The sequence below is a fragment of the Roseovarius aquimarinus genome, assembly GCF_043661195.1.
GTDB lineage: Bacteria > Pseudomonadota > Alphaproteobacteria > Rhodobacterales > Rhodobacteraceae > Roseovarius > Roseovarius aquimarinus.
This window is the reverse complement of sequence record NZ_JBIHMM010000005.1, coordinates 1-54,024: the sequence shown is the minus strand read 5'-3', so window position 1 is coordinate 54,024 and position 54,024 is coordinate 1. Positions and strand designations below refer to the sequence as shown.

Annotated in this window: 58 protein-coding genes and 1 tRNA gene (1 of these 59 only partly in view); 28 read left to right on the top strand and 31 right to left on the bottom strand. The window is 67.0% G+C overall.

All coding sequences use genetic code 11. The annotated features are described in order from the left end of the window. Both ACGRVM_RS15185 and ACGRVM_RS15180 read left to right on the top strand, forming a co-directional pair. Positions 1-195, top strand: the final stretch of a protein-coding gene (locus tag ACGRVM_RS15185; protein ID WP_377173011.1) for a permease. It extends 855 nt beyond the left edge of the window; 195 of the gene's 1,050 nt are visible here — the last part of the coding sequence; its start codon lies off the left edge, out of view; its stop codon occupies positions 193-195. Positions 196-206: 11 nt separating this feature from the next. Next, the gene (locus tag ACGRVM_RS15180; protein ID WP_377173009.1) at positions 207-1,106 is read left to right on the top strand and encodes a transglutaminase domain-containing protein; all 900 of its coding nucleotides are present in this window, start codon (positions 207-209) and stop codon (positions 1,104-1,106) included. Between the two features lie 90 nt (positions 1,107-1,196). On the opposite strand, the gene glnA is transcribed toward ACGRVM_RS15180, so the two are convergent. Further along, positions 1,197-2,603 (bottom strand): type I glutamate--ammonia ligase, encoded by a 1,407-nt coding sequence (gene glnA / locus ACGRVM_RS15175; protein ID WP_377173007.1) that lies wholly within the window; start codon positions 2,601-2,603, stop codon positions 1,197-1,199. Positions 2,604-2,681: 78 nt separating this feature from the next. Next, complete coding sequence (locus ACGRVM_RS15170; RefSeq protein WP_377173005.1) at positions 2,682-3,020, bottom strand: P-II family nitrogen regulator; 339 nt, start codon at positions 3,018-3,020, stop codon at positions 2,682-2,684. 174 nt (positions 3,021-3,194) lie between these two features. Here ACGRVM_RS15170 and ACGRVM_RS15165 point away from each other — a divergent pair, with 174 nt between their 5' ends. After that, positions 3,195-4,742 (top strand): NAD(P)H-hydrate dehydratase, encoded by a 1,548-nt coding sequence (locus ACGRVM_RS15165; RefSeq protein ID WP_377173004.1) that lies wholly within the window; start codon positions 3,195-3,197, stop codon positions 4,740-4,742. Here the strand turns inward: ACGRVM_RS15165 and ACGRVM_RS15160 are convergent. Beyond that, complete coding sequence (locus ACGRVM_RS15160; protein ID WP_377173002.1) at positions 4,739-5,197, bottom strand: Hint domain-containing protein; 459 nt, start codon at positions 5,195-5,197, stop codon at positions 4,739-4,741. The two genes, ACGRVM_RS15165 and ACGRVM_RS15160, sit on opposite strands and share 4 nt — an antisense overlap. Positions 5,198-5,408: 211 nt before the next feature. Between ACGRVM_RS15160 and ACGRVM_RS15155 the strand changes: the two genes are divergently transcribed. Both ACGRVM_RS15155 and ACGRVM_RS15150 read left to right on the top strand, forming a co-directional pair. Further along, positions 5,409-5,492 (top strand) — tRNA-Leu (locus ACGRVM_RS15155). Between the two features lie 217 nt (positions 5,493-5,709). Next, complete coding sequence (locus ACGRVM_RS15150; protein ID WP_377173000.1) at positions 5,710-7,965, top strand: Hint domain-containing protein; 2,256 nt, start codon at positions 5,710-5,712, stop codon at positions 7,963-7,965. A 355-nt stretch (positions 7,966-8,320) separates the two neighbouring features. On the opposite strand, the gene ACGRVM_RS15145 is transcribed toward ACGRVM_RS15150, so the two are convergent. From ACGRVM_RS15145 to ACGRVM_RS15130, 4 genes are all read right to left on the bottom strand, one after another. After that, the gene (locus ACGRVM_RS15145) at positions 8,321-8,599 is read right to left on the bottom strand and encodes an NnrU family protein (protein ID WP_377173087.1); all 279 of its coding nucleotides are present in this window, start codon (positions 8,597-8,599) and stop codon (positions 8,321-8,323) included. 130 nt (positions 8,600-8,729) lie between these two features. Further along, a complete protein-coding gene (locus tag ACGRVM_RS15140) occupies positions 8,730-9,455 on the bottom strand; it encodes a CDP-alcohol phosphatidyltransferase family protein (RefSeq protein ID WP_377172999.1) in 726 nt (241 codons plus the stop codon). Then, entirely contained in the window at positions 9,452-10,195 is a 744-nt protein-coding gene (locus tag ACGRVM_RS15135) for a phosphatidylserine decarboxylase (protein ID WP_377173085.1), read from the bottom strand. Before ACGRVM_RS15135 ends, ACGRVM_RS15140 begins: the two co-directional genes overlap by 4 nt. A gap of 63 nt (positions 10,196-10,258) precedes the next feature. Beyond that, entirely contained in the window at positions 10,259-11,392 is a 1,134-nt protein-coding gene (locus ACGRVM_RS15130; protein WP_377172997.1) for a polysaccharide biosynthesis/export family protein, read from the bottom strand. Between the two features lie 248 nt (positions 11,393-11,640). On the opposite strand from ACGRVM_RS15130, the gene ACGRVM_RS15125 reads away from it, so the two are divergent. After that, positions 11,641-12,615: an NAD(P)H-dependent glycerol-3-phosphate dehydrogenase gene (locus tag ACGRVM_RS15125; RefSeq protein WP_377172995.1), complete on the top strand. Its 975-nt coding sequence runs from the start codon at positions 11,641-11,643 to the stop codon at positions 12,613-12,615. A 4-nt stretch (positions 12,616-12,619) separates the two neighbouring features. Here the strand turns inward: ACGRVM_RS15125 and ACGRVM_RS15120 are convergent, their stop codons facing one another. The 5 genes from ACGRVM_RS15120 to ACGRVM_RS15100 form a co-directional block, all read right to left on the bottom strand. Further along, entirely contained in the window at positions 12,620-13,225 is a 606-nt protein-coding gene (locus tag ACGRVM_RS15120; protein ID WP_377172993.1) for a sugar transferase, read from the bottom strand. Next, entirely contained in the window at positions 13,222-14,055 is an 834-nt protein-coding gene (locus ACGRVM_RS15115) for an NAD-dependent epimerase/dehydratase family protein (RefSeq protein WP_394624066.1), read from the bottom strand. The genes ACGRVM_RS15120 and ACGRVM_RS15115 overlap by 4 nt, the downstream gene beginning before the upstream one ends. A gap of 22 nt (positions 14,056-14,077) precedes the next feature. Beyond that, positions 14,078-15,391: an ABC transporter substrate-binding protein gene (locus ACGRVM_RS15110; RefSeq protein ID WP_377172992.1), complete on the bottom strand. Its 1,314-nt coding sequence runs from the start codon at positions 15,389-15,391 to the stop codon at positions 14,078-14,080. A 123-nt stretch (positions 15,392-15,514) separates the two neighbouring features. Next, the gene (locus tag ACGRVM_RS15105) at positions 15,515-17,065 is read right to left on the bottom strand and encodes an alanine/glycine:cation symporter family protein (protein WP_377172990.1); all 1,551 of its coding nucleotides are present in this window, start codon (positions 17,063-17,065) and stop codon (positions 15,515-15,517) included. 12 nt (positions 17,066-17,077) lie between these two features. Continuing rightward, entirely contained in the window at positions 17,078-17,515 is a 438-nt protein-coding gene (locus ACGRVM_RS15100) for a universal stress protein (RefSeq protein WP_377172988.1), read from the bottom strand. 258 nt (positions 17,516-17,773) lie between these two features. Between ACGRVM_RS15100 and ACGRVM_RS15095 the strand changes: the two genes are divergently transcribed. Further along, positions 17,774-18,808, top strand: a complete 1,035-nt coding sequence (locus ACGRVM_RS15095; RefSeq protein ID WP_377172987.1) for a succinylglutamate desuccinylase/aspartoacylase family protein — start codon at positions 17,774-17,776, stop codon at positions 18,806-18,808. A 4-nt stretch (positions 18,809-18,812) separates the two neighbouring features. Here ACGRVM_RS15095 and ACGRVM_RS15090 read toward each other — a convergent pair whose 3' ends face one another. Beyond that, the gene (locus ACGRVM_RS15090; RefSeq protein ID WP_377172985.1) at positions 18,813-19,475 is read right to left on the bottom strand and encodes a hypothetical protein; all 663 of its coding nucleotides are present in this window, start codon (positions 19,473-19,475) and stop codon (positions 18,813-18,815) included. Positions 19,476-19,838: 363 nt separating this feature from the next. On the opposite strand from ACGRVM_RS15090, the gene ACGRVM_RS15085 reads away from it, so the two are divergent. The 5 genes from ACGRVM_RS15085 (at position 19,839) to ACGRVM_RS15065 (ending at position 23,481) form a co-directional block, all read left to right on the top strand. Beyond that, positions 19,839-20,348: a TRAP transporter small permease subunit gene (locus ACGRVM_RS15085; RefSeq protein ID WP_377172983.1), complete on the top strand. Its 510-nt coding sequence runs from the start codon at positions 19,839-19,841 to the stop codon at positions 20,346-20,348. After that, positions 20,348-21,673 (top strand): TRAP transporter large permease, encoded by a 1,326-nt coding sequence (locus ACGRVM_RS15080; protein WP_377172981.1) that lies wholly within the window; start codon positions 20,348-20,350, stop codon positions 21,671-21,673. Before ACGRVM_RS15085 ends, ACGRVM_RS15080 begins: the two co-directional genes overlap by 1 nt. 24 nt (positions 21,674-21,697) lie before the next feature. After that, on the top strand, positions 21,698-22,777 hold the full coding sequence (dctP, locus tag ACGRVM_RS15075; protein ID WP_377172980.1) for a TRAP transporter substrate-binding protein DctP: 1,080 nt from the start codon (positions 21,698-21,700) through the stop codon (positions 22,775-22,777). A gap of 117 nt (positions 22,778-22,894) precedes the next feature. Next, positions 22,895-23,140, top strand: a complete 246-nt coding sequence (locus ACGRVM_RS15070; protein ID WP_377172978.1) for a type II toxin-antitoxin system RelE family toxin — start codon at positions 22,895-22,897, stop codon at positions 23,138-23,140. Between the two features lie 11 nt (positions 23,141-23,151). Beyond that, positions 23,152-23,481 carry a helix-turn-helix transcriptional regulator gene (locus tag ACGRVM_RS15065; RefSeq protein WP_377172977.1) on the top strand — a complete coding sequence of 110 codons (330 nt, stop codon included), beginning with the start codon at positions 23,152-23,154 and terminating at the stop codon, positions 23,479-23,481. Between the two features lie 86 nt (positions 23,482-23,567). Here the strand turns inward: ACGRVM_RS15065 and rpsU are convergent, their stop codons facing one another. Next, the gene (gene rpsU / locus ACGRVM_RS15060) at positions 23,568-23,774 is read right to left on the bottom strand and encodes a 30S ribosomal protein S21 (RefSeq protein ID WP_007118112.1); all 207 of its coding nucleotides are present in this window, start codon (positions 23,772-23,774) and stop codon (positions 23,568-23,570) included. Between the two features lie 104 nt (positions 23,775-23,878). Between rpsU and ACGRVM_RS15055 the strand changes: the two genes are divergently transcribed. The 5 genes from ACGRVM_RS15055 (at position 23,879) to ACGRVM_RS15035 (ending at position 28,467) form a co-directional block, all read left to right on the top strand. Continuing rightward, the gene (locus tag ACGRVM_RS15055; RefSeq protein ID WP_377172972.1) at positions 23,879-25,054 is read left to right on the top strand and encodes a M24 family metallopeptidase; all 1,176 of its coding nucleotides are present in this window, start codon (positions 23,879-23,881) and stop codon (positions 25,052-25,054) included. 72 nt (positions 25,055-25,126) lie between these two features. Continuing rightward, positions 25,127-25,804, top strand: coding sequence for a COQ9 family protein (locus ACGRVM_RS15050; protein ID WP_377172970.1), 678 nt, complete (start codon positions 25,127-25,129; stop codon positions 25,802-25,804). Positions 25,805-25,815: 11 nt separating this feature from the next. After that, a complete protein-coding gene (locus ACGRVM_RS15045) occupies positions 25,816-26,799 on the top strand; it encodes an NAD(P)H-quinone oxidoreductase (protein ID WP_377172969.1) in 984 nt (327 codons plus the stop codon). Position 26,800: 1 nt separating this feature from the next. Beyond that, entirely contained in the window at positions 26,801-27,919 is a 1,119-nt protein-coding gene (locus ACGRVM_RS15040) for an exo-alpha-sialidase (protein ID WP_377172967.1), read from the top strand. Then, the gene (locus tag ACGRVM_RS15035; protein WP_377172966.1) at positions 27,901-28,467 is read left to right on the top strand and encodes a hypothetical protein; all 567 of its coding nucleotides are present in this window, start codon (positions 27,901-27,903) and stop codon (positions 28,465-28,467) included. Before ACGRVM_RS15040 ends, ACGRVM_RS15035 begins: the two co-directional genes overlap by 19 nt. 74 nt (positions 28,468-28,541) lie before the next feature. On the opposite strand, the gene ACGRVM_RS15030 is transcribed toward ACGRVM_RS15035, so the two are convergent. From ACGRVM_RS15030 to pyk, 6 genes are all read right to left on the bottom strand, one after another. After that, positions 28,542-31,616, bottom strand: a complete 3,075-nt coding sequence (locus tag ACGRVM_RS15030; RefSeq protein WP_377172964.1) for an efflux RND transporter permease subunit — start codon at positions 31,614-31,616, stop codon at positions 28,542-28,544. Then, the gene (locus tag ACGRVM_RS15025; protein WP_377172962.1) at positions 31,613-32,716 is read right to left on the bottom strand and encodes an efflux RND transporter periplasmic adaptor subunit; all 1,104 of its coding nucleotides are present in this window, start codon (positions 32,714-32,716) and stop codon (positions 31,613-31,615) included. The genes ACGRVM_RS15030 and ACGRVM_RS15025 overlap by 4 nt, the downstream gene beginning before the upstream one ends. Before the next feature lie 145 nt (positions 32,717-32,861). Further along, complete coding sequence (gene rplT / locus ACGRVM_RS15020; RefSeq protein WP_377172960.1) at positions 32,862-33,227, bottom strand: 50S ribosomal protein L20; 366 nt, start codon at positions 33,225-33,227, stop codon at positions 32,862-32,864. A 12-nt stretch (positions 33,228-33,239) separates the two neighbouring features. Next, positions 33,240-33,440: a 50S ribosomal protein L35 gene (gene rpmI / locus ACGRVM_RS15015; RefSeq protein WP_377172959.1), complete on the bottom strand. Its 201-nt coding sequence runs from the start codon at positions 33,438-33,440 to the stop codon at positions 33,240-33,242. 120 nt (positions 33,441-33,560) lie between these two features. Further along, complete coding sequence (locus ACGRVM_RS15010; RefSeq protein WP_377172957.1) at positions 33,561-33,785, bottom strand: hypothetical protein; 225 nt, start codon at positions 33,783-33,785, stop codon at positions 33,561-33,563. Positions 33,786-33,821: 36 nt separating this feature from the next. Then, positions 33,822-35,267, bottom strand: a complete 1,446-nt coding sequence (pyk, locus tag ACGRVM_RS15005; RefSeq protein ID WP_377172955.1) for a pyruvate kinase — start codon at positions 35,265-35,267, stop codon at positions 33,822-33,824. A 134-nt stretch (positions 35,268-35,401) separates the two neighbouring features. On the opposite strand from pyk, the gene ACGRVM_RS15000 reads away from it, so the two are divergent. The 3 genes from ACGRVM_RS15000 to ACGRVM_RS14990 are packed head-to-tail and all read left to right on the top strand — an operon-like array spanning position 35,402 to position 36,870. Next, positions 35,402-36,142, top strand: coding sequence for an N-formylglutamate amidohydrolase (locus ACGRVM_RS15000; protein WP_377172953.1), 741 nt, complete (start codon positions 35,402-35,404; stop codon positions 36,140-36,142). Positions 36,143-36,157: 15 nt separating this feature from the next. Then, complete coding sequence (locus ACGRVM_RS14995) at positions 36,158-36,505, top strand: 5-carboxymethyl-2-hydroxymuconate Delta-isomerase (RefSeq protein WP_377172951.1); 348 nt, start codon at positions 36,158-36,160, stop codon at positions 36,503-36,505. Positions 36,506-36,552: 47 nt separating this feature from the next. Then, positions 36,553-36,870 carry a DUF1244 domain-containing protein gene (locus ACGRVM_RS14990; RefSeq protein ID WP_377172949.1) on the top strand — a complete coding sequence of 106 codons (318 nt, stop codon included), beginning with the start codon at positions 36,553-36,555 and terminating at the stop codon, positions 36,868-36,870. 68 nt (positions 36,871-36,938) lie between these two features. Here the strand turns inward: ACGRVM_RS14990 and ACGRVM_RS14985 are convergent, their stop codons facing one another. The 3 genes from ACGRVM_RS14985 to dgcN are packed head-to-tail and all read right to left on the bottom strand — an operon-like array spanning position 36,939 to position 39,788. Beyond that, positions 36,939-37,802, bottom strand: coding sequence for a D-amino-acid transaminase (locus tag ACGRVM_RS14985; RefSeq protein WP_377172948.1), 864 nt, complete (start codon positions 37,800-37,802; stop codon positions 36,939-36,941). Then, the gene (dgcA, locus tag ACGRVM_RS14980; RefSeq protein ID WP_377172947.1) at positions 37,802-38,764 is read right to left on the bottom strand and encodes an N-acetyl-D-Glu racemase DgcA; all 963 of its coding nucleotides are present in this window, start codon (positions 38,762-38,764) and stop codon (positions 37,802-37,804) included. The genes ACGRVM_RS14985 and dgcA overlap by 1 nt, the downstream gene beginning before the upstream one ends. A 22-nt stretch (positions 38,765-38,786) precedes the next feature. Continuing rightward, the gene (gene dgcN, locus ACGRVM_RS14975) at positions 38,787-39,788 is read right to left on the bottom strand and encodes an N-acetyltransferase DgcN (RefSeq protein WP_377172945.1); all 1,002 of its coding nucleotides are present in this window, start codon (positions 39,786-39,788) and stop codon (positions 38,787-38,789) included. 226 nt (positions 39,789-40,014) lie between these two features. Here dgcN and ACGRVM_RS14970 point away from each other — a divergent pair, with 226 nt between their 5' ends. The 3 genes from ACGRVM_RS14970 to ACGRVM_RS14960 all read left to right on the top strand — a co-directional run bounded on the left by ACGRVM_RS14970 (position 40,015) and on the right by ACGRVM_RS14960 (position 43,239). Further along, entirely contained in the window at positions 40,015-40,974 is a 960-nt protein-coding gene (locus tag ACGRVM_RS14970; protein ID WP_377172943.1) for an L-malyl-CoA/beta-methylmalyl-CoA lyase, read from the top strand. A gap of 174 nt (positions 40,975-41,148) precedes the next feature. Then, positions 41,149-41,937 (top strand): ion transporter, encoded by a 789-nt coding sequence (locus tag ACGRVM_RS14965; protein ID WP_377173082.1) that lies wholly within the window; start codon positions 41,149-41,151, stop codon positions 41,935-41,937. Positions 41,938-42,006: 69 nt separating this feature from the next. Further along, positions 42,007-43,239: an MFS transporter gene (locus ACGRVM_RS14960; RefSeq protein ID WP_377172941.1), complete on the top strand. Its 1,233-nt coding sequence runs from the start codon at positions 42,007-42,009 to the stop codon at positions 43,237-43,239. On the opposite strand, the gene ACGRVM_RS14955 is transcribed toward ACGRVM_RS14960, so the two are convergent. The 7 genes from ACGRVM_RS14955 to ACGRVM_RS14925 form a co-directional block, all read right to left on the bottom strand. Continuing rightward, positions 43,236-44,153, bottom strand: a complete 918-nt coding sequence (locus tag ACGRVM_RS14955; protein WP_377172940.1) for an alpha/beta fold hydrolase — start codon at positions 44,151-44,153, stop codon at positions 43,236-43,238. The two genes, ACGRVM_RS14960 and ACGRVM_RS14955, sit on opposite strands and share 4 nt — an antisense overlap. Further along, positions 44,150-44,770 (bottom strand): HAD family hydrolase, encoded by a 621-nt coding sequence (locus tag ACGRVM_RS14950; protein WP_377172939.1) that lies wholly within the window; start codon positions 44,768-44,770, stop codon positions 44,150-44,152. Before ACGRVM_RS14950 ends, ACGRVM_RS14955 begins: the two co-directional genes overlap by 4 nt. After that, positions 44,767-45,729, bottom strand: coding sequence for a DMT family transporter (locus ACGRVM_RS14945; protein ID WP_377172937.1), 963 nt, complete (start codon positions 45,727-45,729; stop codon positions 44,767-44,769). Before ACGRVM_RS14945 ends, ACGRVM_RS14950 begins: the two co-directional genes overlap by 4 nt. Beyond that, on the bottom strand, positions 45,726-46,190 hold the full coding sequence (locus ACGRVM_RS14940) for a YaiI/YqxD family protein (RefSeq protein WP_377172936.1): 465 nt from the start codon (positions 46,188-46,190) through the stop codon (positions 45,726-45,728). Before ACGRVM_RS14940 ends, ACGRVM_RS14945 begins: the two co-directional genes overlap by 4 nt. A 10-nt stretch (positions 46,191-46,200) precedes the next feature. Continuing rightward, complete coding sequence (gene sthA, locus ACGRVM_RS14935) at positions 46,201-47,640, bottom strand: Si-specific NAD(P)(+) transhydrogenase (RefSeq protein WP_377173080.1); 1,440 nt, start codon at positions 47,638-47,640, stop codon at positions 46,201-46,203. Positions 47,641-47,644: 4 nt separating this feature from the next. After that, entirely contained in the window at positions 47,645-48,478 is an 834-nt protein-coding gene (gene fghA, locus ACGRVM_RS14930; RefSeq protein WP_377172934.1) for an S-formylglutathione hydrolase, read from the bottom strand. Positions 48,479-48,548: 70 nt separating this feature from the next. After that, positions 48,549-49,481 carry an AEC family transporter gene (locus tag ACGRVM_RS14925; RefSeq protein ID WP_377172933.1) on the bottom strand — a complete coding sequence of 311 codons (933 nt, stop codon included), beginning with the start codon at positions 49,479-49,481 and terminating at the stop codon, positions 48,549-48,551. Positions 49,482-49,581: 100 nt separating this feature from the next. Between ACGRVM_RS14925 and ACGRVM_RS14920 the strand changes: the two genes are divergently transcribed. The 5 genes from ACGRVM_RS14920 to ACGRVM_RS14900 all read left to right on the top strand — a co-directional run bounded on the left by ACGRVM_RS14920 (position 49,582) and on the right by ACGRVM_RS14900 (position 52,295). After that, positions 49,582-50,202 carry a TetR/AcrR family transcriptional regulator gene (locus ACGRVM_RS14920; protein ID WP_377172931.1) on the top strand — a complete coding sequence of 207 codons (621 nt, stop codon included), beginning with the start codon at positions 49,582-49,584 and terminating at the stop codon, positions 50,200-50,202. Between the two features lie 165 nt (positions 50,203-50,367). After that, positions 50,368-50,856 (top strand): EF-hand domain-containing protein, encoded by a 489-nt coding sequence (locus tag ACGRVM_RS14915; RefSeq protein ID WP_377172930.1) that lies wholly within the window; start codon positions 50,368-50,370, stop codon positions 50,854-50,856. Between the two features lie 54 nt (positions 50,857-50,910). Further along, the gene (locus ACGRVM_RS14910) at positions 50,911-51,480 is read left to right on the top strand and encodes a sigma-70 family RNA polymerase sigma factor (RefSeq protein WP_377172929.1); all 570 of its coding nucleotides are present in this window, start codon (positions 50,911-50,913) and stop codon (positions 51,478-51,480) included. After that, positions 51,470-51,850 carry a hypothetical protein gene (locus tag ACGRVM_RS14905; RefSeq protein ID WP_377172928.1) on the top strand — a complete coding sequence of 127 codons (381 nt, stop codon included), beginning with the start codon at positions 51,470-51,472 and terminating at the stop codon, positions 51,848-51,850. The genes ACGRVM_RS14910 and ACGRVM_RS14905 overlap by 11 nt, the downstream gene beginning before the upstream one ends. Before the next feature lie 4 nt (positions 51,851-51,854). Next, on the top strand, positions 51,855-52,295 hold the full coding sequence (locus ACGRVM_RS14900; RefSeq protein ID WP_377172927.1) for a periplasmic heavy metal sensor: 441 nt from the start codon (positions 51,855-51,857) through the stop codon (positions 52,293-52,295). A gap of 48 nt (positions 52,296-52,343) precedes the next feature. On the opposite strand, the gene serA is transcribed toward ACGRVM_RS14900, so the two are convergent. After that, positions 52,344-53,939, bottom strand: coding sequence for a phosphoglycerate dehydrogenase (gene serA / locus ACGRVM_RS14895; RefSeq protein WP_377172926.1), 1,596 nt, complete (start codon positions 53,937-53,939; stop codon positions 52,344-52,346). Positions 53,940-54,024 lie beyond the last annotated feature (85 nt).

Below are 54,024 nucleotides of genomic sequence, written 5' to 3'. Positions count from 1 at the left end.
GTCTCGGGACTGATCGAGCAGGGAATGGCGCCCGGTGCGGGCCTCGCGTTCCTCGTGGCCGGCGGCGTCACGTCACTGCCAGCGGCCATCGCGGTCTGGGCGCTCGCCCGGCCTCAGGTCTTCGCGCTCTATATCGGCCTGGCCCTGACCGGCTCGCTGGCCGCGGGCCTGCTGTTCCAGGCTTGGGTCGGGTGATCAGGATGGGAATGCACGGAACGCTCGCCTTCACTGTCGATGCCGCAGATTGCCGGCGCCTGCTCGCGCCGGCGGGTCTGGCGATGCCGACCGAGACCGTTACGGGCCTGACCGTAACCGGGGGCGAAATCGTCGCGATATCGCAGGCGCATGGCCTCGAGCAGGCGGCGGCCGTGATCGCCCCATGCAGTGCGGAAGTGACCATCCGATATGGGGTAGCGCCGCCCGAGCCGGGACAAGGCTGGCCAGAGGCGGCGTTCCGCCCGCGCGCGACACGATACACGACGGCGGCCGAGGCGCTGGCGCAAGACGCACGCGGGACGGCCGACGCCGTGCGTCGGTCGGGAGGAACCGATGCCGACGCGGCGCAAGCGCTGGCCGAGGCGGCACGGGCGCGTTTCGCCTACGCTCACCCCGAACATCGCTTCACGGACGGACAGGATGCGGTGCCGTATCTCGCTTGCGGCGCGACGCCGGGATCATGCGTGGACATCAACACGTATTTCGTCGCGTCCCTGCGCGCCGCCGGGATCGAGGCGGCCTATCTCTACGGAGTGTTCTTCCCCGCCGAGCGGGACGAGGCGCGAGCCGGACAGGTGCGGCGCCGGGCGCTCGACGGCCATTGCTGGGTGGCGACCCGCCATCATGGCCCCGAGGGCGTGCGGATACTCGAATGGGATATCGCGCATCACATGAAGGCGGGGCTTGGCCCCGTCCAACCGACGCGCGACCCCCGGCCGGGCTGCCGCCTTGCGCTCTGCCATTCGATGGGCCATCGCCATGTCGTCGATGGGGCGATCCACGAGGCGAAAATCATCGGCGTGCCGATCGGCATCGGTTCTGGCGGAGTGATGGACGCACCGCTTCGCGAGATCGTTTTCGATGATGCCCGCCTGCCCGACATGGCTTGATCTCTTGGCGCGCGCATTCCCGCACCATCCCTCGAAGCGAAAAGGGCGCCCCATGACAGGGCGCCCTTCGAGCATTTTGCGGCTGCCCGCTCAGCAGCTGTAGTAGAGGCCGAATTCCACCGGGTGCGGTGTCATCTCGTATTTCAGGACCTCTTCCATCTTCAGCTCGATATAACCGGCGATCTGGTCCTTGGTGAAGACGTCACCGGCCAGCAGGTAGTCCATGTCGGCCGACAGCTCGGTCAGCGCTTCGCGCAGGCTGCCGCAGACGGTGGGGATGCCTTCCAGCTCTTCGGCGGGCAGATCGTAGAGGTTCTTGTCCATCGCCTCGCCCGGATCGACCTTGTTCTTGATACCGTCGAGACCGGCCATCAGCAGGGCCGAGAACGCCAGATAGGGGTTCGCCGCCGGATCGGGGAAACGTGCCTCGACGCGCTTGGCCTTGGGGCTCTCGGTCCACGGGATGCGAACGCAGCCCGACCGGTTGCGCGCGGAATAGGCGCGCAGGACGGGCGCTTCGAAGCCGGGCACGAGGCGCTTGTAGCTGTTGGTCGTCGGGTTGGTGAAGGCGTTGAGCGACTTCGCGTGCTTGAGGATACCGCCGATGAACCACAGCGCTTCCTGGCTCAGATCGGCGTATTTGTCGCCCGCGAAGAGCGGCTTGCCGTCCTTCCAGATCGACATGTTCACATGCATGCCGCTGCCGTTGTCGCCATAGATCGGCTTGGGCATGAAGGTGGCCGACTTGCCGTAGGCCTGCGCCACGTTGTGAATGACGTACTTGTATTTCTGGATCTCGTCCGCCTGCTTGGTCAGCGTCGAGAAGATCAGGCCCAGCTCGTGCTGGCAGGACGCGACCTCGTGGTGGTGCTTGTCCACCTTCATGCCGAGGCGCTTCATCGTGCTCAGCATCTCGGCGCGGATATCATGCGCGTCGTCGGTCGGGTTGGTCGGGAAATAGCCGCCCTTGAGGCCCGGGCGGTGGCCCATGTTGCCCATCTCGTATTCGGTGTCGGTGTTCCACGAGCCGTCCTGCGCGTCGACCTCGTAGGAGACTTTGTTCACCGTGTTGGCATAACGCACGTTGTCGAAGAGGAAGAATTCCGCCTCGGGGCCCATATAGGCCACATCGCCGATGCCGGTGGACTTGAGATAGGCCTCGGCCTTCTCGGCGGTGCCGCGCGGGTCGCGCTCATAGGCTTCGCCGGTGTCGGGCTCGGCGACGGTGCAATGCACGCAGATCGTCTTTTCCGCATAGAACGGATCGATATAGGCCGTGTCGGTGTCGAGCATCAGCTTCATGTCCGAGGCTTCGATCGACTTCCAGCCCGCGATCGACGAGCCGTCGAACATGAAGCCTTCCTCGACGAAATCCTCGTCCACGAGGTCGGCGACGATGGTCACGTGCTGAAGACGCCCGCGCGTGTCGGTAAAGCGGATATCGACGTACTCGACGCCCTCGTCCTTGATGGTCTTGAGAAACTCGGCTGTGCTCATTCTGTGGTCCTCCACTTGGGTATTGCGTGTCGTATCAATCTGGTCGGTCGGGGTTGTCGGTTCGGGTCGAATGCTGCGTCAGAGCGCGTCCGAGCCGGTCTCGCCGGTGCGGATGCGGATCGCCTGCTCGACCGGGCTCACGAAGATCTTGCCGTCGCCGATCTTGTCGGTCTTGGCGGCCTCGATGATGGCTTCGATGGCGGCATCCACCTGGTCGTCGTCCAGCACCACGTCGATCTTCACCTTGGGCAGGAAGTCGACGACATATTCGGCGCCGCGATAGAGCTCGGTATGGCCCTTCTGACGGCCGAAGCCCTTGACCTCGATCACGGAAAGGCCCTGGATGCCCGCGTCCTGCAGCGCTTCCTTGACCTCGTCCAGCTTGAACGGCTTGATGATCGCTTCGATCTTTTTCATCGCCCGGCTCCTTGGTATGTCCCGTCGTCGCGCCCGAAAGATCATGCGCCCGCCCGAGGCTCAATCGGATAGGCTGCGGGGCGCGGGCCGCCCCGGAGGCAATTCGGCGAGATGCCTGAATTTTGGGCGCATCGCCTGTTTTTTGTGCAAAACTGAATCTCGGGAGGGCATTTCATGACAGACCTGCTGACCGCCGCGCAGATGAGAGCCATCGAAGCCGAAGCGATCGCGTCGGGGCGCGCGACGGGGCTGGAGCTGATGGAGCGCGCCGGGCGGGGTGTCGTCGATGCTATCTTCGCCGAGTGGCCCGATCTCGCGAAGGCGCCCCACCGCGCCGCCGTGCTCTGCGGGCCGGGCAACAACGGCGGCGACGGGTTCGTCATCGCGCGCCTCTTGCAGGATTGGGGCTGGCAGGTCGGGGTCTATCTCTTGGGCGATCCCGAGAAGCTGCCCCCGGATGCGAAATCGAACTGCGGGCGGTGGCAGGCGATGGGCGAGATCGGTGATATTGCCGACGCCCCCCGCTTCGCGCATGAGGCGGATCTTTTCGTGGATGCCCTCTTCGGCACCGGCCTCAAGCGGCCTCTTGAGGGCGCTGCGCTCGACTGGGTGGCCGCCCGCGCATCCGATACGGGCGCGCGGTTCAGGACGGTGGCTGTGGACATGCCCTCGGGGCTTTGCAGCGACAGCGGGCGCGATCTTGGAGATGGCACAGCGACAGTCGAGGCGGCGCTCACCGTGTCCTTTCATGCGCCGAAGCTGGGCAATTACCTCGGCTCGGGGCCTGCGAAATGCGGCCGGGTGGTCGTGGCCGACATCGGCCTCGAAGAGACGCCGAGGTCCGAGCATGTCCGGCTGAACCCCGCGCCGGGGCCGCGTGCATTGCACAAGGCCGATGCCAGCCACAAATACGGGCACGGTCATGCGCTGGTCCTGTCGGGCGGCGCGGGCCGGACGGGCGCTGCACGCCTCGCGGCGCGCGGCGCTCTGCGGATCGGTGCGGGGCTGGTGACGCTGGGCGTGCCGCCCGCCGCACAGCTCGAGGTCGCGGCGCAGGTGACGGCGGTGATGCTGCGCCGCATCCCCGATGCCGAGGCGCTGGAGCAAGCGCTCGAGGACGGCCGGATCAACGCGCTCGCCTTGGGGCCGGGCCTCGGAACCGGCAAGGGCGAGGCGGCGCTGACCGAGGCCGCGCTGAGGGCGCGGCGGGCCACCGTCCTCGATGCCGACGCGCTCACGCTCCTCGCCGAGGGGCCGTCCCTCTTCGAACTTCTTCACGAGACATGCGTGCTCACCCCCCATGGCGGCGAATTCGCCCGGCTCTTCCCGGACATCGCCGAACGCCTCGAGGCCGCGCCGACCGGCGGGCCTGCCTATTCGAAGGTGGATGCCGCCCGCGAGGCCGCGGCGCGCGCGGGCTGCACGGTGCTCCTCAAGGGGCCGGATACGGTGATCGCGGCGCCGGACGGGCGCTGCGCGCTCAATGCCGCAGCCTATGACCGCGCGGCGCCATGGCTCGCCACGGCGGGGTCGGGGGACGTGCTGACGGGCTTCGTCGCCGGGCTGCTGGCGCGGGGCCAAGCGCCCTTCGACGCGGCATGCAGCGCGGCATGGCTCCATGTTGAATGCGCGCGGCTTTTCGGGCCGGGCCTCATCGCCGAGGATCTGCCCGAGGTTCTGCCGAAAGTTTTGGCCCGCGGTCTCGCCCGCGAGATCGGCTAGGCGACCCGCCGCGCGGCTTGCCACGTCTGCGCGATCAGCTCGAGCCCATCGGCGTAGATGACGTGCGCCCCGTCGAATTGCAGCTCGTGAAGGGTCATCGTCGTCATGCCTTCGGAGGTGATGAACTCCCCGTCGATCAGCGCGTGGGCGGGCACCGCCGCCTGTTTCAGCCCGAAGAGCGCCTCGGCACGCCAATCGCGCACCAGAATCTGCTGGCCTTCGGGCAGCACGACGTCGCAGTCGGGCCGCGTGTCGCCGAGCGATCCCGCAAGAATGCGCACCGCGCGGGTGCGCACGGTGTGGCGATGCACGCCGACAAGGGTCGCCGTGCCGCAATCGCGCGTGATGATGCGATCGCCCTGCATGAGATGTTCGACGGGAATCTCCCCGTCGAGCGTGAGAATGATGCTGCCGGAAAGCACTCCGGCAGGCTCCGAGAGGGCCTCAAGGGTCATTTGCCCGTGATCGCGCCCGGCCGTTTTCGGCGTCATGGCGTATGTCCGTTTTTTTATCTGCTCGTTATGGGTAGCGAGCATAAACCAACATCCCGTAAATGTCGCCTGTTTTGTGCCGCCCGCGTCGCCTGCGCGATTTTCCCCCTCGCCTCGCGCGCCGCGCTGCGCTATTCGGGCGTGGCGCCGCGCCCCACCGGGCCCGGCGCCGCGTGCGGGTGTGGCGGAACTGGTAGACGCACCAGATTTAGGTTCTGGCGCCTTTGGCGTGGGGGTTCGAGTCCCTTCACCCGCACCATCTCTAAGTCGGGAGTATCCGAGAATTCGGCGTTGCCTTGTGCTGGTATTGCGAACGAAAGTTTTGAAATGTAGCGCCAAGTCCCTTACTATGTTCACCTGACTTTTCGCTCTTTCCGCCCAATCTCCGCGCGATCTGCCTCAAATTCGCCCGAATTTGTACGGAATGCCGCCGCAGACAGAGTGTATCCGTTTCGGAAACAACGGGACTCCAAGAGATGCCGACGACCTTCAACTGGATATATCTGGGCAAAGAGACCGAGTCGCTCGATCCGACCGAGGGCAACAGCAATGCCGAGAATGCGGCGCTCTTCGTCGGGCGGAGCTACGGCACCGCCGGCGATCCGCTCTATCAGCGCATCACCAGCGTCACGACCGTCGACATCGGGGGCGCATCGGGCGCGCTCGACATGGACAACAACGTCACGAACGACGCGTTCTCGACCGATATCGGCGGCGGCACCCAAACCTTCGTCTTCGACGGCCTCACGGTCTTCAACGCGACGATCACCTTCGCCAACGGCAGCACGCAGGTGATCACGGCGGTTCTGGCGCAATCCACCACGAACGAATTGTTCCTCGCGCCGGAATTCACGAACAACGCGGATGTGGGCATTCTCGAATCGACGCCCATCGTGTCGATCACCCTCAACAGCGTCAGCAACAGCACGAACACCAATCTCGGGGCCGATCGCATCCTGCAAGGTTGGGACAATGCCGTGGTCGACGGCACTGCGGGCAACGATCTCATCGACGCCGCCTATATCGAGCAGGTCGCATCGGGGTCGGACCGCGTCGACAACGGTGACGGGCTGAGCGGTCCGGGGTTCAACGACGATGTGATCGACGCCGGGGCGGGCAACGACACCGTGCTGGCGGGGCTGGGCAACGACTCGGTGCTCGGCGGCGCGGGCAACGACTCGCTGAGCGGCGAGGCGGGGAACGACACGCTTCTCGGACAGGGCGGCGCCGATACGCTGATCGGCGGCGCGGGCGACGACAGCCTCGAGGGTAACGCTGGCAATGACGTGCTCTATGGCGACGGCGGCCCCGCGGAGCGGTGGAGCTTTCGGGTCTATACCCGCGATTTCACCTCGGCCAACGGACAGGCCTTCACGATCGAAAGCGGCACGCTCGCGGCCTCCGGCACCTCTGCGGGGTTCAACGTCACCGCTCACGGCCAGCAGGCGACGGGCCAGACCGATCCGAACGATTACGGGATCATCTACACATCCAAGCTGATCGCCACGGCGGACGGGGTCTACCGGTTCGAGACCACATCGGACGACGGCTCGACCCTGCGCATCTTCGATGGTCAGGGCAATCCGGTCACCTTCACCAATCAGAACGGCTCGACCGGCACGTTCCTCAACAACGATTTCCACCAGGCCCCGACGACCCGCTGGGGCGAGGTGACGCTCGAGGCGGGCGAGAGCTACACGATCGAAGCGCGCTACTGGGAGAACCTGGGCGGCAACGTTCTGTCGGGGCGCGTGACCCCGCCGGGCGGCACCGCGCAGGATCTGGCCAGCAGCCCGCTGATCGTGGGCACCGACAGCATCGCCGGCGACGATTTCCTGAGCGGGGGCGCGGGCGCCGATCTGGTCCTCGGCGAGGGCGGCGACGACACGCTGATCGCGGGCGAGAACGACACGCTCTACGGCGGCGACGGCGACGATTTCTTCGTGCTCCAGACACCCTCCGAAGCGGGCACGGGCAGCATCACCATCGTCGGCGGCAATGGAACCGACACGCTGCGACTCGATTCCACCGTCAGCAAGAACGACATCACCTTCACGAGCGCCCCCGGCGCCCCGGGCGGATTGTCCGGCACTTTTGCGCTGAGCGACGGCACGGTCGTCACCTTCTCGGAAATCGAGAACATCATCTGCTTCACGCCCGGCGCGCGGATCCTGACGCCCCGTGGCGAGCGGGCGATCGAGACCCTGCGCCCCGGCGACATGGTGATCACCCGTGATAATGGCCCCCAGCCGATCCGATGGATCGGATCCCGCACGGTTCCCGGCACGGACACGTTCGCGCCCGTTTCCATCGCCGCCCATGTGCTCGACGGCGCGGCGCGGAGCCTGCTGGTCTCGCCGCAGCATCGCCTTCTCTTCACCGGTTACAAGGCCGAGCTTCTCTTCGGCTGCGACGAAGTCCTCGTCGCCGCCAAGCATCTCATCGACGGACGCGATGTGATCGCGGCGCCGCAAGCCGAAGTGACCTACATCCACATGATGCTCGATCGCCACGAGGTGGTCTACGCGGACGGCGCCGCCACCGAGAGCTTCCACGCCGGCGATATCGGGATCTCGGCGATCTCGGATCGATCTCGCGAAGAGATGTTCGGCATCTTCCCCGAACTACGCGCCGACCCGAGCGCCTACGGCAAGACCGCCCGCCGCTGCCTGAAGGGCCACGAGGCCCAATTGCTGCTGCCGAGGCCCGCGCCCGTCGCTCTTGTGGCGTGAGCCAGCCTCAGGCGAGGTGGTACAGCGAGCGGTAGGGGCGGTGTTCTTAAGGTCGGTGCCAGGCCATTTTAGCAGGTCTGTCCGGGATCGAGTCATCTAAGAACACGTCTGCCAATCTGTTTTCCGTGAGGCAGTCCTTTTTGCGATCGTAATTTCCACTCGCCCGCAAGGCCGGAACGCCGATCACGAAGGGATGCAGGGAAAGGAGCGCCGCGGGTACCGCAATGCCAGCCGTTATGCGCAGCGTCAGACCATCCACGACCTCGGCTTCGAAGCTTAGGACGCAATAAAAAATCGCCGATCGCCGGGTCGATCCAAGGGGCATGGCCCATGTCGCGCCTTTTGCGGTAATCAATCAGGGCATGCCAGCGATGGCGAACCCCGTGAGAATGCCGAAAACCAGAACATGTGTTAAGTCGTCGTTCGAAAGCAGGTGCAATCCGGCCCTGAGCTCGAGGCCGCCGAGGACAGTGTGGCGAAAGATCCGTACCATGCCTCGACGCACCGGATTGAACGCGGCGTCACGGGCGCCTCCGAAAGAAAGTGGGTTTGGCCTGGCGAGGCTCGGCGCGAGAATGAGGCAGGTATGCCCCACGCGGCGCGCGGCCGGTGCGCCGTCGGCCCACCTGGGAATACGCCACGTCTGTGATGAAGCGATGTCATCGTCTGAAACCGGACGCGTGGCCGGGCCATGAAGAGGCCAACTCTCTCCGAATGTCGCGGACAGGTTGCCGCCATACTGAAATCTTGGGCCCTGGACCGGCTCAGCTGTGGAACGCCCGGTAGGAGAAGGGCAGGGTCGCGAGGTAGAGCAGGTTGCCGGCGATCAGCGTCGGCCAGGGGTAGACGACGAGGCAGACGACCAGCACGACGGCGCCCACGACGGCGAAGGGCAGATGCGCCCGGCGGATCGAGGCGTGCTTGATCGAGAATGTCGGGATCGTGCTCACCGCCAGCAGCCCGACACCGATGATGTAGAGCGCGCGCAGCAGCGGCCAGTCGGTATTCTCCCACCCGCTCAGATGCAGGAAGACCGGCATCAGCGCGAGACAGGCGAGCGCTGGGGCCGGCACGCCGACGAAAAAACCGTCCTTCTTGAGCGTCACGTCCGGGCGATGCGTCGAGAGGTTGAACCGCGCGAGCCGCAGGGCGCAGCAGACCGCGAGGATCAGGACCGCGAGCCACCCGGCGCTCGAATGCTCCGTGCCTGTATAGAGCGTGTTGTAGACCACGAGGCCGGGCGCGATCCCGAAATTGAAGAAATCGGCGAGGCTGTCGAGCTCGGCGCCGAAGGGGCTGGCGGTGTCGAGAAACCGCGCCAGCTTGCCGTCCGCCGCATCGAGAAAGACGGCGAGCAGGATGAAATAGAGGCTGGCCTGCAAATGCCCCTCGAGGCTCATCCGCACGGCGGTGAGACCCGCGCAGATGGCGAAGACGGTCACGATGCTGGGCACGAGATGGCGCAGCTTGATCCTTTCGGGCGTGCTCATACCGCGATGCCTGGACGCTGCGCTTCGGGGGCGGCGAGATCGGCGAGGATCGTCTCGCCCGCCACAGCCGTCTGGCCCACCGACACGAGCGGGCGCACCCCTTCGGGCAGGTAGATGTCGAGCCGGCTTCCGAAGCGGATCAGGCCGAAGCGATGTCCCGCCTCGAGGCTTGCCCCCTCGCGGGTGAAGCACACGATGCGCCGCGCGACGAGGCCCGCGATCTGCACGACCCCGATCCGCGCGCCACTCGCCGTCTCGATGGTCAGCGAATTGCGCTCGTTCAGCTCGCTCGCCTTGTCGAAGGAGGCGTTGAGAAACTGTCCCTTGTGATAGGCGATGCGCCGCACCGTCCCTGCGAGGGGCGCACGGTTCACATGGCAGTTGAAGACGTTCATGAAGACCGAAACGCGGCAGACGGGCGCCGCGCCCAGATCGAGCTCCTTGGGCGGCACCACATCCTGGATGAGCGACACGACCCCGTCAGCGGGCGAGAGCACCAGCCCCTCCTGCTGCGGGATCACGCGCACCGGATCGCGGAAGAAGTAGTAGCACCAGACTGTCGCGCCGACGCCGAGCCAGAAGAGCGGCTCCCAGACGAGCGCGAGAAGCAGCGTGATCGCGGCGAAGATCGCCACGAACTTGCGTCCCTCTCGGTGCATCGGGACGGCGACGATCTTGAGCATGTTCATGAGGGTGCTTTCAAACCTTGTGGAGGGCGAGGGCGCGCGAAGAGGGCGCACCCGGCGCGCGAGACGCCGGCGCACCTTATGGCGCGTCGCGGCCGATTTGTCCAATGCCGCGCGTCAGTAGTTCTGGACGGAACTCGCCACGCCGAAGGCGGACCCCACGAGGCCGAGAACCGTCCTGACCGAGGTCACCGCCGATTCGGTGGCCAGCACGGTATCCTCGGGCTCTACCTTGAAATGCCGCGCCGCGAAGAGCCCGTCGGCGCTCGTCAGATCGAAGGCGAAGACGATCTGCGGCTGGGACGGGCCGCTGCCATCGGTGCGCAGCGCCCTCGCGCCATAATCGCGCAGCACGAGCACGCCCTTGGGATTGGCGCGGGTGTCGGAGAGCCCGCCGATGAGCGAGAGCGCCTCGAGCGCGGTGATCTCCTCCTGCTCGAACCGGATGAGCTGTTCGGTCCCGGTCGCGCCGGAAGCGGTGAAATAGCGCTGGTCCTCGAGCACGACCACGCTGTCGCCGCCGCGCAGCGTGACGTTTTGCGACGCATCCGCAAAGAGGCGCTCGGCGCGGATGCTGTAGGTCCGGCCCGCGCGCTGAAGCTGGACCAGCGGATAGCGCAGCCCCGGCGCGATCCCGCCGCCCTGCGCGATCAGGCTCAGGATCCTGAAACTGCGGTCCGGCATCGGATAGCTGCCGGGCGTCGCCACCCCCGAGACCAGATCGACCGAATTGTTCGCGCCCGGCATCAGCTCGAGCTGGACCTGCGCCGAGGGCACGATGGCGCTGATGCGGTTCTGAAGCTCGCGCCGCGCCTGCGCGGGCGTCTGCCCGCTCAGCTTCACCTCGTCGAGATAGGGCACGAAGATCTCGCCCGCGGGCGAGACGGTCAGGCCTTCCATCGTGACGGATTTCGCGTTGGCCTGCGTCAGCAGCGAGTTTTCCTGATTGTCCCAGACCGCGAGATTGACCTTGTCGCCCGCCCGGATGATGTTGCCGCTCTGGCCGCCATGCGCGTCGGGCCAGCTGTAATGCGTGTTCGTGCCCGTCGCAGGCCAGCCCGCGATCGCGGCGGCGTTGACGCGGCCCACGCGCACGACCTGATAGGTGGGGCTTTCGGCCCGCTCCTCCTGCACGATCGCCGACGTGAGCGCGGCGCCACGCGGCAGGCCGCACGCCCCGAGTGTGCCGATGGCCACGCCAAGCGCCGCGTATCTCAATGTGGCGGTGATCGTCTTGCTGAGCAGGCTCACGCAGGCAGTCCTCTTCCGCGCGATGTCGTCAGATCAGGGCGGGCCCACCAACATTTCGCGGGGTGCCGAAAGTCGTTCACATATGCGCATATACAATTAAAGGTTGAATTCAATACCGGATTTATCGGTTTCGTAAAGCGCCAAAATCATTGGAGTACCGCCACGCGCTTCTTCAAGATTGCCGGTTTCGCCTCCCATGCCCGCGCGCTAGTCTGCGCTGCATGTTCGACATCGGGCGAGGCGAGGGAATGGAGAGGACTGTCGTCATCGGGGGCGGTGCCTGGGGAACGGCGCTGGCCGTCGCGGCGCAGCGGGCGGGGCGCACCGTCGCGCTCGTCTGCCGCGATGCCGAGGTGGCACGCGCGCTGCGCGAGGACGCGGCCAATCCCCGCTATCTTCCCGGCATGGCATTGCCCGACCCCGTCGAGGCGGGCACCGATCCCGCCGCGCTCGCTGGGGCGGATATCGTCATTCTCGCCTTGCCCGCGCAATCGCTTCGGCAGGCGCTGCCGGATTACCTGCCGCATCTGCCGCCACGGGCAACGCTCGTGAACACCGCCAAGGGCATCGAGGTGGCGAGCGGGCTGACGCTCAGCCGCGTCATCGCCGAGATATGCCCCGATCATGCGCAGGCGGTTCTTTCGGGGCCCAGTTTCGCGTCCGATGTGGCGGCAGGCAAGCCGACGGCGGTGACCCTCGCCGCCGCCGACGACGAAGCGGCGCTCGCGCTCTGCCGCGCGCTCGGATCGGATGCGTTCCGCGCCTATGCCAGCGCCGACATCATCGGCGTCGAGACGGGCGGCGCGCTCAAGAACGTCTATGCGATCGCGGCGGGCATCGTGATCGGCATGGGATACGGCGAGAGCGCCAAGGCCGCGCTCATCACCCGCGCCTTCGTCGAACTGCGACGCCTCGGCGCCGCGATGGGCGGCGAGGCGCAGACCTACATGGGCCTTTCGGGCTTCGGCGATCTGATGCTCAGCTGCGCCTCGGCCCAGTCGCGCAATTTCGGCTATGGCATGGCGCTCGGCCGGGGCGAGGATCTGGCGAACCGCCCGCTGGCCGAGGGCGCGGCGACGGTCGGCATCGCTGGGCGCATCGCCGAGACGGCGGGTGTCGATGCGCCCATCCTTCAGGCGACGCGCCGCATCCTCGCGGGCGAGGTGACGCCTGATGGTGCGATGCGCGCGCTGCTCGCGCGGCCCATCAAGGAAGAATTCTGACGGATCAGCGCAGACGCCTGAACACGGTCTTGAGCATGATTTCCCAATCGAAACAGAACGACCGGCGGCGCTGATAGATCAGATCGATCCGCGCCTTGCGGGGCACGCAGTGCCGCGCATAGGCGCGGTCGGCCTCATCGCTCGCCGTGCAGCGCGAAAGCAGCTTTTCCTCGTGCTCGTGGAAATGAAGCGTGGCGAGGCCGGTGATGCCGGGGCGCGACTTGAGCACTTCGGCATAGAGCGCGGGAAACCGCTCGACATAGGCCCTGAGCGGCGGGCGCGGGCCGACGAGACTGATATCGCCCTTCAGCACGTTCAGGATCTGCGGCAGCTCGTCCAGCCGTGTTCTGCGCAGCGTCTTTCCCGTCCGCGTCAACCGCGCTGCCTTGTGCCCGCCCGTGACGCCGCTGTCGCCGGGCGCGGGCACCATCGTGCGGAACTTGATGAGGCCGAACGCCTCCTGCGGCGTCTTCATCCGCTCGGCTACGTAGAAGATCGGGCGCCCATCGCGTATGAGGATGAGCGCCGCCACCCCGAGCATGAGCGGCAAGAGCAGCGTGCCGAGGAAGAGGGCCGAGAGAATGTCGAAAAGGCGCTTGAAGGGCGTCATTGGGGGTCCCTCACACGGCGCCATTCCCCCAGCATCGCGGCCGGATCGGAAGCTTCGGGCTGAAACGCGTGGATCGCCGCCAGCGCGCTGCAATCGAGGGTGAGGGTCTGCGCCGCATCGCTCGGTGCGGGGCGCATGGCGAAGGGCGTGCCGGACACCTCCAGCAGCGACCGCATCGCGGCGGGGCGGGGAGCGCCGACATTGAGCGCGGCGGGCAGCAATGGCCCCTGCCGCAAAAGCGTCTCCAGCACGCGCGCCAATGTCTGCGGGCCGATATAGCTGCGCTGCGGCCCTCTGCCATCGCCGAAGCGGTCGAGCAGGAGGGGCGCCGCGCCGCTCGCGGCCCGCGCGTTCAGCATCAGCATGTCGGCGCCGAGAACGTTGCCGATCCGCAGCGCCGTGACGGGCGGCGCGCCGTTTGCGACCGCCTTCTCGGCCTCGCGCTTGGCGCGGCCATAGGCGCAGGTCGGGGCGGGGCGGTCGCGCTCCGAATAGGGTGCCGCACGGGCGGCGCCATAGACCGCCGCGCTCGACGCGAAAAGCATATGCGCCGCGCCCATCCGGGCCGCCGCCGCATGGCAGGCGCGCGCGATCGCCGCGTTCTGCGCCATGTCCGCCCCGGGGCCGGGCGTGACCCCGGCCAGCACAAGGAGCCTGTCGAACCGGCCGAGCGCGGCGAGCGCCTCGGGTCCGTCCTCGGCGCTCCACGTCACGTCGCCGCCGCGCCGCGCCTGATGAATGAGCGTTATCCCGCGCGGCGGATGCGCATCCCAATGGCGACGGAGCATGCGCCCCACGCGGCCCGTGCCACCGATCACGAGAACGCGCAAAGGGGCCTGCCCGCCGCGCATCCTAGCCGCGATCTCCGGAGGCATCCGCGCGGTCGGTGGCGCCGTGGGCCCAGCCGCCCCGCGCGAGGCGCTGCTCCCAAAGCTGCCCGAGATCGGACATCTCGCGCCGCAGAAGGGCGCCGTGCCGCCCGAGCCATGCCGGGATGGAGCCGAATTCGGTGATGCGCGCCTTGCCACTCTGAAGCGTCACGACCGGCCAGTCGCCCACCAGCGCGTTCGAGATGCCGAACATCTCGTCGCCCCACCATTCGGCGGGCCCGAAGGCGTGCGTGACCTGCCCAAGCTGCTTCATCGCCGCCAGAACCGAGGCGGGCGCAAGGCTTCCGGACTTTTCCACGGCGGCCTGCCAGATCTCGAGGACCGCGACATATTCCCAGCTCACCGCACTCCAGCTTTCCGGGAAACGGCGGTTGTATTCCTCGAAGAACATGTCCGGCTGATTGAAGAAGAAGGCCTTCTCGCGCAGGAGCGGATCGTCGAAATCGGGAAACTGGAAGAGCGTGCCCTCCATGAACTCGGGCGAGGTGCGCGCGACGAGCGCGGGATAATTGTCGAGCGTGCAGGAGACGATCTGCCCCGCGAAGCCGCGGGCATGGGCGTATTCGGTCATCGCATGCACCATCGGCGCATAGCTCGTCGACCAGCAAAGGATATCGGGCGCGTCCTCCAGCATCGCATCGACGATCGGGGCGGGGTCGGTCTGTTCGGGCGGGTACTGCACCTCGCGCGTGATTGCGATCCCCGCCGCCTTGAACGCCGCGCGATAGGTGGCGAGCGACGGCAGCCCGAGCGCGTCGGTCTGGCTGCAGATCGCGGCGGTCCCGAGGTTCGGGCGCGCGCGCGCCAGCCAGTCGATGCCGGTCACGCAATAGATCGGGTGCAGCTCGCTTGGCGCGATCAGCCAGGGGGTGTCGGGCGTGAGGTCCGAGGGCAGCAGCGTCGAGGTGAGGACGCGCGAGCGCATCAGGAAATCGCGCACCGGCGTGAAGGTGTCGCCGCCCAGCATCATCAAGAGCGCGACCTCGTGGCGCTGCACCATCTGCCGCGCGCCTTCCATCGAATGCTCGGGGTCATAGCCGCAGTCGAAGGCATGGATGCGCACCGGGTGCCTTTGCCCGTCGATCATCAGCCCGCCGGCGGCGTTCAGCCAATCCTCCCAGATCCTCGCGCCGTTCAGCCCCGGCAGGCCCCAGCTTTGGACCGGGCCGCTGAGCGGGCCCAGAAACCCGATATTGACCGGCGCGCGCGCGCCGGCGCTGAGGCGCGGCAGGGCGCTGCGGACGGCGAGGCGGTGGGCGAAGCTGGAAGACGTCATGCGCGCGAATCTAGCACCGCCGCGCTGCCTCTGCACAGGCCCTTTCATCCCTCTGCGTGTGCTCGGGACGAAAACACCCGCACCGTGGCGCGGGTGTTCTCATTTTCGCGGATGCCGCCCGATCTAGTGGGCGTATTCCTTGATCTCGCCCGACTTGAGCCGGCCCGCGTAGCTGTTCAACTCGCGCCGCACCAGCCGCATCAGGAAGTAGAGCGCAAAGATGTTGACCACCGCCATCGCGAAGATCGCCGCGTCCGAGAAGTCGATGACCGGGCCGAGGCTCGCCGCCGCGCCGATCACGATGAAGACGCAGAAGATCAATTTGAAGGTCAGCTCGGACGCGTAGCCCTCGCCGAAGAGGTAGGTCCACGCCTTGAGGCCATAATAGCTCCAGGAGATCATCGTCGAGAAGGCGAAGAGCACCACGGCGACGGCCAGCACATAGGGGAACCAGCCGATGGCCGAGCCGAAGGCCGCCGAGGTCAGCGCGACGCCCGAGGTGTCGCCCACGGTCGAGATCGCGGTGCCCGCCTCGTTCAGCACGAAGAGGCCGGTCTCGGGGTCCGAGATGAGCTGGCCCGAGATGATGATGACGAGCGCGGTCATGGTGCAGATCACCACCGTGTCGATCAGCGGCTCGAGCAGCGAGACGAACCCTTCGGTGATAGGCTCCTTGGTGCGCACCGCCGCGTGGGCGATCGCCGCCGAGCCGACGCCCGCCTCGTTCGAGAAGGCCGCCCGCTTGAACCCCTGGATCAGCGCGCCGACCAGCCCGCCCGCGACGCCGAGGCCGGTGAAGGCGCCGGCGAAGATCTGGCCAAAGGCCGTGCCGATCTGGTCGTAATTCACGAGGATGATGACGAGCGCCGCGCCGACATAGAGGATGCCCATGAAGGGCACGATCTTTTCGGTGACTTTGGCGATGGACTTGATGCCGCCAACGATCACCGCGAAGACGACCGCGGCGAAGACGAGGCCGGTGATCCAGCCCGGATAATCGCCCACGATGCCCGCGATCTGCGCATGCGCCTGGTTGGCCTGGAACATGTTGCCGCCGCCGAGCGCGCCGAGGATGCAGAAGATCGAGAACATGATGGCGAGGAAGCCGCCGCCCGGAAGGCCCAGCTCGGCGAAGCCTTTCTTCATGTAATACATCGGCCCGCCCGAGACGGTGCCGTCGGGATACTCGTTGCGATATTTCACCGCGAGCGTGCATTCGGTGAATTTCGACGCCATGCCGAGAAGGCCCGCGAGGATCATCCAGAAGGTCGCGCCGGGCCCGCCGATGCCGATGGCCACCGCGACGCCCGCGATGTTGCCGAGGCCGACCGTACCCGAAAGCGCCGTGGTGAGCGCCTGGAAATGGCTGACCTCGCCCGCGTCATTGGGATCGGAATAGTCGCCCTTCACCAGCTTGATCGCATGGCCGAAGAAGCGGAACTGAACGAAGCCGAAATAGAGCGTGAAGATGCTGGCGCCGATGACCAGCCACATCACGATCCACGGGAAATCGGTGCCGGGGAAGGGCGCGAAGATCAGGCTGACGAAGGGGCCGGTGAAATCGGCGAAGGCCGCGTTCACCCTGGCGTCGAGCGTCATCGCCTCTTGCGCCGCAGCGCCGGTCGGCAGGGCCAGGGCCAGCGCACCGGTCAGCAGTTTTTGCACGAATGTCATGGGAGCGTCTCCTTAGCTGACGACGGTGACGGGCACGGACGAGCTCATCACGAGGTTGGAGGTCGAACTGCCGAAGAACCGCTTGGCAAAGCCGCCCTCCGAGGTGCGCGCAACGACGATCTGCTCGGCGCCCACATCGCGCGAGATGGCGATCAGCGCGTCCGAGACGTCCCCGTGGCGCACCATGCCGCGCGCGGCGATGCCCGCCGCCTTCATCTGCTCGATCGCCGGATTCACGACCCGCTCCATCGCGGTGTCGATCTCTTCCTCGCGGCGCTTGTGGCGCTGCGCGTTCTCCTCGGCCGTCTGGAACGAGAAGGGAGACCATTCCACGATATAGGCCAGCACCAACTCGCAATCTCCGATCAGCTCGGCGAGGCGGCGCGCATGTGCCAGCGCCCTCTCGCCCGAGGGGTGACCGTCGAGGCCCACCACCAGTTTCGTTGTCATTGTCCCGAGCTCCTCCGCTTTCTACGGGCGCCGTGATCTCTCCGGGATGGCCGCGCGGCGCGTCTGCCTGCGCACCTATAGGCTCCGAAAACGGCACCTGCGACAAATTGTAACAGATTTTTGTCGATGGCGATCATCATTCGTGATGAGGCGCGCCGGACACGGCCCGGGATGGCCGGCGCGCCGGCACGGCGGCGAAGTGGACAGGCGCGCGCAAACCGCCTACCGCTGTCGCCAAAGCGAGCAGGGGGCGCGTTCATGCCGGGGATCCAGCCATTCGAAATCGCGGGCGCGGTGATCGCGCCCGGTTCGCGCCGCACGGTCGATATTCCGGTCAGCACCCTGTCGGATCACACGCCCGTCAATCTTTCGGCGCATGTGGTGCATGGGCGCAGGCCCGGCCCGGTCATGTTCGTCTCGGCGGCGATTCACGGCGACGAGGTGATCGGGGTCGAGATCGTGCGCCGACTTCTGCGCGCCGCGCCCTTGAAGTCGCTCTCGGGCACGCTTCTGGCCGTGCCGATCGTCAACACCTACGGGTTTCTCAACAACGCGCGCTACCTGCCGGACCGGCGCGATCTCAACCGCTGCTTTCCGGGCGGCGCCGAGGGCTCGATGGCCTCGCGTCTCGCGGATATCTTCATGCGCGAGATCGTGATGCGCGCCGAGATCGGGATCGACCTGCATTCAGCCGCGATTCACCGCACGAACCTGCCGCAGATCCGTCTGACGCCGGGCAATGCGCGCCTCGCCGCGCTGGGCCGGGCCTTCGGCGCGCCGGTCATGCTGAATTCCAAGCTGCGCGAGGGATCGCTGCGCATGGCCGCCGAGGAGGCGGGGGTGGATGTCCTGCTCTACGAGGGCGGCGAGGGGCTGCGCTTCGACGAGCTTGCCGCGCGCGCGGGGCTTTCGGGCATCCTGCGCGTGATGCAGTCGCTGGGCATGATCGCGCAGAAGGGCGTGCCGCGCGCGCGGGCCACGACCGTGATGTGCAGCGCCTCGCATTGGTTCCGCGCCCCCAAGGGCGGGCTTTTCCGGGGCTACCGCGCGATCGGGGACGCGGTCGAGCCAGGCACCGTGCTCGGCGCCGTGACCGATCCTTTCGGCGAGAACGAGGCCGAGGTGATCTGCGACGAGGCGGGGATCGTGATCGGGCGCACGAACATGCCCGTGGTCTACGAGGGCGAGGCGCTGTTCCACATCGCCAGCACGCCGCGCGGCGAGATGGCGTCTGACGGCGTGGCGGCGCAGATGGACGCGGCTCCGCTCTTCGACGAGGACGAGATCCTCTGAGCCGTCAGCGCGTCTTGGCCGGGTTCTGCGGGATGAGGAAGATCGACACGATGACGAGGCTGAAGATCAGCTCGTAGACCTCCCATTTGCGGTCCACGTCCAGCACCGCGATGATGACGCTTGCGACGAGCGCGATGGCCGCGTGCTTGAGCCACGGCACCGGCACGGCGAAACGGTCGGCCAGCGCCGCGATGCGCCCGCCCTTGGGATAGAGCAGCGGCAGCCCGACGAGATAGAGCAGGATGCAGATCGTCAGCACCGGACCGAAGAGCGACTTGGTCAGGTGCACGTCGCCCACCATCAAGTTGTGCAGGTTCGTCTCGTCCTGCTTGTTGTTCTCGAGGAAGAACTCGCTCGATTCCCAGCCGAAGATACGCTGGCCCCACGAAATTTCCTCGCCCGCCGCCATGAAGAAGAGAAGCCCGTAGAACGCCGTCAAAAGCGCCGCCCCGCGCCGCCCCTGACGCCAGAGCGAGACGGCATGCGTCGCCATGACGACGCTGGCCACCAGAAGGAACAGCGCCGTGCTCCACTCCACCGGCCCGTCCTCCTTGGCGAAGGAGAGCGTGAAATAGTCGGGCGCCACCAGAGCGAGAATCACCGTCAGGGCGAGGGTGAGGACGACCAGCGCCATCAGCCCGGTTTCGAATTTGCGGATTGCGGTCATGCACGCGCCTTTCGGGACAGCGGAAGGGACCGCCGCCCGGCGCGCCCCGATTGGCCAAGCAGATATGCCAGCAATCCCGCTCCATCAAGGCGAAACGCCGGGCAATGGGCGCGCGCCCGCTTGCCTGCCACCGCCTTTCCCGGGCAGACTGACGCCACGTTACGCGCTAAAGATGCGTATTGTATGCCTTTGTATGCACTTGCAATCAGCTTGGGAAAGCATAAGGGTGGCAACGTCGCAGGTACTGCGCGGTCAGGAGAGGGCGTGCCGCCCGGCCCGGAAAGAGGCCCACGGCGCGCCGCACCGGAAAGGTGCGGGCCGGGTGCAAAAGCTGCGCGGGGAGGAAACAAACATGGACCAGACATGCACAGCATAATCCGCGCCATCGACGGGCTGAACGAGGTGGTCGGGCGCATCGTTGCCGTCGTCGCCATCATCTTCGCCGGGATCATCATCTACGACGTCGTCATGCGCTACGTCTTCAGCGAACCGACGCGCTGGGCCTTCGATGTGTCCAAGCAGTTCTTCGGGTTCTACTTCATCATGCTGGGCGGCTATGCGCTGCGGCACAAGGCGCATGTGCGGGTCGACATCCTGACCGAGAATTTCAGCCGCGGCTGGCAGCGCATCATCGACGTGCTGGGCTATGCGATCTTCTTCTTTCCCTTCGCCTACGTCTTCACGATGCGTTCGTGGGATTTCGCCATGACCTCCTACAACCAGGGCGAGGTGACCTACGGCGCGATCCAGATGCCGGTCTATCCGCTCAAGATCTCGATGGCGGTCGCGGCGGGCCTTCTGCTGGTGCAGGGCATCGCCGAGGTGCTCAAGATCCTGCTCGATGTCGATACCACGTCCGAGGAGGCCATCTGATGCAACCGGAACTGATCGCACTTCTCATGTTCGGCCTTCTGCTGGTGGGCCTTTTCATGGGCCACCCGCTCGCCTTCGTGCTGGGCGGCACGGCGGTTCTGACCGCAATCATCACCGGCAAGACGATGGTTCTGGGCATCGTCATCAACCGCGTCTTCGGCGACGTTCTGGACAATTACACGCTGATCGCGATCCCGCTTTTCGTGCTGATGGCCAGGTTCCTATCGGATTCAGGCGTGACCGACCGAATGTTCGAGGCGCTGCGCCTTCTGCTCAGCAACGTTCGCGGCGGCCTCGCGCTCGCCGTGGTCTTCATCTCGATCCTTCTGGCCGCGACGACCGGCATCATCGGCGCGTCGATCACTGTGATGGGCGTCATGGCCCTTCGGCCCATGCTGCAATACGGCTATGCGCCCACGCTGACCACGGGCGTCATCGCCGCGTCGGGCTGTCTCGGCATCCTCATTCCGCCGTCGATCATGCTCATCCTCATGGCCAGCTATTCGCCCCTCACCGTGGGCGATCTCTTCGCCGGATCGATGATCCCGGGCGTCCTTCTGGGGCTGAGCTACGCCCTTTATGTCTATATCGTTTCGGTCGTGCGGCCCGATCTCGCGCCGTCCGTCCAGCAAGACGAGAAGATCAGCCGCGGCGCGCTGGTGCGCATGCTCGTCGTCGAGGCGCTGCCGCCGCTGGTGCTCATCTTCGGCATCCTCGGCTCGCTCCTCGCCGGTGTGGCGACGGCGACCGAAGCCTCGGCCATCGGCGCGGGCCTCGCCCTTCTGATCGTGATCGCGCGCAAGAAATTTGCGTGGCGCACCTTCTATTCGGCCATGCTCGAGACCGGGCGCACCTCGGCGATGATCCTCTTCATCGTCGTCGGCGCCACGGCCTTCACGGGCGTCTTCAACATCACCGGGGGCCTTCGCGCCACTCAGGAGATCATTCGCGGCCTCGACATGGAGCCGTGGATGCTGATCGCGATGATGATGTTCATCGTCTTCATCCTCGGCGCCTTCCTCGACTGGACCGGGATCGTGCTTTTGTCCTTCCCGATCTTCCTGCCCATCGTGCAGGAGATGGAGGGCGTGAGCCTGCTGTGGTTCGTGGTGCTGATGGCCGTGGTGCTTCAGACCTCGTTCCTGACGCCACCCTTCGGATACGCGCTCTTCTACTTGCGCGCCATCGCACCGAAGGAGGTGCGCACCGGCCACATCATCCGCGGCGTGCTGCCCTTCATCGGGCTGATCGTCGCGATGTGCGTGCTCGTCGCCAGCTTTCCGCCATTGGTGGAATGGTTGCCGAGCGCTCTTTACGGAAACTGATGCTAACCAACAGGGAGAGAAAGCATGACCAAACTCACGCTCATCGCGGCTGCCGCCGCAGCGTCGATCGCCGGACAGGCGATGGCGCAGCAAAGCTGGACCATGACCACGACATGGCCCTCCTCGCTCGAGCTGATCGAGACCGACAAGAAATTCGTCGATCTGGCGAACAAGCTGACGGGTGACGAGCTGACCATCGAGTTCTTCGAGGGTGGCTCGCTCGTGCCCGCGGGCGAAGTCTTCGGCGCGGTCGAATCGGGCACCGTGCAGGCCGGCGCCGACTGGCCGGGCTACTGGGCCGGCCGCGACGCCGCCTTCTCGGCACTGGCGACCACGCCCTCGCTCTTCAACGCGGTCGATTACGCCAACTGGATCCAGCAGTGGGGCGGCGCCGATCTCTATAACGAGATCTACGGCCAGTTCGGCATGGTCTATCTGCCTTACGGTCTGACCAACAACGAATCGGGCTTCCGCACGAACGAGCCGATCACCTCGCTCGAAGATCTTCAGGGCAAGCGCCTGCGCCTCTCGGGCCTCGAGCAGGGCAAACTGCTCGAGCAGCTGGGCGGCAACCAGGTGTCGATGTCGGGCGGCGAGATCTATCAGTCGCTCGAGCGCGGCGTGATCGACGGCGCCGAATTCTCGACCCCGAACGTGGACTGGTCCGCGGGCTTCCAGCAGGTCACCAAATACTGGGCGACCCCCGGCTGGCACCAGTCGGCCTCGGTCTTCGGCGTGATGATCAACAAGTCCGCCTGGGACGCGCTGAGCCCCGAGACGCAGGAGAAGCTCAAGATCGCAGCCGACGCCACGATGATGTGGTCGCTCGCCTTCACCGAGAAGCGCGCAACCGAAGCCTATGCCAAGTTCGACGAGGCGGTCACGATCAACCGCTATGACGACGAGACGCTGGCGAAGGTGCAGGAAATGGCCAACGAGGTCATCATCGAGACCGCCTGCGAGAACCCCAACTCGGCCAAGGTCTATGTGTCGATGCTGGAGTACCTCAACGACTACGCCCAGTGGCGCGACGCCTCGGCCCCCTTCAACTTGGGCCGGACCCCGAACGGCCCGGACGTGCAGGCGATCAAGGACTGCATGTAAGTTTCAGGCGGTACGTTTGAGAAGATAAGGAGCCCCTGCCGAAAGGCGGGGGCTTTTTCGTGACACGCGGCTTGGCCGGATTGACAGGAGTGTAGCCGTAGGCTACATATAAGCGAAATGAAGCAGATCGCTTTTCAGCCCGCCGCGTTGAAGGCATTGCGCAGGATGCCCAGAAACACGGCTGAGCGCATTCTGTCGAAGATCGAGGCATATGCCGCCGACCCAAGTTCGCAGGCCAACAACGTCAAGGCGCTCAAGGGCGAGAATGCCATTCGGCTAAGGGTGGGGGATTGGCGCGTCATCATGGTGGATGACGAGGTGATCGACGTTTTGAGAATCGCCGCACGCGGCAGTGCATATTGAAGGAGACGGCTATGGGCGAAATGATCACGATCCCCAAGGCGGAATTCGACCGGCTCGTCGCGCTGGCCGAAGATTCGCTCGATGAAAAAGCCGTGGCCGACTATCTGGCGGATCCGAAACCTGGCGTTCCGGCCGCGTTCGCGCGGCGCATGCTGGAAGGCGAAAGCCTGTTGAAGCTCTGGCGGGAGCATCGCGGCATGAACCAGTCGGAGCTCGCGCGCGCGTCCGGCGTCAACCGCGTGCAGATCGCGGATATCGAGAAGGCGCGCAAGACCGGCTCGGTCGAGACGCTCGCCAAGCTGGCGACCGCGCTCGACGTGGCGATCGACGACCTGATCTGACGCCGAGAAAAAAAACCCCCCGCAGCTCTCGCTCCGGGGGGTTCTTCAATTCACTCGTGTCGGTCGAAACCGGCGCAGGGGCGCTATTACATCATCCCTTCGCGCTGGGCTTTCTTCCGGGCCAGTTTACGGGCACGGCGGATCGCCTCGGCCTTCTCGCGCGCTTTCTTCTCGGACGGCTTCTCGAAATGTTGCTTGAGCTTCATTTCCCGAAACACGCCTTCGCGCTGCAGTTTCTTCTTCAGGGCACGGAGCGCCTGATCGACATTGTTGTCGCGAACACTAACCTGCATGTGGTGTCACCACCTTCCTAAGTTGAATTTGCAAGATTTTGCAGGAGCGCCGTGCTTAGCAGAATGACCTTGCGCTGTCCAGCGTATCTGTCCAGAGTTTCGCCATGAACAAAGCCTTCGATCCCACCGATGCTCTCGTCCAGGAGCGGCACCGCCGTTTGCTCGACGTCATGGCCGAGCAGGGCGTCTCGGCCGTGCTCACCTCCGATCCCATCAACATCCTCTACGCGACCGGCCAGCGCAACATGACGGTTTTCAGTCTCATGGGGCCGTTCCGCTTCGCGCTGGTGCGGGCCGATGGCCACACGGTGCTCTGGGAATTCGCGGGCTGCGAACATCTGGTCATGGGCAACCCCGTCGTGGACGAGGTGCGCGCGGCGCCGGGGCTCACGCCCATCTCCGGGCCGGCCCATGTCGAAGGGATCGCCGATCTCGCTGCGCAGGTGAGCGCGCTCGTCGCCGATTCGGGCGCGGTCTGGATCGAGGGCTTCGGCGCCCCGGTGAGCGATGCGCTGCGCGCGGGGCATCTCGCGGTCGGCGACGCGACCGGCGTTCTGGCCGAGGCGCGGCTCATCAAGCAGCCCTCCGAGATCGCGGTCATGCGCGAGGCGGTCCGCCGCGTAGAGGCGGCGGCGGGCTCGCTCGAGGCGGCCATCGCGCCGGGCGCGAGCGAAGTCGAGGTCTGGGCCGAGTTCCACCGCCACCTGATCGCGACCGATGGCGAATACGTCTCGACCCGGCTTTTCCAGTCCGGGCCGCGCACCTTCCCCTATTTCCAGGAGGCCGGACCGCGCCGCATGGAGGCGGGCGATCTCGTCTGTTTCGACACCGACGCGCTGGGATACATGGGCTACGCTGTCGATTTCTCGCGCACCTTCCTCTGCGGCGACGGCGCGGCGAGCGCCGAGCAGAAGAAGCTCTACCGCCTCGCATATGACCAGCTTCAGCACAACGCCGCGCGCCTCGGTCCGGGCGTCCGCTTTGAGGAGTTCGCGCGCGGCGCCTGGCCCATTCCCGCGGCCTATCGCGGCCACGGCTATTACTGCCTCGCGCATGGGCTGGGCCTGTGCGGCGAGTTTCCCTACGTCCCGCATTATTTCGAGGGCGAAAACTATCGCTTCGAAGGCGCGTTCCGTCCCGGCATGGTGATCTGCATCGAAAGCTATATCGGCGCCGAGCAGGAAGCGCAGGGGGTCAAGCTCGAGGACCAGTTTCTCATCACGGAGACGGGAACCGAACGGCTGACGACCTATCCTTTCAATGAAGGCCTGCTGAACTGACGGCATCGCCCGCGCAAGCGCGGCGTCCGTCCGGCGGGTTTCGAGAGGACAACCAAGCAAGGTGAGGCCGACATGACCAATGACGAGATTATCGCGAAGATGCTGAGCGCCGCCGAGGCCCATGTGCCCTTCGACGGCTGGAGCCGCGCCGCTTTCGATGCGAGCGCGCGTGACGCGGGGATCGAGCCCGCGCTGGCCCGCGCCGCCCTGCCGCGCGGCGCGGTGGACCTCGCGCTCGCCTATCACGAGGCCGGGGACCGCGCGATGCTCGATCGGATCGAGGCCGAGGACATGGGCGAGATGCGCTTTACCGACCGCGTGAAATCCGCCGTGCGCTGGCGCATCGAGGCGGGCGAGCGCGAGATGGTGCGCCGGGGCAGCACGCTCTTCGCCCTGCCGCAGCACGCCGCCGACGGCGCGCGCGCCATCTGGGGCACCGCCGACCGCATCTGGACCGCGCTCGGCGACACGTCCGAGGATTACAACTGGTACACCAAGCGCGCGACGCTCTCGGGCGTCTATGGCTCGACCGTGCTTTACTGGCTGGGCGACGACAGCCTCGAGGCCGCCGCGACATGGGAGTTCCTCGACCGGCGCATCGACGATGTGATGCAGATCGAAAAGCTGAAGGCCAAGGCGAATGACAGCCGGATCATCAGCACGCTAATGGCCGGTCCGATGAAGATCCTCGGACATGTGCGCGCCCCGGCGGGCCAGACCGACATGCCGGGCCGCTGGACCGCGAAGTGAAGGACGATCGAATGAGCAAGACCATGCTGGCCGTCGAGATCACCGCCCATGGCGGCCCCGAGGTTCTGAAACAGGCCGAGCGCCCCATGCCAGAGCCGCGCCCGGGCGAAGTGCTGATCCGCGTCGCTTACGCGGGCGTCAACCGCCCCGATGCTCTGCAGCGTGCCGGGGCCTACGACCCGCCGCCGGGGGCCAGCGATCTGCCCGGGCTGGAAGCGTCCGGCGAGATCGTGGGGCTGGGCGAGGGCGTCACGGAATGGAAAACCGGCGACCGGGTCTGTGCATTGTTGCCCGGCGGCGGATATGCCGAATACGTGACCACCCCTGCGGCCCACTGCCTGCCGATACCGGACGGAATGGGCATGGCCGAGGCCGCCTGCCTGCCCGAGACGTTCTTCACGGTCTGGACCAACGTGTTCGACCGCGGCAGATTGCAGGCGGGCGAGCGGTTCCTCGTCCATGGCGGCTCGTCCGGCATCGGCACGACGGCGATTCAGCTCGCGCATGTCATGGGCGCGCGCGTCTTCGCCACCGCTGGAACCGCCGAGAAATGCGCCAAGTGCGAGGAGCTGGGCGCCGAGAGGGCGATCAACTACCGCGAAGAGGATTTCGTCGAGGCGCTGAAGGCCGAGGGCGGCGCGAATGTCATCCTTGACATGGTCGGCGGCGAGTATATCCCCCGCAACGTCAAGGCGCTGGCCGATGACGGACGGCTGGTCCAGATCGCCTTTCTCGGCGGCATGAAGGCCGAGCTGAATTTCGCGCAAGTGATGGTGCGGCGCCTGACCATCACCGGCTCCACCCTGCGGCCCCAGAGCGATCTGGCGAAGGCGCGCATCGCCGCCGATCTGCGCCGCGAGGTCTGGCCGCTGCTCGAGGCGGGGCGCATCGCGCCGGTCATGGATAGCGAATTCGCGCTCGCCGACGCCGCCAAGGCGCATGAGCGCATGGAGACCAGCGCCCATATCGGCAAGATCGTCCTGAAGGTCGGCTGACATGGCCTTCGGAGCGGTGCAGATCGCCATTCTCGCGCTCGGCGCGGTCAGCCTCGGCCTGAGCGCCTGGGCGATCCGGCGCGATGCGCCGCTCGGCTGGGAATTCGCGCAACCCGCGGCGATCGAGCGGGGCGGCGCGCCGCATTTCGAAACCGTGCTTGACCATGTGCCCGAGAGCGGCATCGCCCACTCGCCCGCCATCGTTCTGACCGAGGCCGGTATGAGCGTCCTGTGGTTCGCCGGCTCGCAGGAGGCGCAGGCGGATGTGGATGTCGTCGGCGTCGATATCGGGCCGGAGGGCGCGCTGTCGCCCGTCACGCCCCGCTTGACGAGCGTGGCGCTCGGCGATGCGTTCGAGCCGCGCCAGCTCGTCGTGACGCTCGGCAACACCGTGGAGCGCGAGGGCGCGGCGGGCCGGCTCTATACGACGGTCGTGTCGGTCGGCGGCTGGGCCATGGCCTCGGTCGCGGAGGTGGAGATGGGCGCGGACGGCCCGCGCCATGCGCGCAAGCTGAACCTCTCGCCGCTCCTCAACCGCTCTTTTCTGGTGAAATCGCCGATGGTGGCCTATGCGGACGGCACCCACGCCTTGCCCGCCTATTTCGAGATGGGCGGCACCTATGGCGCGCTCGTCCGGCTGGACGGGCAGGGGCGCGTGCGCGACATGCGCCGCATCGATGGGCCCATGAAGGCGATCCAGCCGATGATCGTGCCGCTCGGCAGTGAGCGCGCCGTCGCGTTCCTGCGCAATTTCGACAGCGGCTCCAAGCGTTTGCTCATCAGCCGCACCGAGGACGGCGGGCGCTCGTGGGAGACCGTGCGCGAGATGGAGATGCCCAATCCCAGCGCGCCAGTCGCGGCGCTCGGGTTAGGCGGCGAGGCGATCCTGATGGCGGTCAATGACGATGCGGGCGATGGCGGCATCCTCAACCTCGTGCTGAGCGAGGATGGCGGCGCGACATGGCGGCACCTGCGCACGCTCGAGGAGGGCGGCGGCGACGCGCGCTATCCGATGATGCGCGCGCTGCCGAACGGGCGGATCGCGCTCGTCTACAGCGTGGGGGCCAAGCGCGGCATCCGCGCGCATGTCTTCAACCTCGCATGGGCACTCGGCGCATGACGGGGGCGCTCACGTTGATCTGGCTGGCCTCGCTGACGGGCTGGCTTGCATGGCTCATCCTCGGCCTTGGGATGCAGGCGCAGATCGCGGTGCCGCTCGGCCTCGCGCTCGGCCTCGTCGCGGCGATCCTGCTGCGCGACACGCTGCCCCTGCGCGGCGCGGTCGCGCTTCTGGGTCCCATCGGCGCGGTGCTGCCCTTCGTGATCCTGCGGCAGATGGCGGGGGATCTCGGCCTGCCCATCGCGCCCTTCGGCAGTCTCGAGCTTCTGGTCTTTCTGGGCCTCTATACCGCGTTCCTCGCCTCGGCGGCGGGGGCGCTGCCTGTCGATCTCTATCGGCTGGGCTATGCGCCGATCCCCGTCGCGGCATTCGTGCTGGCGCTCTGCGCCCATGGGCTGGCGCAGGGCATGGTCTTCGTGCCGCTCCTGGCGGTCACGGGGCAGGCGATGTGGGTGATGGGCTGGGGCAGCAGCAATTATTTCGACCACATCCTGCATCCGGCGCTCGTTCCCGCCGTCGCGCTCGTCTTGCTGCTGCGCCTTTTCTGAACGTTGTCATGGGGGCTTCGCCCCCGGCGCTGCGCGCCTCCCCCAGGATATTTCCGGCAAGAAGAACGGGCGGCTCAGGCGTCCTTCAGCTCGGCCTCGAGCGCGGCGCCGGCGGCGGCGCGGGGCTTGGAGGCACCCGCGATCAACGCATAGGCCGCGGGCGTTAGAAAGAGCGTGAAGGCCGCGGCGAGGCCCAGCCCGCCGAAGATGACCCAGCCGATGGCGGCACGCGCTTCGGCCCCCGGCCCCGAGCCGAGGATGAGCGGCAGGCCCGCCATGACCGTGCAGATGAGCGTCATGGAAATGGGGCGCAGGCGCACGCGCGCGGCCTCGAGCGCGGCCTCGGCGGCGCTTGCGCCCCTGTCGCGGATCTGATCTGCGAATTCGACCAGCAGGATGCCGTTCTTGGCCATGACCCCGACCAGCATGAGCACGCCGATCTGGCTGTAGATGTTGATCGTCGTGCCGGTCAGCAGGAGGGCGTAGATCGCGGCGCAGATGCCGAAGGGCACCGTCGCCATGACCACGAGCGCGCTCGTCAGGCTCTCGAACTGCGCCAGAAGGACGAGGAAGACGACGACGAGGGCGATGATATAGGTGGCCGTGAGCGCGCTGGAGGTCTCGTCGAGCGATGCCGCCTCGCCGAGAAAGATGAGGCCGATATCGCCGGGCAATTCCGTCGCCGCCAGCGCGCGCAGATCGTCGATCACGCTGCGCAGCGGCACCTCGGGCGACAGGGAGGCGTTGAGCTCGATCGCGCGGCGCTGGGCGTGGCGGTCGAGCTCGGCGGCGACGCCGTTCTCCTCGAATGCAACGAGCTGGCTGAGCGGGACGAGCGCGCCCGTCTCGCTGCGCACATAGAGGTTCATCAGATCCGACGGATCGCGCACCGCGCCGGCGCTCGATTGCAGGATGATCGGCACCGCCTCGTCCTCGATGGTCAGCTCGGCGATCTCGTCCTCGTCGATCAGCGCGCGCAGCGTCGTCGAGAGCGCGGCCATGTCGATGCCGAGATCCGACGCGCGGGCACGGTCCACCAGCACGTTGAGCTGCGGCTGCGTCGCCTGGTACTCGACCCGGATGTCGGAAAGGCCCGGCACGTCGCGCATCGCCTTGGCGAAGCTGTCGGCGGCCTCCGCGATCGCGGGATAGCTCGGGCCGGTGAGCGCGATGCGCAGCCCATCGCCGCCGCCGCGCAATCCGAGGCTGTTGCCGCTGAAGATGCGCCCCTGCGCGCCCGCAAGCTCGGCAAGGCGCGGGCGGATCTCGGCCTCGATCTCGCCCTGGCTGATCTCGCGCGCGTCCCAGGGCGCGAGGCGCAGCCCGATCGAGCCGCGGTTGAGATCGTAGCGCCCGGTGATCGATTGCAGGCTCGTCGCCGCGCCCGAGGCGAGATAGGGGGCGAGCATCGCCTCAACCTGCTCGACCTGCCGGTCGGTATAGTCGAGACCGGTGCCGTCGGGCCCCTGGATCCACACATCGATCTCGCCGCGATCCTCGTCGGGCAAGAGCTCTTCGCCGAGCTGGCCATAGACCAGCGCCGCCGAGCCGGCGAGGAGCGAGGCCGCCACGAGGGTCACCAGCGGCGCCGCGATCATGGGCCGCACCAGCGCCATGTAGAGGCCCGAAAGCCAGCTTCCGAAGCGCGCGAGCGGGCCAGTGCCGCCGCCCATGTCGGTCGAGAGCGAGGCCAGCATCGGGCACATCGTCAGCGCCACGAAGGACGAGAGCGCGACGGTGATCGCCAGCACGAAGCCGAATTCGGTGAAGAGGCGGCCCGCATCGCTCGGCAGGAAGGAGATGGGAACGAAGACCGCGATCAGCGTCGCCGTGGTGGCGATGACGGCGAAGAACACCTCGCGCGCGCCGAGCGCGGCGGCGGCCCGGCGGCCCAGCCCCTCCCGCCGCTTGCGCTGGATGTTCTCGGTCACGACGATGGCGTCGTCCACCACCAGCCCCGTGGCCAGAACCAGCGACAGGAGCGTGATGAGGTTGATCGAAAAGCCGAGGAGCCAGATCGCCGCGAGCGATCCGGTGAGCGCGATGGGAATCGCGGTGGCCGGGATCAGCACGGTGCGCAGCCGCCCGAAGAAGAGCCAGATGACCCCGATGACGATCAGGAGGGCGAACCCCAGCGATTTCGCCACTTCGAGGATCGAGCCCTTGATGAAGACCGCGCTGTCCGAGGTGATCTCGAACCCCAGTTCGGGATAGCGCAGGCGCAGCGCCTCGATGGCGCGGCGCACATCGGCCGAGATCTCCACGGTATTGGACTGCGCCTGACGCACGATCCCGAGATTGAGCACCAGCCGCCCGTCCAGTCGCGCGACGCTGTCCGCCGTCGCGAGGCCGAAATAGATGTCCGAGACGTCGCCGAGGCGGATATTCTCGCGGATCTTCAGCGCCTCGATGCGCGCGGGATCGGTCACCGTAGCGTCGGCGCGCACCAGAACCTCGAGCTGGCCCGAGCCGAAGCTGCCGACCGGCACGTCGAACTGGGCGGCGCGCAGCGTCCGGGCCACCTCGTCGATCGAGAGGCCGAAAGCGGCGAGGCGTTCGGGCGCGACCTCGACCCGCAGCACGCGCTCGCGATTGCCGAAGAGAGCGACTTCCGCCACGCCCGGCACGGCGGTGAATTCGGGGATGACGGCGTCTTCGATCAGCCGCGTCAGCGCGTCGATGGGGCGCGCCTCGCTCCAGATCGCGACGTCGAGCACGGGCTCCGCGTCCTGCTCGGACTTGACGACGAAGAGGTCCTCGACCCCGTCGGGCAGGCGCGGCTCGATCCGAGCGACCGCCTCGCGCACGTCGCTGGCGGCGGTATCGAGATCGCGGCCCGGATTGAACTCGACGCTCATGCGGAAATTGCCCTCTTCCGAGGAGGTCCGGACCGAGGTGACGCCGGCCACGCGCGCGACGGCCCCCTCGACCAGCGAGGCGACCTCGGCGTCGAGCGTGGTGGGCGAGGCGCCGGGGTAATTGGCGCGCACCGAAACAACGGGCCGGTCGATATCGGGAAGCTCGCGGATCTCGAGCCCCCAGAGCGCGCCGATCCCGGCGATCACGATCAGAAGGTTCATCACGGCGGCGAGCCAGGGGCGCCGCACGCTGAGGGCGCTGATGCCGCCGGTATCGGCCCGCCCGCTCATGTCGCGCCCGTGCCGCCCGCGTTCAGCACGTTCACCGCGCGGCCCGGGCGCATGCGCTGCAACCCCTCGACCACGATCTCGTCGCCTTCCTCGAGCGGGCCGTCCACCAGAACGGATCCCGCCCGCCGCCGAATGAGACGCACCTCTATGGGCTGCGCAAGCCCCTCGGCATCAACGCGCCAGACCTGAAGCGCACCGCCCGAAAATTGTAGCGCCAGTTCGGGCAGGATGGGATAGCGCGCGCCGGGCAGATCGAGCGTGACCGTGAAGGAGGCACCGGGCCGCACCGCGTCATGGGGATTGTCGAAGGCGGCACGCAGCCGCGCGGTGCGCGTGGTCGCCGTCACGCGGCTGTCGATGGCGGTAAGCGCGCCGATCATCTCGCCGGTATCGAGGCTCGGGGAGGTGGCGCGCACCTCCATGCCCAACTCGGCGCGCGGCAGGAGCGCCTCGGGCAGGTCGAACTCGACGAGGATCGTGCTTCGGTCGTCATAGCTCGCGACCGGCTCGTTCGGCTCGATCCGGTCGCCCACTTCGACTTCCGAAAGTCCGGCGATCCCGTCGAAAGGCGCGCGCATCACGCGGTCGGCGAGATCGGCGCGGGCCTGCTCCAGCTCGATCTCGGCGATGCGGTAGGCGGTCATCGCGTCCTCGAAGCGCGCGGCGGTCGTGACGCCGGTGTCGCGCAGGCCGGTATAGCGCTGCTGCTCCGACAGCGCGCGCTCTTGCCGTGCTTCGGCGAGGCTCAGCGCGAGGCGCTGGTCCTCATCGTCGAGCCGCATCAGGATGTCGCCCTCACTGAAACTGCGTCCGGGCGCGATGTTCAGATCGGTGATTTCGCCGCCCGCGGGCGCCCGCAGCGTGACCGAGCGTTGCGCCAGCGCGGTTCCGACGGCCGAAAAGGAGATACTGTCCTCGGCCATGGCCACGTCGGCGACGAGGACGGGCACGCCGGTGCCGTCACCGCCGCGCTCGCGTTCGGCGCTCTCGGCAGGCTGCCAGAGCGCGGTGATCTCGGCACGGTACTGCCATGCGGCGACGCCCGCCGCGATCAGGGCGGCGCTCAGCGCGAGTTGCTTCCAGACGGGTGTTTTCTGCATCGGCCTTCCGGGGCTGGCGGTCGCATGGTTCACCCTCATCATAGCCCGCGCGGCGCGCAAATCATGCAGAGTTTTCGGGCCGCCCAACGAAAACCGCCGCCGAGGCGAGCCCCGGCGGCGGTTTCGATCAAATATTCGGCGCGGCTCAGGCGGCCAGAGCGCCCTTGGCCTGCTCGACGATCGCGGCGAAGGCCGCGGGCTCGTGCACGGCCAGATCGGCCAGAACCTTGCGGTCCACCTCGACACCGGCCAGCGCCAGACCGTTGATGAAACGGCTGTAGGTCAGCGTCTCGTCATGGCTGCGCACGGCGGCGTTGATGCGCTGGATCCACAGCGCGCGGAAGTTCCGCTTGCGGTTCTTGCGGTCGCGCGTGGCGTACTGGTTCGCCTTGTCGACGGCCTGCGTCGCGACGCGGAAGGTGTTCTTGCGGCGGCCGTAATAGCCTTTGGCCGCCTTGATGACTTTCTTGTGACGGGCGTGGGTGACAACGCCGCTCTTGACTCTCGACATCTCGGATTCTCCTTAGCGCGCGTAGGGCATCATCGGCTTGATGATCTGCTCATCAGCCTTCGACAGGGTTTGCGTTCCGCGCGCATTGCGGATGAACTTGTTGCTGCGCTTGATCATGCCGTGCTGCTTGCCAGCTTGGGCTGCGATCACGCGGCCAGAGGCCGAGATCTTGAACCGCTTCTTGCAGCTCGATTTCGTCTTCATCTTGGGCATTTCCGGCTCCTTACTGGTGGTCGGTCGAACGCGCGACTCGGCATGCCACTTCGGGCCGGACGCGCGGGTGAAGGCCGCCTTTTAGGAGGGATGGGCGCCGCTTGCAAGGGCAAAGGCGCTTCAGTTCAGAAGCCCGCCCACCACGCGCACGAAGGCTTTGGGCACATCGGTGATGCTGTAGCCCGTCGGCTTGCTGGTGATCGCCCAGATCACGAGGCATCCCGCCCCGATCAGCACGAGCGCCGCGACACGCGGCGTGCGCCGGTCGGAGATCGCAGAAACGATCGCCGGGATGGAGAACACCCCCAGCACGACGCCGAGCACCAGGATCTGGTCGCTGTTCATGAGTGTTCCGCCCGAATGAGTTACCCCTGCGTCACCTTAGCTCGGATCGGCGGCGTATATCAAACTTTCTTGGCAGGGCGCGACGCGCAGGATGTTCGTGGTGCCGGGCACGTTGAAGGGCACGCCCGCGGTCACGACGATCTGGTCGTCGGTCGTGGCGTAGCCCTGCGCGCGCGCCGCGCGCGCGGCATTGATGACGGCCATCTTGAAGCGGTCGAGCTCGGAAGTCATCACGCAGTTCACGCCCCATGTCAGCGCGAGCCGCCGGGCGGTGCGGCGCAGCGAGGTCATCGCGATGATCGGAACGCGCGGCCGCTCGCGCGCGGTCAAGAGCGCGGTGGTTCCCGATTGCGTGAAGCAGCAGATCGCCTTGATATCGGCGGTCTCGGCGATCTCGCGCGCGGCGGCGACGATCCCGTCGGCCACCGTGGTGCGCGCGGCGACGCGCGACGATTCGATGATCTGCGTATAGGTCGGATCGTCCTCGACCTCGCGCGCGACATTGTCCATCGTCGTCACCGCCTCGACCGGATAGCCGCCCGCCGCGGATTCCGCCGATAGCATGATCGCGTCGGCGCCTTCATAGATGGCGGTCGCCACGTCGCTCACCTCGGCGCGGGTCGGCACCGGGCTTTCGATCATGGATTCGAGCATCTGCGTGGCGACGATCACCGGTTTCGCCGCCGCGCGGCAGGCCCGCACGAGGCGCTTCTGGATGGGCGGCACGTTCTGCACGGGCAGCTCCACCCCCAGATCGCCCCGCGCGACCATGATCCCGTCCGACACATCGAGGATCGCATCGAACCGCTTGACCGCCGAAGGCTTCTCGATCTTCGACAGGACCGCGGCCCGGCCCTTGGCCAGCGCGCGCGCCTCGGCCACGTCCTCGGGGCGCTGCACGAAGCTGAGCGCGAGCCAGTCGACGCCGAGCTGGCAGACGAATTCGAGATCCTTGCGGTCCTTCTCGGACAGGGCGGCCAGCGGCAATTCCACATCGGGCACGTTCACGCCCTTGCGGTTCGAGATCGTCCCGCCCACGATCACCTCGCAGGTCGCGTGGCTCGGGCTGCAGTCCGTCACCCTGAGGCGGATCTTGCCGTCATTGACCAGAAGCGACGCGCCCGGCTCGAGCGCCTGGAAAATCTCGGGATGGGGCAGGCAAACGCGGGTGGCGTCGCCCTCGGCCTCGTCGAGGTCGAGACGGAAGGAGGCGCCCGCCTCCAGCTCCTCCTCGCCATTGGCGAAGACGCCGACGCGCAGCTTCGGGCCCTGAAGATCGGCCAGAATGCAGATCGGGCTGTCGAGATCCTGCTCGACCTGCCGGATGATGCGGTGCTTCTCGCGGATGTCGTCATGCGCGCCGTGGCTCATGTTCAGGCGAAAGACATCCGCTCCCGCCTCATGCAGGGCGCGGATCATCTCGTAGCTTTCGGAGGCCGGGCCGAGCGTGGCGACGATCTTGACGTTGCGATGGCGTCTCATATGTCAAACTTCCTGTAGTCTGTTGCGCCGGGCACATTAAAAGGGGCCGGACAGGGCGCCCGGACATGCCCGCACCAATGCCACTCTTTTGCGCCGGGGCAAAGGGCGGACAGGGATTTCACGGGGATTTCGAGGTGACATTTCATCCAGTCGTCATGGACGGAGAGACGCGCGAGGGGCGCTGGCTCGTCCTGTGCGATCATGCGTCCAATTTCGTGCCGGATTTCGCCAATGGCGGCTGCCTCGGCGTCGCGCCCGAGGACATGGCGCGCCACATCGCCTACGATCCGGGCGCCGAAGGCGTGAGCCGCGCGCTCGCCGCTATGCTGAACGGGCCGGCCGTCCTGTCGCGCTTCTCGCGCCTCGTGATCGACCCGAACCGCGGCGAGGACGACCCCACGCTCATCATGCAGCTTTATGACGGCACGATCATTCCGGGCAATCGCGGCATTTCCGAGATCGACGCGGGCGAGCGTCTGCGCCGCTGCCATCGGCCCTATCACGAGGCCATCTCCCGCGCGGCCGACGCGCGGCCGGCGCCCGTGCTCGTCTCGGTCCACAGTTTCACGCCGCAACTGCGCGGCCGCCCGCCGCGCCCCTGGCAGATCGGCGTGCTCTATTCCACCGACACGCGTCTGGCGCATCCGCTGCTGCGGCGCCTGCGGGCCGAGCCCGATCTGAGCGTCGGCGACAACCAGCCCTATACGGGCCATCTTCCGGGCGATACCATCGCGCGGCACGGCATCGGCAAGGGGCGGCCCAATGTGCTGATCGAGCTGCGCAATGACCTCATCGCGACCGAGGCGCAACAAAAGGCCTGGGCCGCGCGACTTGCGCCGATCCTCGCCGAGACGCTGGCCGAGGCGGAGCTTTAGACAAGGAGGCGCATCATGCCGCATCTCGTGATCGAACACTCCCCGGACGCCGCCGGCGGCGCCGCGCTCGAGGCGCTGTGCGCGAGGCTTTTCGAGGCACTCGCCGCGCATGAGGCGGTGACGAAGCCCGAAACGCTCAAGCTGCGGACCCATGCCTCGGGCGCGCATCTGCTCGGCACGCGCGGGCAGAGCTATCTCCACGCGACCTTGCGCCTCTTGCCGGGACGCAGCGAGGACACCAAGTCCGACCTGTCGCAAACGATCCTGCGCGTGCTGGAGGCCGAGCTGCCGCAGGTCCACAGCCTCTCGGTGGACGTGGCCGATCTGAGCCCCGCCTATGCCAAGCGCGTGCTGCCCGACTGACACGTGGCCGACTGACCACTGCTCACCAGACTTTCGAAGGAGACGACATGGACGACCAGACCCGCCTAGAGCTCGAAGCCGCCGCCTTTCGCGCCCTGCGCCATCATCTCATGGTCGAGCGCACCGACGTGCAGAATATCGACATGATGAACCTGACCGGCTTTTGCCGGAACTGCCTCAGCCGCTGGTATCAGGAGGCCGCGAACGAACGCGGCATCGAGATGACCAAGGACGAGGCGCGCGAGATCTTCTACGGCATGACGATGGACGAGTGGAAATCGCAGCACCAGACCGAAGCGGATGCGGGCAAGCAGGCGGCGTTCAAGACGGCCTTCGCCGAGAATGTCGAGAAAAAGCGGCAATAGGCGATCGGGCCGCCCCTTGAGGACGGCCCGATTCGAGTATTTTCGCCAAGATGAAGCTTGAAGCGCGCTCAGATCGCGGCCTTGAGGCTCTCGTCGATATAGATTTCGCGCAGGCGCGCGGCGACGGGGCCGGGCGCGCCGCTGCCCACCTTCTCGCCGTCGATCTCGACCACGGGGGTGACGAAGGCGCTCGCCGAGGTGATGAAGGCTTCGTCGGCGTCCAGCGCCTCTTCGAGGGTGAAGCTGCGCTCCTCGACCTCCATCTGGGCCTCGCGGGCGAAGCGCAGCACGGTGGCGCGGGTGATGCCGTGCAGGATGTCGTGGCTGAGCGCGCGGGTGACGATCCGCCCGTCCTTGATGATGTAGGCGTTGTTCGATGTGCCTTCGGTGATGAGGCCGTCCTCGATCATCCACGCGTCATCGACACCGGCAGCCGAGGCGGCCATCTTGGCCATCGACGGATAAAGAAGCTGCACCGTCTTGATGTCGCGGCGGCCCCAGCGCAGGTCCGGCACCGTTACGACGCGCGCGCCGCGCTTGGCCTTGGCGCTGTCGATCAGGCCGGGCATGGACTGCGTGAAGAGGACCAGCGTCGGCTTGGTCCCCTCGGGCGGGTAATGAAAATCGCGGTCGCCCGGATTGCCGCGCGTGACCTGCATGTAGATCAGCCCCTCGTCGATCGCGTTGCGCGTGATGAGCTCGCGGTGGATCTCAAGCAAATCCTCGCGCGCATCGGGCTGCGCCATTTCCAGCTCACCGAGCGAGCGGTCGAGGCGCAGCATGTGGCCTTCGAAATCGATCAGCTTTCCACTAAGGACGGTGACCACCTCGTAGACGCCATCGGCCATCAGGAAGCCGCGGTCGAAGATCGAGACCTTGGCTTCGGTCTCGGGCAGGTAGTCGCCATTCACGTAAACAGTGCGCATCGTCATTATCCCCATAGTTCCGGCGCGGGGGGATGCACCCCGGCGCTGTCGAATGTCAGCGGTGTGTCCCGGTCCTCGGCCAGAAGGAGCGGCCCGTCAAGGTCGGTCACCATCGCGCCCTGCGCCACCAGCACGGCGGGCGCCATCGCAAGGCTCGAGCCGATCATGCAACCGACCATGACGTCATAGCCCTCGGCCAGCGCCGCGCGGCGCAGCTCGAGCGCCTCGGTCAGCCCGCCGGTCTTGTCGAGCTTGATGTTCACGACGTCATACTTGCCCTTGAGCGCGGCGAGGCTCGCGCGGTCATGGCAGCTTTCGTCGGCGCAGACGGGCAGGGGCCGCGCGACGCCCAGAAGCGCATCGTCCTCGCCTGCGGGCAAGGGTTGCTCGACCAGCGCGACGCCAAGCCGCACCAGATGCGGGGCGAGATCGGCGTAGATTGCGGCGCTCCATCCCTCGTTCGCATCGACGATGATCCGCGCCTCGGGCGCCCCGGCGCGCACGGCTTCGAGGCGGGGCATGTCGTCGGGCGTGCCGAGCTTGATCTTGAGAAGAGGGCGATGCGCGTTCTTCGCGGCCTGCGCTTGCATCGCCTCGGGCGTGTCGAGCGAGAGGGTATAGGCCGTGATCTCGGGCTTCGGCGCGGGCAGCCCGGCCAGGTCCCAGACGCGCCGCCCCGCGCGCTTGGCCTCGAGATCCCAGAGCGCGCAGTCGAGCGCGTTGCGCGCGGCGCCCGCCGGAAGCTGCTCGGCAAGGGCCGCGCGGTCCGTCACCCGCGTGCTTTCGATCTGGGCCGTCACGCTCTCCAGTGTCTCGCCATAGCGCGCGTATGGCACGCATTCGCCGCGCCCCTGATGCACCCCGTCCGAGACGCTCACCGTCAGGACCTGCGCCTCGGTTCGCGAGCCGCGGCTGATCGTGAAGACCTGCGCCAGCCGAAAAACGTCGCGCGTCACCGATACCTGCATGGGGTCGTCCTTCATCCTTGCTTCAGAGGCCCGCGAGCGCGTCCACCAGGACATCCGCGCCGAAACGGTAGGGATCGGTCGCGGGCAGGCCCATGCGCTGCGAGACCTCGGCGAGATAGCCGCGCGCCTCCTCCTCGCTCATGTGCTGGGTGTTGATCGAGATGCCCGCGACGCGGCAGGCGGGGTTCGCCACCTGCGCCAGCGGCAACGCCATGTCGCGCAGCGCCTCGAGGCTGGGAAGCGTGTAGCCCGGCAGCCCGCGCATGTGGCTGCGCGTCGGCTCGTGGCAGAGGATCAGCGCGTCGGGCTGCCCGCCATGGATGAGCGCGAGCGTGACGCCCGAATAGGAGACGTGGAACAGGCTGCCTTGCCCCTCGATCATGTCCCAATGGTCGGGATCGTTGTCGGGCGTCAGATATTCGATCGAGCCGGCCATGAAATCGGCGATCACCGCATCGAGCGGCACGCCTCCTCCGGTGATGAGAATACCCGTCTGGCCGGTGGCGCGGAAGGTGGCCTTCATGCCGCGTGCGGTCATGTCACGCTCCATCGCCATCGCCGTATACATCTTGCCGACCGAGCAGTCGGTGCCCACCGCGAGGCAGCGCTTGCCCGTGCGCTTCTCGCCATTGGCGATGGGATATTGCACCGAGGGTATGCGCACATCGTGAAGCGCGCGCCCGTTCTGGGCGGCGGCGGCCACGAGATCGGGCTCGTTGCGCAGAAGGTTGTGCAGCCCACTGGCCAGATCATAGCCCATCTCGAGCGCCTCGATCAGCACCTCTTTCCACTTGGCCGAGATGATGCCGCCGCGATTGGCGACACCGATCACGAGCGTGCGGGCCCCGGCCTCGCGCCCCTCGGCCAGCGACATCTCGGTGAGGCCGAGGTTGGCGCCGCAGCCCGGCAGGCTGATCTGGCCCACCGCGTTCTCGGGGCGCCAGTCGCGGATGCCGATGGCGACCTTCGCCGCGAGCATGTCGGGCGCATCGCCCAGAAAGAGAAGGTATGGCGTCTCGATCATGTCTGTCGTCCTCGGACCTGGACGGGCGCGCGTGCCCGGAATTCGGAATCGTCTCTTGGCGTCGTCATAGCCAAGATCCCGCGCGGGTTCACGCGAATTCCTGTGCGGCGCCCTTGCCGGCGGCCGCCCGAAATGCTGCAACTGCAAAACGACCTTGCGAAGGGCCGGGTAATTTAATACCGATTGGCCGCATCCAAGCGCAATTTCCTTATCCGAGAGGCCCGATATGAGCTTTCGCCTGCAACCGCCCGCTCCCGCCCGCCCCAACCGGTGCCAGCTTTTCGGGCCGGGATCGAACGCGAAGCTCTTCGAGAAGATGGCGGCGAGCGCGGCGGATGTGATCAATATCGACCTCGAGGATTCGGTCAGCCCCACCGACAAGGATCTGGCGCGGAGCCAGACGATCGACGCGATCAATTCGGTCGATTGGGGCACGAAATATCTCAGCGTCCGGATCAACGGTCTCGACACGCCCTGGTGGTATCGCGATGTGGTCGATTTGCTGGAGCAGGCCGGGGACCGGCTCGACCAGATCATGATCCCGAAGGTCGGCTGCGCGGCGGATGTCTATGCCGTCGATGCGCTGGTCACCGCCGTCGAGCGCGCCAAGGGGCGGCAGAAGCCGATCAGCTTCGAAGTCATCATCGAGAGCGCGGCGGGCATCGCCCATGTGGAGGAGATCGCCGCCGCCAGCCCCCGCCTTCAGGCGATGAGCCTCGGCGCCGCCGATTTCGCGGCCTCGATGGGCATGGCGACCACGGGCATCGGCGGCACGCAGGAAAACTACTACATGATCCACGAAGGGCAGAAACACTGGTCGGACCCGTGGCACTGGGCGCAGGCCGCCATCGTCGCGGCCTGCCGCACGCATGGCCTTTTGCCGGTCGATGGCCCTTTTGGAGATTTCTCGGACGACGAGGGCTTTCGCGCGCAGGCGCTGCGTTCGGCCACGCTCGGCATGGTCGGCAAATGGGCGATCCACCCCAAGCAGATCGCGCTCGCCAACGAGGTCTTCACCCCGACCGAAGGGGCCGTGGCCGAGGCGCGCGAGATCCTCGCCGCGATGGAGACGGCCAAGGCCAATGGCGAGGGCGCGACCGTCTACAAGGGCCGTCTCGTCGATATCGCGAGCATCAAGCAGGCCGAGGTCATCGTGCGCCAGTCCGAGATGATCGCCAAGGGCTGAGCCGGGCGCCGCACGAGCGGCGGGCCGCTCGGCCGAGGGCGCGCTGCGCCGAAAATCTTGCAGATTTTCGCCGAGTGGATATTTGAGGCAAGAAGAAAGAAGGGCGGCACGGATCGGGGCCGCCCGTTTTGCATGAAAGGCGGGCTTCGGGTGACGGTGCAGGCAGGGCAGAGCATGGGCACACGCGAAAGGCTGGATGCGTTCCTGTCGCGCGACTGGGTGCGCCAGGTCATCATCGGCGTCATCATCTTCAACGCGATCATCCTCGGGATGGAGACATCCGCGCCGCTGATGGAGCAGTTCGGGCCGCTCATCATCGCGCTCGATACCGCCTGCCTCGCCTTCTTCGTCATCGAGATCGGACTGAAGCTCTATGCGCGGGGCGGCAGATTCTTCCGCGACGGCTGGAGCATCTTCGATCTGGTGATCGTCGCGATCGCGCTCGTTCCGGCGGGGCAGACCCTCTCGGCGCTGCGGGCGCTGCGCATCCTGCGCGTGCTGCGGGTCATATCGGTCGCGCCGCGCCTGCGCCGCGTGGTCGAGGGCTTCGTGACGGCGCTGCCAGGCATGGGCTCGGTCTTTCTGCTGATGGCGATCATCTTCTATATCGGCGCGGTCATCGCGACCAAGCTCTTCGCCGCCGATTTCCCCGAATGGTTCGGCACGCTCGGCCGCTCGGGCTATACGCTTTTCCAGATCATGACGCTCGAATCGTGGTCCATGGGCATCGTGCGCCCGGTGATGGACGTGCATCCCTGGGCCTGGGCGTTCTTCCTGCCCTTCATCCTCATCACGACCTTCGCGGTGGTGAACCTTCTGGTCGGTCTCATCGTCAACTCGATGCAGGACGCGCATCATGCCGAGAGCGAGGAGAGCACCAACAGCTATCGCGACGACGTGCTGGCCCGCCTCGCGGCGATGGAGGCCAAGCTCGACAAGCTGTGCGAGGATCGCAAGGATTGAGCCCGCGCAGGGTTTGACGCCGCGCCCGAAATGCCGAATGGTGCGCCATCCGCCGCTTCGGGACCCGCCATGGACAAGCCAGCATCGCTCTTCACGCCCGTTCTTATCGCGGGCTGCGTCATCATGGTGATCTCCTTCGCCATCCGCGCCTCCTTCGGCGTGTTTCAGATCCCCATCGCGGACGAGTTCGGCTGGCTGCGCAGCGAATTCAGCCTCGCCATCGCGATCCAGAACCTCGCCTGGGGGATCGGGCAGCCCTTGTTCGGCGCGCTGGCCGAAAAGATCGGGGATCGCCGCGCCATCGTCATCGGCGCGCTGACCTACGCCGCGGGGCTCGTCGCCTCGTCCTTCGCGGTGACGCCCGGCGCGCATCAGTTCTTCGAGATCTTCGTCGGCTTCGGGATCGCGGGCACCGGCTTCGGCGTGATCCTCGCCGTCGTGGGCCGCGCCAGCAGCGACGAGCACCGCTCGATGAGTCTCGCCATCGCGACCGCCGCCGGATCGGCGGGCCAGGTCTTCGGCGCGCCGGTGGCCGAGGCGCTGCTGGGCGTCATGAGCTGGCAGATGGTGTTCCTGCTCTTCGCGGGCGTCATCCTCGCCAGCCTGATGGTGCTGCCGATGATGCGCGTTCCGGTGGTGGCGACGCGCTCGGAGCTGGAAGAAAGCATGGGCCAGATCCTCGGCCGCGCCATGCGCGATCCGAGCTATGCGCTGATCTTCCTCGGGTTCTTCAGCTGCGGCTATCAGCTCGCCTTCATCACCGCGCATTTCCCGGCCTTCGTGACCGAGATGTGCGGCCCGATCATGCCGGGCGGCATGCTCTACAACATCGGTATCACCAGCACCTCGGCGCTGGGCGCGGTGGCCATCTCGCTCATCGGGCTCGCCAATATCGCGGGGACGCTGGCGGCCGGCTGGGCGGGCAAGCGTTATTCGCGCAAATACCTGCTGGCGGGCATCTATGCGGGCCGCACGATCATCGCCGCCGCCTTCATCCTGACGCCGATCACGCCCGCGACGGTGCTGCTCTTTTCGGTCTCGATGGGCGCGCTCTGGCTGGCGACGGTGCCGCTGACCTCGGGTCTCGTGGCGCATCTCTATGGTCTGCGCTACATGGGCACGCTCTACGGCATCGTCTTTTTCAGCCACCAGCTCGGCAGTTTCCTCGGCGTCTGGCTCGGCGGGCGGATGTACGACATCTACGGCGACTACACCGCCGTCTGGTGGATCGGCGTCGGTGTCGGCGCGTTCAGCGCGATCGTGCATCTGCCGATCAAGGAAAAGCGGCTGGTCCCGGCCTAATCGCCGAGCCGCCGGCGCAGGATCGCGGCCACCTCTTCTGGGTGGCTGTAGGGCAGGGCGTGGCCCGCATCCGGCACCACCTCGTGGCCCGCGCCCGGGTTCCACGCGGCCAGCGTCTCGCGCCCGGCGAGCGGGATCACCTCGTCCTTCTCGGCCCAGATGGCCAGAACCGGCGTGCCCGCCTCGGCCAGCGCGCGGTGATCCGCCGCGCAATCGGTGTCGAGCGTATGGCGCAGCGAGGAGAGGACCGCAGGCAGAAAGCCGCGCTGGCGCGTTTGCGCGATCTGGATGTCGATCATGCCGGGCACCGCGCCGGGCTGCGCGCGCTCGGCCTCGAGCGCGCGGCGCAGCGACCGGCCATAGATCAGCAGCATCGCCCATGTCCCGAAGGGGCCGGTATTGGCCATGAGGCGCGAGGCGGGGCCGAGGTCATGCCCGATCCCCGCCGGTGCCAGCAGGATCATACGCCGCAGGCGGCCCGGGTTCCGAACGGCGAAGCGCGGCGCGATCATGCCGCCCATCGAATAGCCGAGCAGCGTGATCTTCTCTTCGATTCCCTGATCCGCCAGCAGCGCCTCGAGCTGGCCCGCGAAGAAATCGGCATCCTGCGCGCCGCGCGGACGATCCGAATAACCGCGCCCGTAAAGATCGTAGATCAGCACACGGTAGCCCATGCCGCCCAGTGCCTCGGCGAGCGCCTCCCAGACCGGCGAGGGGGTCGTGAGGCCATGGACGCAGACCGCCACGGGCCCGCTCTCGGCGCCGAGCCAGCGGTAATGCGTGGCGCCCTGCGGCAAGGCGGCGAAGGCGCCGGGCGCAGCCTGCCGGGCGCGCGCGCCCATGCGCGGGCGCAGCCCCTCGCGCAGGAAGGGCGCGGCGGCGAGAGCTGTGAGCGCGCCCAGCGCCCAGCTCACAGCGCCTCGTCCTCATCCAGAAGGCCGAGCGCGACGAGCGCGCGGGCCAGCCCCTCGGGATGCTCGAAGAGATGCACCTGCCAGCCGCGCGCCGCGGCGGCGGCGATGTTCTCTGCCCGGTCGTCGGTGAAGAGCAGCGCCTCGGGCGGCAGGCCGCAATCATCCTCGACGGCGGCATAGATCGCGGGATCGGGCTTGGCCATGCGCATCCGCCCCGAGATATAGGCGCGATCGAACCCTTGCAGGAACGGAAATTGCGCGGCGCTGAGCGGGAAATTTTCGGCCCCGAAATTCGACAGCGCGAAGACCGGCACGCCGCGCGCGCGGAGCGCCTGCAGAAGACGCACGGAATGCGGAATGGCGGGCTGCGCGATATCGCACCAACGGTCGCGGAACTGGAGCAGCTCGGCCGCGAAGTCGGGATGGGCGGCGGCCATGCGCGCCGCCTCCTCGCCGAAATGCGCGCCGCGATCGATCCGCGTCATCATGGCGTGAATGTCGATCTCCTCGAACATCGCGCAGCGCCGCTCGGGGCCGCTCACGCGGTCGAAATACCGCTCGGGCTGCCATTCGATCAGCACGTTTCCGATATCGAAGACCACGGCGCGGGGCGTCACCGGCGATACCTCGGCTGCTCGCGCGTGCGGCCCGTGCTGTGCTCGCGCCAGAGCATGTAGAGACCCGAGCCGATGATGAGCGCGATGCCCGCCCATGCGTTCGCCGTGGGCCATGTGTCGAAGAAGACGACGCCCCAGAAGATCGCGATGGGCATGGCCACGTATTCGAAGGGCGCGGCGAAGGCGGCCTCGCTCAGCCGGTAGGCCTGCGTGATGAGCCAGCTGCCGCCGACCCCCGCGAAGCCGAGCATCACGATCACCCACAGATCCGCCGACTCGAGCGGCGGCCACGCCCGCAGAAGGAAGGACAGCGCCGGATGCGCGCCCGCCTCGAAGCGCCCGTCGCTGATGAAGAAGCCGATGATCGCGCTCGAGACGAGGAAGGTGAGAATGACGTAGATCGTCATGGTGCCCGCGCTCTCGGTGTCGCGGATCTTGCGCGTGACCATGTGCATCGCGCCATAGAGGATGGCGGCGATGGCGGGCAGGAGCGAGGCCGCCTGAAACGCCGCCGTGCCGGGCTGCACGATCATCAGCACCCCGACGAGGCCGACCGCGATGGCGATCCAGCGGCGCGGCCCCACCGTCTCGCCCAGAAAGACGACGGACATGGCGGCGATCGCCAGGGGCGAGATGAAGAAGATGGCGACCGCATCCGCGATGGGCATGGCGGCGAGGCCCAAGAAGAGGCAGACATTGGCGCAGACGATGAAGACCCCGCGCAACAGATGCGCGCCGGGCCGCCGGGTGCGGAAGACGCCGAGGCCCCCGCTGAAGGGCATGATGAGCGCGCCGAAGACCGCGAGGCTGACGACCGAGCGCAGGAGCACCACCTGGTGAAGCGCGTAGGTCTCGCTCAGCAGCTTGATCCCCAGATCGACGAAGGAAAAGCAGAGGATCGCCGCCATCGCGCAGAAGGCGCCGACGGTGTTGCTCGACGGGGCGGCCAGGCTGGTCATGCGCGCGGTGCCCCGGCCTTGGCCTCGGCCTGCCGCACCATCCGCTCAAGCGCGTCGAGAAAGCGCGAGCGGTCGGCCTTGGTGAAGCCCTTGCCGCCGCCCTGGCGAAAGGGATCGGCGGCGCGCAGATCGGCCATCAGATCGCGCGTGGCAAGCACATTGCCGATATTGGCCGCCGTCAACGCCTCGCCGTTATGCTTGAGCACCAGCGCGCCCGCCTCGACGCATTTCGCGGCGAGGGGGATGTCGCCCGTCACCACCACGTCGCCCGGCCCAGCGCGCTCGGCGATCCACATGTCGGCCACGTCCGGCCCGTCGGGCACGATCACCGTCTCGACCAGCGGATGAGGCGACGGGCGCAGGCCCCCGTTCGAGACGATATGCACCTTGAGGCCGTGCCGCGTGCCGACGCGGATCGCCTCGTCCTTGACGGGGCAGGCATCGGCATCGACGTAGATCATGGGCGCGCCTTCACGTCGCCGCGGCCTTTGTCTTATCGTCGCGGTGCACCTTGTATTCCTCGGGGATCGGCATGCGGTTGAACGCATCCAGACCGGCGATCTTGTAGGCTTCGGCCAGCGTCGGGTAGTTAAAGGTGTTCTGTACGAAGTAATCCACGGTGCCCTTGAGGTTCAGCACCGCCTGCGCGATGTGGATCAGCTCGGTCGCGCCTTCGCCCACGATCTGCACGCCGAGCACGCGCCGCGTCTTGAGCGAGAAGAGCATCTTCAGCATGCCATGCTCGAGGCCCATGATATGCCCGCGCGACGTTTCGCGGAAGCGCGCGATGCCGACTTCGTAGGGGATGCCGCGCTCCTGCATCTCTTCCTCGGACATGCCGCAGGTGCTGATCTCGGGGACCGAATAGATGCCGTAGGGAAACCACGGGCTTTCGGGCAGGGTCGGCGTGTCGAGCGCGTGACAGGCCGCGATGCGCCCCTGCTGGAGCGAGGTCGAGGCGAGGCTGGGATGGCCGATCACGTCGCCCGCGGCATAGATATGCGGCACCTTGGTCTGATAGGTCTTGCGGTCCACCTCGAGCCGGCCGCGATGATCGGTCTCGAGCCCCGCCTTGGCGAGGCCCAGCTTCTCGGTCGCGCCCATGCGCCCGGCGGCGAAGAGGAGCATGTCCGAGCGCACATGGCGGCCGTTTTCGAGCGTCACCTCCACATGCCGGCCCGCATCCTCGATGCTCTCGATGGGCGAGCCGAGGCGCAGATCGACGCCGTTCTCGCGGATCTGGTGGGTGAAATCCTCGATCAGCGTGTGGTCGATGAAATCGAGGAAGGTCGCGCGCGGCTCGATCAGCGTCACGCGCACGTCGAGCGCCGAGAACATGGTCGCGTATTCCACGCCGATCACGCCCGCGCCGATCACGGTCAGGCTGCGCGGAATGCGGTCGATCTTGAGAAACTCGTCGCTGTCCAGGACCGTGGTGCCGTTGAAGGGGCATGTCTTGGGGCGGTAGGTCTTGGTGCCGGTCGCGATCAGGAACTTGTCGGCCCTCAGGCGCGTCGTCTGGCCCGCATCCACCTGCACCTCGATCTCGTTGGGGCCGACGAAACTTGCCATGCCGTGCAGCGTCTCGACGTGGTTGCGGTTGAACTGATGCTCGAGTACGTCGACCTCGTAATCGACGGTCTTGGTCAGGCGCTGTTGCAGATCCTCGGCGCCGATATCGTCCTTCACCCGGTAGGAGCGCCCGTAGAAGCTGCGCTCGCGCCAGCCCGAAAGATTTAGCACCGTCTCGCGCAGCGTCTTGGACGGGATGGTGCCGGTATGGGCCGACACGCCCCCAAGCTGGTCCCTGCGGTCGATCACCAGAACCTTGCGGTTCAGCTTGCCCGCCTGGATCGCGGCGGCGCGGCCCGCGGGGCCCGAGCCGATGATGATCAGATCGTAATGGTCCATATGCTCATCGCGCATAAAGTGCCTCGGCGTGGAAGGTGACGTGATCCTCCATGAAGGAGGAGACGAAGAAATAGCTGTGATCGTAGCCGGGCTGCATGCGCAGGATGCTCTGCTGGCGCCGCTTGGCGGCGGCTTCGGCCAGCGTCTCCGGCATCAGCAGGTCGAGGAACTGATCGTCCGTGCCGGTATCGACCAGCATCGGCCCGTCGAAGCCCCGTTCGGCCATCAGGCGGCTCGCGTCATGCGCGGCGTGGGCGGCATCGTCCTCGCCGAGATAGCCCGAGAGCTGCTTGCGGCCCCAATCGCTGGCCGAGGGGTTGCAAATCGGCGAGAAGGCCGAGACCGAGCGGAAGCGCCCCGGCAGCGACATGGCCAGCGTCAGCGCGCCGTGCCCGCCCATCGAATGCCCGGTGATCGCCTGCCGCTCCATGTCCACAGCGAAATTGTTGTCTATGAGCGTCGGCAGTTCCTCGGCGACATAGCTGCGCATCTTGAAATGCGCGGCCCAGGGATCTTGCGTCGCGTCCAGGTAGAAGCCCGCGCCTTGGCCCATGTCGAACGCCTCGTCATCGGCCACGCCCGCGCCGCGCGGCGAGGTGTCGGGAAAGACGAGCGCGATGCCCTGTTCGGCGGCCCAGCCCTGCGCGCCCGCCTTGGTCATGGCGTTCTCATGCGTGCAGGTGAGGCCCGACAGATACCACAGCACGGGAACCGGGCCGTCCCGCGCCTCGGCGGGCAGGAACAGGCCGAAGGTCATGTCCGTGCCCGTCGCCTTCGAGGCATGGGTATAGACGCCCTGAACCCCGCCGAAACAGGCGTTTTCCGATTTCGTCTCCATGGCGGCGCTCCTTTGTCGATCTGTGTGTCGCTCGCCCTTGCTTAACAGGCACCCGCGAAGGACGAAACGCCTAATAGAGCGGCTGCACCCAGCCGATGACCAGCGAGACCGTGACGGCGGCCAGCACCGTCGAGATCAGGATCGCGGTCGAGACGCGCTGCGGCGCCACGCCGTAATGCTGCGCGAGCATGTAGACGTTCCCGGCCACCGGCAGCGCGGCGGCCGCGATCATCACGGCGGCGGCATAGGGCGGCACGGCGAAAACCCAGAGCGCGAAGACGGCGACGGCGGCGGGATGCAGGACCAGCTTGGCGAAGCTGAGCCAGCCCGCCACATGGGGCCGCTCGGCCGATTTCCCGGCGAGCGAGGCGCCGATGGCGAAAAGCGCGCCGGGCGTCGCGGCGCCGCCGAGGATGATCAGAAATTCATTGATAGGGCCGGGAATTGGCAGGCGCGAGGCCGACCACGCGAGGCCCAGCACGATCGACACGATCATCGGGTTCTTCAGAAGGCCCATCCCCACCGTGCCCAGCACCGCGGGCCGCATCCGCCCGTCGCGCGTACCGGTGATGACGATCACGATCAGCGCGCCGAAGACGATGAGATCGACCGCCAGCACCAGCATCACCGACGCGATCGCGGCCTCGCCCATCAGCATGGCCAGCATCGGCAGGCCGAGGAATCCGACATTGCCGATCACCGCGCATTGCGCCTCGACGGCGGCCTCCTCGGCGGTGATGCCGCGCATCCAGCCGACGAGGGTGGCGAGCGCATAGACGAATGCCGAGCCGCAGAGATAAGCCAGCACGAAGTCTAGATCGAACACCTCGCGCAGGCCCAGATTGGCCGAAAAGCGCAGCAGCATCGCCGAAAGCGCGAAATAGAAGACAAATTTCGTCAGAAATGCCGTCGCCTGCGGCGTGAAAAAGCCGCTGCGCCCCGCGCCGTATCCCAGCGCGATGATCATGAAGAAGGGCAGGGTCTGAACGAAAATCGCGGCCATGGCGCCCTGAGTAGCAGGCGCTGGCGCCGCGTCAATCTCGGGCGTGCTTGCGAGGGCGGAACGCGCGCTCTAGGGTTCGCCGAAGCAAAGGGACAGGTGCATGGCGGCGACGAGCGGCGAGATCCGGAAGGGTCGCAAATTCGATCAGGTGCTGGCCGGTGCGCGCGACGTCTTCATGCGCGACGGCTTCGACGGGGCCAATGTCGACGATATCGCGCGCGCGGCGGGCGTCTCGAAGGCGACGCTCTACAGCTATTTCCCGGACAAGCGGCTGCTCTTCTCCGAGGTCGCGCGCATGGAATGCGACCGGCAGGCCAGCGCGGCGATGGCCGTGATCGACCCGGACGCGCCGGTCGAGGCATCGCTCACGGCGGTCGCCGAGCGCATCACGCGCTTTTTCCTGTCGGATTTCGGCCAGCAGATCTATCGCATCTGCGTCGCCGAAAGCCACCGCTTTCCCGAACTCGGCCAACGCTTCTATGCCTCGGGCCCGCAGATGCTCCGCCAGAAGCTCGGCGCGATCCTGAGGGCCTATGTCGAGCGCGGCGCCCTCAGGATCGACGATATCGACATGGCCGCCAACCAGCTCGGCGAGCTGTGCAAGAGCGATCTCTTCTCGCGCCGCCTCTGCGGCGTAAGCGACGGCGTCAGCGAAGCCGACATCACCCGCGTCACGAGCGCCGCCGTCGCCATGTTCCTCGCGCGCTACGGCGCGGACTGAGGCGGCGGGCAGTTCGCTGAGGTCTTTCCAAATCACTCCCAAAGCCGCCGCGCCTTCTTCCGCCGAGGCGTCGAGAAAAAATCGCGCTTCACCGACGGAAGCGGGCATCTGATGCGTATCATCCCTGCAACGACGCGAAACCGCGTGAGGATAAAGGATACCGACATGAAACACAGTCTCACTTTTGCGATGATCTCCCTGATGGCGGGCCTCGCGCTCGCGCCCGCCGCGCAGGCCGAGGGCGAGGGTCCCGAGGGCGGCAAGCGGGGCGGGCATCTGATGATGCTCGATCTCGACGGGGACGGCCGCATCACGCGCGCAGAGGTCGATGGGGCGCGCGAGGCGCGTTTCGCGCGGGCCGATGCGGATGGAAGCGGCGCGCTCTCGCTCGAGGAAATGACCGCGCGCGCCGTGGCCGATGCAACGCAGCGCGCCGAGCAGCGCTTCGCGCGGCTCGATGCGGATGGCGATGGACAGGTCTCCAAGGCCGAGATGGAGGACAAGCGGAGCGAGCGCATGGAGAAGCGCGCGATGCGCATGTTCGATCGGGTGGACGCCAATGACGACGATGTTCTCGATGAGGAAGAAATCGCCCGCGCGATGAAGCATCATGGCAAGAAGCAGAAGGACGGCACCGAGCCCAAGGCCGAGTGAACACCGGCGCCCGGCCCTGAACTGCGGGCCGGGCGCAGACCCGAAGGACGCGCGATGAGTGCATCGACCCTTTCCGATGAGGCGCTTCTGGCCGCCTATGCCGCGGGCGACGCGGCCGCCGCCGCGCCGCTGGCCGAGCGTCACGCGCCGCGCGTTCTGGCCGTCGCCCTGCGCATGCTGAACGATGTGCAGGACGCGGAGGACGTCACGCAGGAGGCGTTGCTGCGGCTTTGGAGGATCGCGCCCGAATGGGAGGCGGGGCGCGCGCAGGTCTCGACCTGGCTCTACCGCGTCGCGGCCAATCTCTGCACCGATCGGCTCCGGCGGCGCGCGCGCCTGTCTCCGCTGGAGGGTGCGGCGGAGCCTGCCGATCCCGCGCCGGGCGCCGACGCGCGTATCGAGGCGCGCGAGCGGCAGGATGCGCTGGGCGCCGCGCTCATGGATCTGCCGGAGCGTCAGCGCCTCGCCGTCGTGCTGCGCCATATCGAGGAATTGCCCAACCCCGAGATCGCCGCCACGATGGGGGTGAGCGTCAAGGCCGTCGAGAGCCTTACCGCACGGGGGCGTGCGGCGCTCGGGCGGGCGCTCGGACATCGCAAGGAGGAGCTTGGCTATGACCGATGATCGCAAGGCGGATGCCGCCGCGCTCGCCGCGCTGTCGCAGGCCGCCCCGGCACGCCCTTCGGCCGCGCTGATGCGCCGTATCGCGGCCGATGCGGCGGTTCTGGCCGAACTGCGCGCGGCGCGGGCCGGTGCGCCCGCGCCCTCGGACATGCTGATGGCCCGCATCGCCCGCGATGCGGCGGCGCATCGTCCGCGCCGGGCGCCGCGTCCCGCCATCTGGGGCGGGCTGGTGGCGGCGGGGCTCGCCGGGCTGGCCTTCGGGCTGGCGGATCCTGCGGGTCTGGGCACGGCCGTCTGGCCCGGCGGCGACACGCTGGCCATGACCACGCTGATCCCGGCCTATGATTTCCAGTATCTCGAAGTGGAGTGATCCGATGACGACCCGCCTTGATGCCGCACGCCGCTGGCGCCTCGTCGCCATCGCCTCGCTCGCGCTCAATTTCGCGCTGATCGGCCTCGTCGCGGGGGCGGCGCTGTCGGGGCGGGGTGACCGGCAGGAGGCGCGCTGGCGCGGCTCGCCCCTCATCGCGGCGCTCCCGGCGGAGACACGCGCCGAGCTGCGGCGCGAGGCGCGCGAGGGTCGAAGCGAGCGGCGCGCCCGTTTCGAGGCGCTGATGGAGGTGCTGCGGGCGGAGCCGTTCGTTCCAGAGGATCTGCGCGCGCTCCTGCAGGACCAGCGGCGCCTCGGCGCGGAGCGGGCCGCGCAGGGCGAGACGGTGCTGATCGAGGCGCTGACACGTATGAGCGCCGAGGAGCGCGCGGGGTATGCCGAGCGCCTCATGCAGCGCATGCGTCGGCACGGCGCGAAGGAATAGGGGCACCGCCCCGGCGCCGAGAGATGTCCCGGCGCCGGGGCGCTCGCATCATTCGACGGCGAATTGCAGCGGCTTGATCTGCTGGAAGAGGCCGGTCTCGTGCAGCTTCGCGATCACGTCCTCGGGCACGGGCGCATCGACATAGAGAAGCGCGATCGCCTCGCCGCCCGCCGTGCTGCGGCCCAGGGTGAAGTTGGCGATGTTCACCCCGTTCGAGCCCATCGTGTTGCCGAGCGCGCCGATAATCCCCGGCTCGTCGCGGTTCGTGGTGTAGAGCATATGCGCCCCGATTTCGGCGTCGATGTTGATGCCCTTGATCTGGATGAAACGCGGTTTGCCATCCGAGAAGATCGTGCCGCCGATCGAGCGCTCACGCTTGTCGGTGACGACGGTCAGCTTGATATAGCCCTCGAAGGCGCCGGATTTGTCCTGATGCGTCGTGCTGATCTTGATGCCGCGTTCCTTGGCCACCACGGGCGCGCTGACCATGTTCACCTCGGGGTTCACCGTCTTCATGATCCCCGCGACCGAGGCCGAGGTGAGCGCGGCGAGGTTCATGCTGGCCGCGACGCCGTCATAGAGGATGTTGATCGCCTTGATCGGCTCGTCGGTCATCTGGCCGATGAAGCTGCCCAAATGTCCCGCCAGCTTGATCCACGGGCCCATCACCTTGGCCTCCTCGGCGGTGACGGACGGCATGTTGAGCGCGTTCGAGACGGCCCCGGTCAGCAGGTAATCCGACATCTGCTCGGCCACCTGGAGCGCCACGTTTTCCTGTGCCTCGGTCGTCGCCGCGCCAAGATGGGGCGTACAGACCACGTTGGGCAGGCCGAAAAGCGGGTTCTCGGTGGCGGGCTCTTCGGCGAAGACGTCGAAGGCCGCGCCCGCGATATGGCCCGATTTCAGCAGGTCGGCGGCGGCGTCCTCGTCCACGAGACCGCCGCGCGCGCAATTGATGATGCGCACGCCCTTCTTGGTCTTCTCGAGGTTCTCGCGGCTCAGGATGTTGCGCGTCTGATCCGTTAGGGGCACGTGCAGCGTGATGAAATCGGCGCGCGCCAGCAGATCGCCCAGTTCGACCTTCTCGACGCCCATCTTGTCGGCCTTTGCCTCGCTGAGGAAGGGATCATAGGCCAGCACCTTCATTTTGAGGCCGCGCGCGCGGTCGCAGACGATGCCGCCGATATTGCCCGCGCCGATCACGCCCAGCGTCTTGCCGGTCAGCTCGGTCCCCATGAAGCGCGACTTCTCCCATTTGCCCGCATGGGTCGAGGCGCTGGCCTCGGGGATCTGGCGCGCCACGGCGAACATCAGCGCAATGGCATGCTCGGCGGTGGTGATCATGTTGCCGAAGGGCGTGTTCATGACGATCACGCCCTTCTTCGAGGCCGCGACCTTGTCGATATTGTCGGTGCCGATGCCCGCGCGGGCGATCACCTTGAGATTATGGGCGTTCTCGAGGATCTTCTCGGTCACCTTGGTGGCCGAGCGGATGGCGAGGCCGTCATACGCGCCGATCACCTCGGCCAGCTTGTCCTTGTCCTTGCCGAGTTCCGGGCGGAAATCCACATCGATGCCGCGATCGCGGAAGATCTGGACGGCGGTTTCACTCAGCTTGTCGGAAACGAGTACCTTGGGAGCCATTTTTGGGCGTCCTTCATGCAAATAGGGGAGGGGGCGGGCCATGAGCGGCCCGCCGAAAAAAGGCTCAGAGAGCAGCGCGCTCGGC

Excerpts from the sequence above, each read along its gene's own strand:
- ACGRVM_RS15180 (WP_377173009.1), top strand. The coding sequence starts at position 207 with ATGCACGGAACGCTCGCCTTCACTGTCGATGCCGCAGATTGCCGGCGC.
- glnA (WP_377173007.1), bottom strand. The coding sequence starts at position 2,603 with ATGAGCACAGCCGAGTTTCTCAAGACCATCAAGGACGAGGGCGTCGAG.
- ACGRVM_RS15170 (WP_377173005.1), bottom strand. The coding sequence starts at position 3,020 with ATGAAAAAGATCGAAGCGATCATCAAGCCGTTCAAGCTGGACGAGGTC.
- ACGRVM_RS15165 (WP_377173004.1), top strand. The coding sequence starts at position 3,195 with ATGACAGACCTGCTGACCGCCGCGCAGATGAGAGCCATCGAAGCCGAA.
- ACGRVM_RS15160 (WP_377173002.1), bottom strand. The coding sequence starts at position 5,197 with ATGACCCTTGAGGCCCTCTCGGAGCCTGCCGGAGTGCTTTCCGGCAGC.
- ACGRVM_RS15150 (WP_377173000.1), top strand. The coding sequence starts at position 5,710 with ATGCCGACGACCTTCAACTGGATATATCTGGGCAAAGAGACCGAGTCG.
- ACGRVM_RS15140 (WP_377172999.1), bottom strand. The coding sequence starts at position 9,455 with ATGAGCACGCCCGAAAGGATCAAGCTGCGCCATCTCGTGCCCAGCATC.
- ACGRVM_RS15125 (WP_377172995.1), top strand. The coding sequence starts at position 11,641 with ATGGAGAGGACTGTCGTCATCGGGGGCGGTGCCTGGGGAACGGCGCTG.
- ACGRVM_RS15120 (WP_377172993.1), bottom strand. The coding sequence starts at position 13,225 with ATGACGCCCTTCAAGCGCCTTTTCGACATTCTCTCGGCCCTCTTCCTC.
- ACGRVM_RS15110 (WP_377172992.1), bottom strand. The coding sequence starts at position 15,391 with ATGACGTCTTCCAGCTTCGCCCACCGCCTCGCCGTCCGCAGCGCCCTG.
- ACGRVM_RS15105 (WP_377172990.1), bottom strand. The coding sequence starts at position 17,065 with ATGACATTCGTGCAAAAACTGCTGACCGGTGCGCTGGCCCTGGCCCTG.
- ACGRVM_RS15100 (WP_377172988.1), bottom strand. The coding sequence starts at position 17,515 with ATGACAACGAAACTGGTGGTGGGCCTCGACGGTCACCCCTCGGGCGAG.
- ACGRVM_RS15095 (WP_377172987.1), top strand. The coding sequence starts at position 17,774 with ATGCCGGGGATCCAGCCATTCGAAATCGCGGGCGCGGTGATCGCGCCC.
- ACGRVM_RS15090 (WP_377172985.1), bottom strand. The coding sequence starts at position 19,475 with ATGACCGCAATCCGCAAATTCGAAACCGGGCTGATGGCGCTGGTCGTC.
- ACGRVM_RS15085 (WP_377172983.1), top strand. The coding sequence starts at position 19,839 with ATGCACAGCATAATCCGCGCCATCGACGGGCTGAACGAGGTGGTCGGG.
- ACGRVM_RS15080 (WP_377172981.1), top strand. The coding sequence starts at position 20,348 with ATGCAACCGGAACTGATCGCACTTCTCATGTTCGGCCTTCTGCTGGTG.
- dctP (WP_377172980.1), top strand. The coding sequence starts at position 21,698 with ATGACCAAACTCACGCTCATCGCGGCTGCCGCCGCAGCGTCGATCGCC.
- ACGRVM_RS15070 (WP_377172978.1), top strand. The coding sequence starts at position 22,895 with ATGAAGCAGATCGCTTTTCAGCCCGCCGCGTTGAAGGCATTGCGCAGG.
- ACGRVM_RS15065 (WP_377172977.1), top strand. The coding sequence starts at position 23,152 with ATGGGCGAAATGATCACGATCCCCAAGGCGGAATTCGACCGGCTCGTC.
- rpsU (WP_007118112.1), bottom strand. The coding sequence starts at position 23,774 with ATGCAGGTTAGTGTTCGCGACAACAATGTCGATCAGGCGCTCCGTGCC.
- ACGRVM_RS15055 (WP_377172972.1), top strand. The coding sequence starts at position 23,879 with ATGAACAAAGCCTTCGATCCCACCGATGCTCTCGTCCAGGAGCGGCAC.
- ACGRVM_RS15050 (WP_377172970.1), top strand. The coding sequence starts at position 25,127 with ATGACCAATGACGAGATTATCGCGAAGATGCTGAGCGCCGCCGAGGCC.
- ACGRVM_RS15045 (WP_377172969.1), top strand. The coding sequence starts at position 25,816 with ATGAGCAAGACCATGCTGGCCGTCGAGATCACCGCCCATGGCGGCCCC.
- ACGRVM_RS15040 (WP_377172967.1), top strand. The coding sequence starts at position 26,801 with ATGGCCTTCGGAGCGGTGCAGATCGCCATTCTCGCGCTCGGCGCGGTC.
- ACGRVM_RS15035 (WP_377172966.1), top strand. The coding sequence starts at position 27,901 with ATGGGCACTCGGCGCATGACGGGGGCGCTCACGTTGATCTGGCTGGCC.
- ACGRVM_RS15030 (WP_377172964.1), bottom strand. The coding sequence starts at position 31,616 with ATGAGCGGGCGGGCCGATACCGGCGGCATCAGCGCCCTCAGCGTGCGG.
- ACGRVM_RS15025 (WP_377172962.1), bottom strand. The coding sequence starts at position 32,716 with ATGCAGAAAACACCCGTCTGGAAGCAACTCGCGCTGAGCGCCGCCCTG.
- rplT (WP_377172960.1), bottom strand. The coding sequence starts at position 33,227 with ATGTCGAGAGTCAAGAGCGGCGTTGTCACCCACGCCCGTCACAAGAAA.
- rpmI (WP_377172959.1), bottom strand. The coding sequence starts at position 33,440 with ATGCCCAAGATGAAGACGAAATCGAGCTGCAAGAAGCGGTTCAAGATC.
- ACGRVM_RS15010 (WP_377172957.1), bottom strand. The coding sequence starts at position 33,785 with ATGAACAGCGACCAGATCCTGGTGCTCGGCGTCGTGCTGGGGGTGTTC.
- pyk (WP_377172955.1), bottom strand. The coding sequence starts at position 35,267 with ATGAGACGCCATCGCAACGTCAAGATCGTCGCCACGCTCGGCCCGGCC.
- ACGRVM_RS14995 (WP_377172951.1), top strand. The coding sequence starts at position 36,158 with ATGCCGCATCTCGTGATCGAACACTCCCCGGACGCCGCCGGCGGCGCC.
- ACGRVM_RS14990 (WP_377172949.1), top strand. The coding sequence starts at position 36,553 with ATGGACGACCAGACCCGCCTAGAGCTCGAAGCCGCCGCCTTTCGCGCC.
- ACGRVM_RS14985 (WP_377172948.1), bottom strand. The coding sequence starts at position 37,802 with ATGACGATGCGCACTGTTTACGTGAATGGCGACTACCTGCCCGAGACC.
- dgcA (WP_377172947.1), bottom strand. The coding sequence starts at position 38,764 with ATGCAGGTATCGGTGACGCGCGACGTTTTTCGGCTGGCGCAGGTCTTC.
- dgcN (WP_377172945.1), bottom strand. The coding sequence starts at position 39,788 with ATGATCGAGACGCCATACCTTCTCTTTCTGGGCGATGCGCCCGACATG.
- ACGRVM_RS14970 (WP_377172943.1), top strand. The coding sequence starts at position 40,015 with ATGAGCTTTCGCCTGCAACCGCCCGCTCCCGCCCGCCCCAACCGGTGC.
- ACGRVM_RS14965 (WP_377173082.1), top strand. The coding sequence starts at position 41,149 with ATGGGCACACGCGAAAGGCTGGATGCGTTCCTGTCGCGCGACTGGGTG.
- ACGRVM_RS14960 (WP_377172941.1), top strand. The coding sequence starts at position 42,007 with ATGGACAAGCCAGCATCGCTCTTCACGCCCGTTCTTATCGCGGGCTGC.
- ACGRVM_RS14945 (WP_377172937.1), bottom strand. The coding sequence starts at position 45,729 with ATGACCAGCCTGGCCGCCCCGTCGAGCAACACCGTCGGCGCCTTCTGC.
- ACGRVM_RS14940 (WP_377172936.1), bottom strand. The coding sequence starts at position 46,190 with ATGATCTACGTCGATGCCGATGCCTGCCCCGTCAAGGACGAGGCGATC.
- sthA (WP_377173080.1), bottom strand. The coding sequence starts at position 47,640 with ATGGACCATTACGATCTGATCATCATCGGCTCGGGCCCCGCGGGCCGC.
- fghA (WP_377172934.1), bottom strand. The coding sequence starts at position 48,478 with ATGGAGACGAAATCGGAAAACGCCTGTTTCGGCGGGGTTCAGGGCGTC.
- ACGRVM_RS14925 (WP_377172933.1), bottom strand. The coding sequence starts at position 49,481 with ATGGCCGCGATTTTCGTTCAGACCCTGCCCTTCTTCATGATCATCGCG.
- ACGRVM_RS14920 (WP_377172931.1), top strand. The coding sequence starts at position 49,582 with ATGGCGGCGACGAGCGGCGAGATCCGGAAGGGTCGCAAATTCGATCAG.
- ACGRVM_RS14915 (WP_377172930.1), top strand. The coding sequence starts at position 50,368 with ATGAAACACAGTCTCACTTTTGCGATGATCTCCCTGATGGCGGGCCTC.
- ACGRVM_RS14910 (WP_377172929.1), top strand. The coding sequence starts at position 50,911 with ATGAGTGCATCGACCCTTTCCGATGAGGCGCTTCTGGCCGCCTATGCC.
- ACGRVM_RS14905 (WP_377172928.1), top strand. The coding sequence starts at position 51,470 with ATGACCGATGATCGCAAGGCGGATGCCGCCGCGCTCGCCGCGCTGTCG.
- ACGRVM_RS14900 (WP_377172927.1), top strand. The coding sequence starts at position 51,855 with ATGACGACCCGCCTTGATGCCGCACGCCGCTGGCGCCTCGTCGCCATC.
- serA (WP_377172926.1), bottom strand. The coding sequence starts at position 53,939 with ATGGCTCCCAAGGTACTCGTTTCCGACAAGCTGAGTGAAACCGCCGTC.